47 protein-coding genes (1 of these 47 running past the window's edge) are annotated in these 57,671 nt (G+C 53.4%); 16 read left to right on the top strand and 31 right to left on the bottom strand.

Annotated elements, in window-relative coordinates:
* Window positions 1-534 carry the 3' end of a hypothetical protein gene (locus tag V9K95_RS14035; RefSeq protein ID WP_336442133.1) on the top strand. It extends 567 nt beyond the left edge of the window, so the window shows 534 of its 1,101 coding nt (coding positions 568-1,101); the start codon falls outside the window, past its left edge; its stop codon occupies window positions 532-534.
* Window positions 535-568: 34 nt separating this feature from the next.
* Here V9K95_RS14035 and V9K95_RS14030 read toward each other — a convergent pair whose 3' ends face one another.
* Window positions 569-1,051, bottom strand: a complete 483-nt coding sequence (locus V9K95_RS14030; RefSeq protein WP_115053341.1) for a hypothetical protein — start codon at window positions 1,049-1,051, stop codon at window positions 569-571.
* A 5-nt stretch (window positions 1,052-1,056) separates the two neighbouring features.
* Window positions 1,057-1,872 (bottom strand): response regulator transcription factor, encoded by an 816-nt coding sequence (locus V9K95_RS14025; RefSeq protein ID WP_115053342.1) that lies wholly within the window; start codon window positions 1,870-1,872, stop codon window positions 1,057-1,059.
* A 640-nt stretch (window positions 1,873-2,512) separates the two neighbouring features.
* Here V9K95_RS14025 and V9K95_RS14020 point away from each other — a divergent pair.
* The 4 genes from V9K95_RS14020 to V9K95_RS14005 all read left to right on the top strand — a co-directional run bounded on the left by V9K95_RS14020 (window position 2,513) and on the right by V9K95_RS14005 (window position 9,041).
* On the top strand, window positions 2,513-3,421 hold the full coding sequence (locus V9K95_RS14020; protein ID WP_307275637.1) for a hypothetical protein: 909 nt from the start codon (window positions 2,513-2,515) through the stop codon (window positions 3,419-3,421).
* 107 nt (window positions 3,422-3,528) lie between these two features.
* The gene (locus V9K95_RS14015; RefSeq protein WP_336442134.1) at window positions 3,529-5,520 is read left to right on the top strand and encodes a hypothetical protein; all 1,992 of its coding nucleotides are present in this window, start codon (window positions 3,529-3,531) and stop codon (window positions 5,518-5,520) included.
* Window positions 5,521-5,553: 33 nt separating this feature from the next.
* On the top strand, window positions 5,554-7,707 hold the full coding sequence (locus V9K95_RS14010) for a type I secretion system permease/ATPase (RefSeq protein WP_336442135.1): 2,154 nt from the start codon (window positions 5,554-5,556) through the stop codon (window positions 7,705-7,707).
* Entirely contained in the window at window positions 7,704-9,041 is a 1,338-nt protein-coding gene (locus V9K95_RS14005; protein WP_336442136.1) for an HlyD family type I secretion periplasmic adaptor subunit, read from the top strand. Before V9K95_RS14010 ends, V9K95_RS14005 begins: the two co-directional genes overlap by 4 nt.
* Here V9K95_RS14005 and V9K95_RS14000 read toward each other — a convergent pair whose 3' ends face one another.
* The 6 genes from V9K95_RS14000 to asnB are packed head-to-tail and all read right to left on the bottom strand — an operon-like array spanning window position 9,042 to window position 16,376.
* Window positions 9,042-10,496 carry a hypothetical protein gene (locus V9K95_RS14000; RefSeq protein ID WP_336442138.1) on the bottom strand — a complete coding sequence of 485 codons (1,455 nt, stop codon included), beginning with the start codon at window positions 10,494-10,496 and terminating at the stop codon, window positions 9,042-9,044. It lies immediately after the preceding gene.
* 22 nt (window positions 10,497-10,518) lie between these two features.
* The gene (locus V9K95_RS13995) at window positions 10,519-11,559 is read right to left on the bottom strand and encodes a glycosyl hydrolase (protein WP_336442139.1); all 1,041 of its coding nucleotides are present in this window, start codon (window positions 11,557-11,559) and stop codon (window positions 10,519-10,521) included.
* A 16-nt stretch (window positions 11,560-11,575) separates the two neighbouring features.
* Window positions 11,576-12,586 carry an NAD(+) synthase gene (gene nadE / locus V9K95_RS13990; protein WP_336442140.1) on the bottom strand — a complete coding sequence of 337 codons (1,011 nt, stop codon included), beginning with the start codon at window positions 12,584-12,586 and terminating at the stop codon, window positions 11,576-11,578.
* Between the two features lies 1 nt (window position 12,587).
* On the bottom strand, window positions 12,588-14,123 hold the full coding sequence (locus V9K95_RS13985) for a class I adenylate-forming enzyme family protein (protein WP_336442141.1): 1,536 nt from the start codon (window positions 14,121-14,123) through the stop codon (window positions 12,588-12,590).
* Between the two features lie 21 nt (window positions 14,124-14,144).
* On the bottom strand, window positions 14,145-14,414 hold the full coding sequence (locus V9K95_RS13980) for an acyl carrier protein (RefSeq protein WP_115053352.1): 270 nt from the start codon (window positions 14,412-14,414) through the stop codon (window positions 14,145-14,147).
* Window positions 14,415-14,426: 12 nt separating this feature from the next.
* Window positions 14,427-16,376 carry an asparagine synthase (glutamine-hydrolyzing) gene (gene asnB / locus V9K95_RS13975; protein WP_336442142.1) on the bottom strand — a complete coding sequence of 650 codons (1,950 nt, stop codon included), beginning with the start codon at window positions 16,374-16,376 and terminating at the stop codon, window positions 14,427-14,429.
* 346 nt (window positions 16,377-16,722) lie between these two features.
* On the opposite strand from asnB, the gene V9K95_RS13970 reads away from it, so the two are divergent.
* Genes V9K95_RS13970 through V9K95_RS13955 form a run of 4 tightly spaced genes read left to right on the top strand, consistent with a single transcriptional unit; the run spans window position 16,723 to window position 21,698 of the window.
* Window positions 16,723-18,093 (top strand): polysaccharide biosynthesis/export family protein, encoded by a 1,371-nt coding sequence (locus tag V9K95_RS13970; protein WP_336442143.1) that lies wholly within the window; start codon window positions 16,723-16,725, stop codon window positions 18,091-18,093.
* 20 nt (window positions 18,094-18,113) lie between these two features.
* Entirely contained in the window at window positions 18,114-20,459 is a 2,346-nt protein-coding gene (locus V9K95_RS13965) for a GumC family protein (protein ID WP_336442144.1), read from the top strand.
* Window positions 20,456-21,376 (top strand): glycosyltransferase family 2 protein, encoded by a 921-nt coding sequence (locus tag V9K95_RS13960; RefSeq protein WP_336442145.1) that lies wholly within the window; start codon window positions 20,456-20,458, stop codon window positions 21,374-21,376. Before V9K95_RS13965 ends, V9K95_RS13960 begins: the two co-directional genes overlap by 4 nt.
* The gene (locus V9K95_RS13955) at window positions 21,357-21,698 is read left to right on the top strand and encodes a VanZ family protein (protein WP_162802520.1); all 342 of its coding nucleotides are present in this window, start codon (window positions 21,357-21,359) and stop codon (window positions 21,696-21,698) included. The genes V9K95_RS13960 and V9K95_RS13955 overlap by 20 nt, the downstream gene beginning before the upstream one ends.
* 2 nt (window positions 21,699-21,700) lie before the next feature.
* Here the strand turns inward: V9K95_RS13955 and V9K95_RS13950 are convergent, their stop codons facing one another.
* The 14 genes from V9K95_RS13950 to V9K95_RS13885 form a co-directional block, all read right to left on the bottom strand.
* Entirely contained in the window at window positions 21,701-23,647 is a 1,947-nt protein-coding gene (locus V9K95_RS13950; protein WP_336442146.1) for a 3-hydroxyacyl-CoA dehydrogenase NAD-binding domain-containing protein, read from the bottom strand.
* Between the two features lie 2 nt (window positions 23,648-23,649).
* The gene (locus V9K95_RS13945; RefSeq protein ID WP_115053359.1) at window positions 23,650-24,081 is read right to left on the bottom strand and encodes a RidA family protein; all 432 of its coding nucleotides are present in this window, start codon (window positions 24,079-24,081) and stop codon (window positions 23,650-23,652) included.
* 11 nt (window positions 24,082-24,092) lie between these two features.
* Window positions 24,093-25,280: an acyl-CoA dehydrogenase gene (locus tag V9K95_RS13940; protein WP_336442147.1), complete on the bottom strand. Its 1,188-nt coding sequence runs from the start codon at window positions 25,278-25,280 to the stop codon at window positions 24,093-24,095.
* A gap of 5 nt (window positions 25,281-25,285) precedes the next feature.
* Window positions 25,286-26,485 (bottom strand): acyl-CoA dehydrogenase family protein, encoded by a 1,200-nt coding sequence (locus tag V9K95_RS13935; RefSeq protein WP_336442148.1) that lies wholly within the window; start codon window positions 26,483-26,485, stop codon window positions 25,286-25,288.
* A gap of 3 nt (window positions 26,486-26,488) precedes the next feature.
* Window positions 26,489-27,331, bottom strand: coding sequence for an enoyl-CoA hydratase family protein (locus V9K95_RS13930; protein ID WP_336442149.1), 843 nt, complete (start codon window positions 27,329-27,331; stop codon window positions 26,489-26,491).
* Window positions 27,332-27,336: 5 nt separating this feature from the next.
* Window positions 27,337-28,119 (bottom strand): SDR family NAD(P)-dependent oxidoreductase, encoded by a 783-nt coding sequence (locus V9K95_RS13925; protein ID WP_336442150.1) that lies wholly within the window; start codon window positions 28,117-28,119, stop codon window positions 27,337-27,339.
* A complete protein-coding gene (locus V9K95_RS13920; protein WP_336442151.1) occupies window positions 28,116-30,425 on the bottom strand; it encodes a bifunctional salicylyl-CoA 5-hydroxylase/oxidoreductase in 2,310 nt (769 codons plus the stop codon). The genes V9K95_RS13925 and V9K95_RS13920 overlap by 4 nt, the downstream gene beginning before the upstream one ends.
* A 155-nt stretch (window positions 30,426-30,580) precedes the next feature.
* A complete protein-coding gene (locus V9K95_RS13915; RefSeq protein ID WP_336442152.1) occupies window positions 30,581-31,267 on the bottom strand; it encodes an ABC transporter ATP-binding protein in 687 nt (228 codons plus the stop codon).
* Complete coding sequence (locus tag V9K95_RS13910) at window positions 31,264-32,013, bottom strand: ABC transporter ATP-binding protein (protein ID WP_336442153.1); 750 nt, start codon at window positions 32,011-32,013, stop codon at window positions 31,264-31,266. The genes V9K95_RS13915 and V9K95_RS13910 overlap by 4 nt, the downstream gene beginning before the upstream one ends.
* Window positions 32,006-32,980 carry a branched-chain amino acid ABC transporter permease gene (locus tag V9K95_RS13905; protein ID WP_307275574.1) on the bottom strand — a complete coding sequence of 325 codons (975 nt, stop codon included), beginning with the start codon at window positions 32,978-32,980 and terminating at the stop codon, window positions 32,006-32,008. The genes V9K95_RS13910 and V9K95_RS13905 overlap by 8 nt, the downstream gene beginning before the upstream one ends.
* A gap of 13 nt (window positions 32,981-32,993) precedes the next feature.
* The gene (locus tag V9K95_RS13900) at window positions 32,994-33,908 is read right to left on the bottom strand and encodes a branched-chain amino acid ABC transporter permease (protein WP_307275570.1); all 915 of its coding nucleotides are present in this window, start codon (window positions 33,906-33,908) and stop codon (window positions 32,994-32,996) included.
* A gap of 78 nt (window positions 33,909-33,986) precedes the next feature.
* Window positions 33,987-35,117: an ABC transporter substrate-binding protein gene (locus V9K95_RS13895; RefSeq protein ID WP_307275568.1), complete on the bottom strand. Its 1,131-nt coding sequence runs from the start codon at window positions 35,115-35,117 to the stop codon at window positions 33,987-33,989.
* Window positions 35,118-35,223: 106 nt separating this feature from the next.
* Window positions 35,224-36,849, bottom strand: coding sequence for an AMP-binding protein (locus V9K95_RS13890; RefSeq protein WP_307275565.1), 1,626 nt, complete (start codon window positions 36,847-36,849; stop codon window positions 35,224-35,226).
* A 65-nt stretch (window positions 36,850-36,914) separates the two neighbouring features.
* Entirely contained in the window at window positions 36,915-37,391 is a 477-nt protein-coding gene (locus V9K95_RS13885) for a MarR family winged helix-turn-helix transcriptional regulator (RefSeq protein ID WP_307275560.1), read from the bottom strand.
* 288 nt (window positions 37,392-37,679) lie between these two features.
* Here V9K95_RS13885 and V9K95_RS13880 point away from each other — a divergent pair, with 288 nt between their 5' ends.
* The 5 genes from V9K95_RS13880 to fhuB all read left to right on the top strand — a co-directional run bounded on the left by V9K95_RS13880 (window position 37,680) and on the right by fhuB (window position 44,969).
* Window positions 37,680-38,747, top strand: coding sequence for a siderophore-interacting protein (locus tag V9K95_RS13880; RefSeq protein ID WP_336442154.1), 1,068 nt, complete (start codon window positions 37,680-37,682; stop codon window positions 38,745-38,747).
* Between the two features lie 96 nt (window positions 38,748-38,843).
* Window positions 38,844-39,725 (top strand): helix-turn-helix domain-containing protein, encoded by an 882-nt coding sequence (locus V9K95_RS13875; protein ID WP_115053373.1) that lies wholly within the window; start codon window positions 38,844-38,846, stop codon window positions 39,723-39,725.
* Between the two features lie 162 nt (window positions 39,726-39,887).
* Window positions 39,888-42,041 carry a TonB-dependent siderophore receptor gene (locus V9K95_RS13870; protein WP_336442155.1) on the top strand — a complete coding sequence of 718 codons (2,154 nt, stop codon included), beginning with the start codon at window positions 39,888-39,890 and terminating at the stop codon, window positions 42,039-42,041.
* 68 nt (window positions 42,042-42,109) lie between these two features.
* Window positions 42,110-42,994 (top strand): iron-siderophore ABC transporter substrate-binding protein, encoded by an 885-nt coding sequence (locus V9K95_RS13865; RefSeq protein WP_307275549.1) that lies wholly within the window; start codon window positions 42,110-42,112, stop codon window positions 42,992-42,994.
* Window positions 42,987-44,969, top strand: coding sequence for a Fe(3+)-hydroxamate ABC transporter permease FhuB (gene fhuB, locus V9K95_RS13860; RefSeq protein ID WP_336442156.1), 1,983 nt, complete (start codon window positions 42,987-42,989; stop codon window positions 44,967-44,969). The genes V9K95_RS13865 and fhuB overlap by 8 nt, the downstream gene beginning before the upstream one ends.
* Here fhuB and V9K95_RS13855 read toward each other — a convergent pair whose 3' ends face one another.
* The 6 genes from V9K95_RS13855 to V9K95_RS13830 are packed head-to-tail and all read right to left on the bottom strand — an operon-like array spanning window position 44,970 to window position 51,168.
* Entirely contained in the window at window positions 44,970-46,562 is a 1,593-nt protein-coding gene (locus V9K95_RS13855) for a GMC family oxidoreductase (protein ID WP_336442157.1), read from the bottom strand.
* A 2-nt stretch (window positions 46,563-46,564) separates the two neighbouring features.
* The gene (locus V9K95_RS13850; protein ID WP_336442158.1) at window positions 46,565-47,545 is read right to left on the bottom strand and encodes a branched-chain amino acid ABC transporter permease; all 981 of its coding nucleotides are present in this window, start codon (window positions 47,543-47,545) and stop codon (window positions 46,565-46,567) included.
* A 1-nt stretch (window position 47,546) separates the two neighbouring features.
* Window positions 47,547-48,434: a branched-chain amino acid ABC transporter permease gene (locus tag V9K95_RS13845; protein WP_115053379.1), complete on the bottom strand. Its 888-nt coding sequence runs from the start codon at window positions 48,432-48,434 to the stop codon at window positions 47,547-47,549.
* Between the two features lies 1 nt (window position 48,435).
* Window positions 48,436-49,146 (bottom strand): ABC transporter ATP-binding protein, encoded by a 711-nt coding sequence (locus V9K95_RS13840; RefSeq protein WP_115053380.1) that lies wholly within the window; start codon window positions 49,144-49,146, stop codon window positions 48,436-48,438.
* Complete coding sequence (locus V9K95_RS13835) at window positions 49,139-49,957, bottom strand: ABC transporter ATP-binding protein (RefSeq protein WP_307275531.1); 819 nt, start codon at window positions 49,955-49,957, stop codon at window positions 49,139-49,141. The genes V9K95_RS13840 and V9K95_RS13835 overlap by 8 nt, the downstream gene beginning before the upstream one ends.
* A 5-nt stretch (window positions 49,958-49,962) precedes the next feature.
* Window positions 49,963-51,168 (bottom strand): ABC transporter substrate-binding protein, encoded by a 1,206-nt coding sequence (locus V9K95_RS13830; RefSeq protein ID WP_115053809.1) that lies wholly within the window; start codon window positions 51,166-51,168, stop codon window positions 49,963-49,965.
* Window positions 51,169-51,466: 298 nt separating this feature from the next.
* Here V9K95_RS13830 and V9K95_RS13825 point away from each other — a divergent pair, with 298 nt between their 5' ends.
* The gene (locus V9K95_RS13825; RefSeq protein ID WP_115053382.1) at window positions 51,467-52,384 is read left to right on the top strand and encodes a LysR family transcriptional regulator; all 918 of its coding nucleotides are present in this window, start codon (window positions 51,467-51,469) and stop codon (window positions 52,382-52,384) included.
* On the opposite strand, the gene V9K95_RS13820 is transcribed toward V9K95_RS13825, so the two are convergent.
* Window positions 52,368-53,489: an NAD(P)/FAD-dependent oxidoreductase gene (locus tag V9K95_RS13820; RefSeq protein ID WP_336442159.1), complete on the bottom strand. Its 1,122-nt coding sequence runs from the start codon at window positions 53,487-53,489 to the stop codon at window positions 52,368-52,370. The genes V9K95_RS13825 and V9K95_RS13820 overlap by 17 nt on opposite strands.
* A gap of 9 nt (window positions 53,490-53,498) precedes the next feature.
* On the bottom strand, window positions 53,499-54,563 hold the full coding sequence (gene speB, locus V9K95_RS13815; protein ID WP_307275523.1) for an agmatinase: 1,065 nt from the start codon (window positions 54,561-54,563) through the stop codon (window positions 53,499-53,501).
* A gap of 175 nt (window positions 54,564-54,738) precedes the next feature.
* Here speB and V9K95_RS13810 point away from each other — a divergent pair, with 175 nt between their 5' ends.
* A complete protein-coding gene (locus tag V9K95_RS13810) occupies window positions 54,739-55,914 on the top strand; it encodes an aminotransferase (RefSeq protein WP_115053811.1) in 1,176 nt (391 codons plus the stop codon).
* On the opposite strand, the gene ggt is transcribed toward V9K95_RS13810, so the two are convergent.
* Window positions 55,911-57,641 carry a gamma-glutamyltransferase gene (ggt, locus tag V9K95_RS13805; RefSeq protein WP_336442199.1) on the bottom strand — a complete coding sequence of 577 codons (1,731 nt, stop codon included), beginning with the start codon at window positions 57,639-57,641 and terminating at the stop codon, window positions 55,911-55,913. The genes V9K95_RS13810 and ggt overlap by 4 nt on opposite strands.
* Window positions 57,642-57,671 lie beyond the last annotated feature (30 nt).

Here is a 57,671-nt window from a genome sequence, read left to right as displayed (position 1 = left end):
ACCTCCATACCGGAGAAACCCCAAGGCGTGAATGATTGCAGCATTGAGCTGGATATGTTGCCCCCGCTCATTGCGTCCTGGCTGAAAGACTACGAATTACGCCCGGATTGGGATCTGTCGACCTTGAGCGATGTTCTGGCGACGGCCAGCACGAAATCAACCTACGGCACCATGCACAGCAGAGTGGTGAAGAGCCGGACAGGCAAGCCTTTGGGTGCTTATCTGTTTCACGGCGATCGCGGGGAGACTGTCCGTGTCCTTCAAATCATTGCCGCGAAAGGGCAGGAAAGCACCGTATTGGATAGCCTCCTTTACTATGCCAATTCCATAGGTGCCGTTGCTGTACGGGCTCGTTCACAACCGCAATTGCTGGAAGCGATGATGATACGCCGCGGCCTGTTTTTTCAGCGTTCATCCACCGTGGTGCATACTGGCGACCCGCGCGTCCTGGAAGCTTTTTCAAAGGGGAATGCATTTTTCAACGGCCTTGCGGGCGAAGGCTGGAATCGCCTGAATGGCGACGAGTTTGTTTGAGAATCGAGCGGAGAGAATTTCCACCGAAGTGATGTCAAATATTTATATTATTGACCTTCATGAAACCCCATATGGATTTGTTGACGTCGATTATTGAATCAATTGTTGCCTGTATTCGCAACATCTCTTCGTCATCGAGTGCTTCAACTTTTCCATATTTCAGGTTCTCGTCCATATCGACAATCCGCATCAGCTGAGTTGATGCGGTTCGGCCTGATTCATCGAACGAATATATGCAGTGGTTGTACTTGTTGCGCAGGCGTTGCTCACGCGTCATTCGGGCTGTGATCTTAAGGACTGCTGCCTTGGTTTCCGGCGTTGTAGAATGTATTTTTGCAAGGCGCTCGATGAGATCAATGCGCGCTCGTGTCGTATTCAGCGTCAAGAAAATGACAGTCGCCGCTTCCTTGTTCGTATCCAGCAGGTGGGCAATCAGGTAAATGAACAAACTCTCCGTGTTTGTCCAAGTATAGTTCAATTTGCCCACCAGCATGAGAATGTCGTCGAGCCGCGACATTGATACTACATAACCCGAGCCATTTCTGGCGAAGCTGCATAGTGGCTCATCGGCGCCTTGTACCCCCTAAAAGGGGGCTGAAAGGCCTCTTGATCCCTCGTATTGCGATATACGGCAGCGGCCTGCGTACGATTATGCACACGCAATTTGCGGATGAGATTATGCACATGGACCTTAACAGTATGTTCTGACAGCGTCAGGCGGTCGGCAATGATCTTGTTTTGCAGACCTTCCGACAACAGCTCCAAAATTTGCTGTTCACGGATGGTCAATGTCTTGATCGGCCGGATTACGCCGTCGGATTGCTGATGAGAAGTGCCCATTGAGCGTCCGCTATTGTCATCCCGTGCTCTATCCGAAGAGCGACTGATGTGAGGCGGATAATATTCACCACCATTCAGCAGCAGCCAGATGACCGCAAGCCATATATCCAGCTTTAAATTGAAAGGTAACAAGCCTTGGATAACCTTGCCGTCGAACAGGCTGTCGAGTTCATCCAGTCCCGATACATTATCGTCAACCATCATGGTAATGGAGGCGTTGGGAAAGCGCTTCCTGCACCGCAATGCCGATTCACTGAAGCTGGAAACAAAGCCGGCGTGGATGAGGACGAGCTGAATATCGTCATCATAAGCTTCGGCCTCGGTAAATGAGCTGCACAGATGAATGTCTATATCGGTGAAATTGCGTTCCAACGACTGCACCAGTCCCTGAAAGACGACACCCGCTTCAGCATAGATAAATATCGAACTTTTAAATCGCCCATTCCCTGGATCAGTCTTGATGTGATCCGAAAGTTTGCGTGGTATTGTTCCACTCATGATAGTCCCCTGCGCCCTTTAGTCGGAAAAGTATTTCTTCCGAGGTTTCTTTTCGATTGTTGGATTTTATCTGAATAGTTTTGTTTAAGATCGTTAATCAGGATGCCTGTAGCCCCCGCTACTTGCTCTGATTAACCAAGGATTAATAAACGTCGCGTGACGCGGTCGTGACGTGAATTGAAAAGGTGTTTCGTCTGCACGTCACTTGATTCGCGCAGGTATAAAGCAGCACCTGGGCCCCGTTTGAGGCATATGAATTCGATAATATTGTTTAGAACTTATCTGCTGGTTCAACTGATCTATTGTACTGCCAATCCATCAACCGCCTAAAACGGCGGGATTCATAAGGTTACGCCGCCCGTTTCGCGATTCACCAATGAGCTAAATATAAGTGCTATCTTCCGGTCTGCCCGTTTGCGTCATACGGTTATGAGGTCTTGAGTTTCCAGCGTAGCGTAAGTGAAACCAAGAAAATAAAACCAGTGTGCCAGTATTCTGAGTTGAATAGCCTGCGATATTCTATCGCGAGCTTGGGGATACTTTTGCTGTAACAACTTAACATCTGCCAGCGTGGACATCGTAGCCTCGTTAAAGAGCATAGAGGTTTTGTCTTCTCCGCAGATATTCCGGAGGAAATAATATGAATAATCGCAACAACAATCATCACCAGAATCCCGGTATAGACCCGTCAGCGTCGGCAAGTGCTGATGCTTCAGCATTCGCTGCTGCCTTGGCTCTTCAGATGCAAGGGCAGGGACAAGGTCAGGGCCAGGGGCAAGATCAGGGCCAAGGCCAGGATCAGGGACAAGGCCAGGGTCAAGGGCAGGGACAGGGGCAGGATCAAGGACAAGGTCAGGAGCAGTCATCTGTTTCGGAAAATCTCAATCTGAACGGCAATTTCAACGAGAGCTCCAGCGATAATTCCAATGCCAACAGCAACTCCAACAGTAATTCGTCGCACACGGATGTAAAAGTAAATGTTGGTGTCGATTTAGACGGCTATCTGCCGACTGATGACGACTTTGCCGATCTCGATTTGCATCACAATAGTTTTGACAACATCTTCCTCACCGAATCCGGCAACATCAACTTTGATCCCGGCAACGATGTGAACTTCTCTAACGTTCTCAATGGCGCATTTAGCGGCGGCGGCAGCGATACGGGATTTGCGCTCAGTCAAGTTGTTGATCTTGTCGATAATGACACCCTCTCCGGTGTAACCCAGACCAACAGTGGCATTGTCACCTTGACCGCGACCGGCGGTACTGCAAGCGCAGGTGATGGCATTGGTACCGATGATGGTGGCTGGGGCGGCATGGACCACAGCTTCTTCGGCGGTGGCCATGGCGGTTCGGGTGGTTCCGGCGATATTGGTGCAAGCGACGACGTATCGGGTTCAAGTGCGGCGAGCGCAGCAGCCAATCTTACATCCACGGCGTTCACCCAGGAAATTGTACTTGGTGCAAACCTGCAGCAGAATGCCTTCGAAGCGACCGTTATCAACGGCTCGTACACGCATACATCGAACGGCGACACCGACGCGGTTTGATTCAGTTAGCTGGCAATTTGCCGCTCGGAAAATGGTCTGCGCACAATGTGCGCAGGCCAATTACCGGATGAAAATACGGACAGCATAATTGGCGGGAGCCATCAAAAATGCTCGGATTTGGCGATCATATTTCAGAATCCATTGCACACTTCATGGGATACTTCAGCACGTCGGTTGAAGCGGTAAAAATGCGCCTCGAATATCGTGAATTCAAAGACGCGCCGGATGTTCCGCAATCGCACGGTGAAATATTGGCGATACAGACAGATCCGCAGATGCAATTGGCACCTGGTACATTTGTTCCCGATGGAAACTATCTACCGATGCCTTGGACAGCGAGCAGCAATGATGTTTTGCCTGGGGTGAATATCGAGCCGATTGATGTGCAATTATATGGGCACAATCTCTATCATACGGCGGTTCCAATACATTCTTCCGGCAATGGCAATGGTCAATCACTCGAACAAGGGCCATTCATCGGGCCAGAGGTTCCTGAAACATCAATGGTGCTTCAGCAAACCAGCCACATGGAGGACAATGACATTGTCATTACGGGCAATCACTCTCCAGCAAACTTGCACTGGGGCGACAATGCCGATTTGGCAACATTGTCGGTTAGCGCCTTGCTTGTTTCAAACGCATTCTCCCACGATTTGCCGGATACCGCGTCGGGCATGGCGCAGTTTTTCAGTGACCAGAGCGACAGCATGGATGTTGCGGAAGGGCTGCTAACCGGCATATCGGGTATTACCGTGGTCGTATCTCCAACCGCTGGAATTTACGTCAACGGGACCACGGTCTCGAAGGCCCCGGTTCTGGATGATTATAAGCCCGCGCAATTGGCTACTCCCAATACGCCAGAGTCTGCCACAGGCCATCAGGCACTGGTTATCAATGGGAAAGACATAGAGGGCACGGTTTCGCTAGAGGCGGGCTCCAACATTCTGGTCAACGAAATCGTCCTCACCAATACCGGAACATCGGGCGCTCATTTTGCCGTTGCCGGCAATTACTACAACATCAATGCCATCGTTCAAACAAATGCCTATAGTGACATAGACAGCTTCAGCGATGGATTTGTTGGCCAACAGCAGTCGTGCGGGCCATCCACCAACGCGATGAACATCGCAGATTTTATCTCTTCCACCGGGCATGTGCAGGTTCCAGCCGCAACAGGCGAGGCTCCTGTTTTTCCGCAGAACTGGCAGGTCACCGTCATGAATGGCGACCTTATGCAGATGAACTGGATATCACAATATAACTTCCTCTCAGACAATGACGCGCATGTACTCTCGTCGACAGGTTCTTACACGACGATTACGACCGGCTCCAATGGGATGCTGAACACTGCATCGTTCGCCAATCTGTGTAATTCATATGATCTGGTCATCATTGGCGGGCATCTTTACAGCGGCAATCTGATCTTTCAGACGAATGTTCTTTTTGACGATGACACAATGACAACCGGAAACGGGACCGGTGCCTATAGTGGAACATTATCAACCAGTGACAATCTTTTGTGGAACTCGGCAAGCATTCAAAGCGCAGGTACAACGAACTGGGCCACTGGACTTCCAGATCATTACAAAGAAGCGATGAGTGGTCTGGCCGACGGCAACTACAAAATGCCGGATGGGTTTCGTTCCGATGCTGCACTCCAAGGCATGGCCGGTCTCAAGATGTTGTACATCTCAGGCAATGTTTACGACCTCAACTATATCAGTCAGACCAATATTCTCGGCGATTCCGATTTTGTGGCTCGTTACGAAGACGCATTGCGCGCCACTTCCCATGATACGGTTTGGGACATAAGCACAGGCTCAAATGCATTGATCAATGTCGCGACGATTGTCGATGGCGGACATGGCAATGGAACCTCTTATGCGGGTGGTGGCGTGTACTCGGACTCGATCCTGATTCAAGCAGAGATCATTGCCCAGCAACCTGGGCATGGAAGCGGTCAAGGCCAGCCACTTGCCAACGAAATTATCGCTTTTCTGGATGACGATGCATCGCCGTCACCGGACGCCGATCATACACCAATTCATCTGCCGGATACGACTCATTCGGTGGATGTGATGCAAACAGCTCTCGCCTAAAAACAAAAAGAATGCGTGGGGGGACGCGGGATAATGAAATATGATGAACAGACTGACTTGCGGGTTATCTCGCAACAGTCACGGCAAGCGATGACTGCACGCGAGCAGGATCGAATCGAGTTTGATGCATTGCTTGCGGAAATGGAGAAGTCCATTTCACAAGTTGCTGTAGCGAGGATCTTTACTGATAGGGGGGTGCGGGAGACCCAACCGCCGGCAAGTATCGGCCTTGGCGAAAAAACGACGCCTAAACCCGATCTGGGAAAGCCAACTGAACCATCCAGCCGTAATGACACCAGCCCCAAGCCCGTCATACTCGATCCTGGCCTCGGTAAGGTCATAGAGGGGGATCGCGGCGTCCCGGCGCGGAAAGAAGTCGGCCCCGGCGGTAATGCCCCCAGCAATAATAATGCAGCTGGCAATGGCGGAACTTTTCACAAGCGCGTAGCGGCGGCGAGTTTTGCCGATAGTTTCAAGAACGGTGTAAATGCCGTTCGCCGAAACCTGATCATCGCCATGGGATTCACAGTCTTCCTGAATGTGCTTGTCCTGGCTATTCCAATCTATCTGTTCCAGATATCAGATCGGGTTCTTACCAGCCGCTCAACCGACACGCTTGTCATGCTTACGGTGGTGATCATCGGTGCCGTGCTTGTGCAGGTCGTTCTTGATGCTATCCGGCGGTTCATTCTTATGCGCACGGCGGTCGAAGTTGCCGTGCAGCTTGGAGCGCCCATCTTGAGCGCCGCCGCGCGCGCATCCCTGCATGGTAACGGCAAGGATTATCAAGTGCTTGGTGATCTCCAACAGTTGCGGTCATTTCTGACGTCTGGCACTTTGCTGTCATTCTTCGATGCGCCCATTTCCCCTATATTCCTGCTTGCTGTATTCCTGATACATCCGCATCTCGGCTATATCGTTATTGTCTCCTCCCTGCTGCTGATCGTCATTGCCTTCATCAATCAGCGCGCTACTGCAGCCTCGTTCGCTGAGGCGACAAGCTTCCAAAGCCGGGCAATGCTTCATCTCGACTCCATGTCGCGCAACTCGCAAATCATCAATGCCCTCGCAATGATCCCGGAGGCTGTGCGCATATGGGGCCGCGACATGGCAGGCTCCTTGAAATCGCAGGTTCGCGCGCAGGACAGGAACATCATTTTCGCAACGATTTCCAAATGTTCCCGATTGCTGACACAGGTCGCCATGTTGGGATGGGGAGCACATTTGGCCATTGACGGACAATTGACTGGCGGCATGGCGATTGCCGCCTCGATCATTGCCGGACGCGCTCTGGCACCCATCGAAGGAGCGATCGAAGGCTGGAACAGTTTCATCCAATTCCGCTCGGCCTTTGGCCGCATCCGAAACCTTCTCCAGAACTCGCCGCTGAATCTGGAACGTTTGCGATTGCCGGACCCGCAAGGCCGGCTTGATGTGGAGCGAATTCTCTATGTTCCGCCACCCAACAAGAAAGTCATCCTGAACGGGATTTCTTTCACATTGTTGCCCGGCGAATCCATGGCTGTCATTGGCAATTCGGGCGCTGGAAAAACAACACTCGGCAAGATGCTCGTTGGGTCGATCCTGCCGACTTCGGGGAGCGTTCGTCTGGACCTTATGGATCTGCGCAATTGGGATCAGCGTCAGTTCGGCGAGAATATCGGTTATTTGCCGCAAGATGTGCAGCTTTTCCCGGGCACCATCAAGGCAAATATCGCTCGAATGCGCGAAGATGTCAGTGACCAGGCCATTTTCGACGCGGCCGTGCTGGCGGATGTGCATGAACTCATCGCGACCTTTCCACAAGGCTATGAAACCGTTGTTGCGGCGGATGGCGCACCTCTTTCGGGAGGCCAAAAACAGCGCATTGCTCTGGCACGCGCATTCTTCGGCAATCCCAAGCTTGTGGTACTCGATGAACCAAATTCCAATTTGGATCAGCAGGGTGACGTCGCACTGACCAAGGCTTTGTTTCACGCAAAAAAACATAAAATAACCGTGGTCACCATTACGCAGCGTCCCGCGCTCTTGAGCTGTGTCGACAAGATCATGGTTCTGAATAATGGCACTGTTACAATGTTCGGCACGCGGGAAACCGTGATGGAAGCACTTTCCAAAAAGAGCAAACCCAAAGGACCTGTTCAGACAATTCAGGCCGGGGAAATAAAAGTGGGAGCAATGACATGACGACCGCCAATATTATGAACAGTCTCGAATGGTATGACGGTGTTCCGCGATCGATAAAACCATATAGCAAGTTTGGAATTGCCCTGGTTTTCGTTTGCTTTGGTGGCTTTGGAACATGGGCTGCAACAGCACCCTTGGCCGCCGCCGTCATCGCGCCCGGTAGTTTCGTTGCGACGGGAAAAAACAAGATCGTACAGCATTTGGAAGGCGGCATAATCAAGGAACTTTTGGTGCGTGAAGGAGATCACGTCCACGAAAACGATGACCTTGTCCGCCTTGACGAGACCTCTGCCAAGACCAACTCCCAGCAGCTGTTTTTACGCCAGGCGCGTCTGGAAGCTATCTTGGCGCGGCTGCATGCCGTCGTCAAAGGCGCCGAAAGGTATCAACCGCCCAAGATCATTCTGGATAATATGGGCAACCCGGAAATACGGGCCGTAAACGAAAGCCAAAGCGATAATTTCGATGCGGCCCATGCCAAATATGCCAATGAATTACAGATGATGGAGCGCAATATTTCCGCTCTTGAGTTCAGGCGTATCGGCCGGACAGCTCAAATCGAGGCGACACAGACTCAGGTAAGGCTGCTGAAAACCGAGTATGTATCAAAATACTCCCTTTTCAAGAAAGGTTTGATGGCGCGGTCCGAGGTCGGTGTGCTTGAGCGGGCTGTTGCCGATGGCGAAGGCAATATTGCTCGTCTGAACGCGGAAATCATGGAAGTGAACGCCCAGATCGAGAAATTCCAGAAAGAAATCATCCAGACCAAAGACACTGAGAAACAGGCAGCTCTGGATGAAATTCAAAGCGCGGAGGCCGAGCTTGACACAGTTCGCGAACAGACCCGCCAGGCCGAAAGCGTTCTTAACCGGACCCTGATCAAGGCGCCCGTTTCAGGAACAATTATCCGGCTATATTACCATACGGCTGGCGGCGTTATTGAAAGCGGCAAGCCCATCGTCGAAATACTGCCAACGGGTGTCCCCCTCATCATCGAGGCGCAGATACCGCGCATGCAGATCGATGAAGTGAAAGAGGGACAGGAGGCGCATATTCGCCTCAGTGGCCTCAATCAGCGCACGACACCTATTATCAATGGGCGAGTGGATTATGTATCTGCGGATTCTATGGCCGACACCACGCCCGGCCAGAAGCAGGACATCTATATAGCCCGGGTCAGCATACCTGCTGATGAATTAAAGCGTATCCATGGATTTACCCCGACGCCGGGCATGCCGGCAGATATTCTCATTCAAACTCATGAGCGCACATTCTTTGAATATCTGGCCAAGCCGGTTATCGATAGTATGTCGCGGGCTTTCAGGGAATCCTGATCAGGAGCTGGGCATCATTTGCTTGGCACGTTGCGACTCCGATCGCGTGACTTCCTTATCGACATTTGTTTGCACCCGCCGTTTTGCCACCGGAAAGACGGCAACGGCTGCCGCGCCTGAAAGCACATAAAAGAGCATTCCCAGATCATAGACGGTGCTTACCAGAAAAGCGGCGATCAAGCTTGCCCCGAGACCCGAGCGTATGGCCCGCACGACGTGGCGTTCGACGGTGCCATTGCGGAAGACCGACCGGCGAAATAACGTCGAAAGAGTGAACACTGCGAAACACAAAAACCCAGGCAAACCGACATTGGAAAGCAGTACAAACAGATAGCTGGAAGCTCGCGCTCCACCGACCCCGACGCCCAAACCATAACTGTCAATGAAGTTTGACCAGGCCACCTCATTCCAATGGCCACGCTCTCTGCCTGAAGCGCTATCCAGTTTGCCAAGAAGACTCTCATCCAGAAATGAGCCTATGGCTTCAACGAGAGTGGGGGACAATACCGCCACAAGCAGGATTACGGCGAGGGCGCTCAAACCGCCCGCGTATAATAGCAGAGGCTTGCGCATCTTCCCGCCCCATAATGTGGGGAGAACCGATTGGACCGTGAGCATGAAAAGAACAAAGATCAGTCCGACATAAGCAGTGCCCGATGTTGAAAGAGCGAGCAAAATCAGAAATGCCACGGCATATAATCCGGATGCAAGCGGCCGGACATGATCGAGATAAAGACTTGCAGATATGGCAAACAGAATGAGCGTGAAGCTAGCAAAGCTGGATGATTCCGGAAAGCTGGCCGAGATGCGCTTTAATCCACCCATCTCGACATTGGTCATCAATGAGTAATTGGCCGTATGGATGAAATTGAGGAAATCGATTGGTCCAGTGGCAAATGTGATGAGATCCGCCATGGCAAACAACACATTCAAGCCGCAGAGTATAAAGAATGCCGTGAGAAAATGCTGGTAAGCATCGCGCGTACGGAAATAGGCAAATGAGGCTGCAAAACATGCAATGCCGCCCAGCGCATAGACAGTTTGCGTGATGTGGGTACTGGAAAAGCTGAGCGGGTTGAGCGCAATCCGGCTAAGGCCAGCGGGCAATCTTTGCACCACCATCGTTTCGGTAATTCCCGCCATCAGTCTTGGAAAAAACAGCGTGGCGATAAGGCCATAGATGATCAGCAGTAGAAGCCAGAAGCCGGTGCTGGGATAAAGCAGGCTGCTGATTGCCGGATTTAACCCGGTGACGCGCGTGATCCGCAAAGCGAAGAATACCATGAAGGCATTGGCGACTAGAATGGAAGCTCCGCCTAATGCAGGCAGCGTCACGGCAGCGGCCGCACCAAACAATGTAAGAATAACCATGCCGTACAAGGCATAGCGATGGTGCATGAACTGTACCAGAACGCCAAACAGAATGACGCAAACACCGAAAAAATTGGTTGCCATGCTTATCCTTCGCCCGCCACGGTCACTGGCTCTGGGTTCCTGTTAGTCGGTCCTGCCCGATAATATCTTGAACGACTTTAAAGGCGGCTTTCGGCTCTCCGGCGCGCCAGCCATTCTTTTCGTCGCCGTCCAGACGAACAAGGCCCATATAGGCTTCAAAATCCGGCGCCCAGTATGTTTCGTCCATCAATTCATAAACATGAGCCGCTTCAATCGGGTAGAGCTTGCGGAGGCGCTGGAGCATTTCCATCATCGTCTTCAAACCAGTGGCCTGGGCAGCCTCGCTTTCAATGCTGCCTTTGGGATGATTGAACTCTGTTACCCAGATAGGCTTCCCATATTCGGCCAATGCCTTGAATGCCCATTCCGGATCTTGACCATAAAGATGCCAGACCGAGATATCCCAGTTGATTCCGCTCTGCTTCATACGTTGAAAGGCGCCGATATGGCCCCAACCGGCGGTGCCCATGGCGGTACGATATTTTCCACCAGCCTGCTTCATGCCAGCGTCAAGGCCATGCATGACGGCGGCGACTTTTTCCCAGCGTGGCCCGTAATAATCGAGCGGGTAGAGTCCTCCCGCAGGTCCCCAGTTGCAAGGATATTGCGTGCCGTCATCTCGCATTTCGCAAGGCTGGATGATTGCGAAATTTTCAAGTTCATTGCCCAGTTCCCATACTTTGATCTTTGCCCCCAGCATGGTCGCCGTTTCATAAGCAAGTGTTTTGGAGGTTGAATGGATTTCTTCGATTGTTGCAGCATTCAAATCTATCTTGGGGGTGAATACAGGAAGGATCTCCACATTGTTCGCTTCAGCGAGATCAACCAAGGCTTTCAACTTCGGGAGCTGTTCGGTGCTTTGGACATCGACGCGATAGGAGCGCGCCCCCAAGTTCACAAGTGATGCCACCTGTTCCTCCAATGTAACGCCATGATAAGACGCAAGCGGATGACCGTTCACACCCCAGATGAAGGCTTGCTCATCTGCTCTTGTGACCAATGCCGTCCAGGCAAAAAATGCCGACACAACAACCACCATTGCGAGAAAAACTTTCTGCATCATGATGGTCCTTTCCGGGCTAGCCGCCTTGGAGTTCTGCTATGGGCATCACGAGTTGCGGTCCGAGGTGCAGATAGCGTGTCGCTTTGCGTTTTGCGCGAATATCACGCCAGACGCGAAGTACTTGATCCTCGCTCAGATGGGCGGATGCGGCGATTACCGCAGCGGGCAGTGATTCATTCAAACCGTAAAGGCACTGGTCCATCTGGTGATAAGGTAATGCAAAATAGAATTCTTCCTGGGTCTGCGCTAATTGGTAGGTATCCGTCGTTGGCGGCCGCGACGTGATCTCCTCCGGAACGCCGAGATAGGCTGCCAGCTGGTAAACCTGTGACTTATAGAGATGGGCGATCGGCTTTAGATCAGCCGCACCATCACCATTTTTAACAAAGAAACCTTGATCATATTCCAACAGGTTTGGCGTGCCGATGACGGCATAGTTCATGCGATCCGCATGGTAATACTCGATCTGTTTGCGGGTCCGCTGTTTCATATTGGTTGCCGCGACAATCCCAAGATAGACGGAGCTTGGCATGCGCAGCTTTTCGGTTGTGCCGTCCGGGCGCTGCAACACAAGTGAGGAAATATTATAGCCTTCATTCGCCAATGCATTGGCAATGACGATCTTCGACGCCCATCCGGGGCCAAATTCCGGCTCGATTTGCTTGATGAAAGCGTCGCGCCGTTCGTAGCAACCCATTGCTTCAAGCGATGGGCCGATATCCTCAACGATGCTAGCCAGACCAAATGTTTCCGCCACCAATCGGCCCAGCGTCAGACTTTCAGGATCGGAGTCATTTTCAGGCATGAAAATACATAGGACATTTTGTGCGCCAACGGCTCTTGCGGCAAGCGCAGCGCATACACTGGAATCCACACCTCCTGACAGACCTAGAACAAATCCGCGGCGGCGCAACGTGTGGCGGAGCTGATCGCGCATGGTGGCAACGATCCGCTCTGTCTCAGCCGCAGGATCAATGGTCAGCGATATGGGTGAAACAGCACTGATTTCAGGGTTTATATTGTTCATGTCAGCTCTCCTGAGGCTCGGCGGCCAATCTACGGCTCACCTTGCCAGTGTCCGTTTTGGGAAGACTCGGACGAAACTCAACGGATTTCGGAACCATGAAATCTTCAAGGTTTTTTGCGCAAAAACGGATGATTTCGCGATCGGTCAGAGCCGGGTCGCTCAGGACGACGATTGCCCGTATGGCCTGTCCCAAAACAGGGTCATCCACGCCAATCACAACGGCCTCGGCAATGCCGGGGCAAGAGTGCAGCACGGCTTCGACTTCTTTGGGAGCAACTTTTTCGCCCCGCGTCTTGATGATGTCGTCCTTACGGCCGACAAAGTAGAGATAGCCGTCGCGATCCTTCGAAAAGAGATCGCCAGTATAAAGCACTTTTTCCCACGGATTGGGGCCGGGCCGCAGCATGCGGGCGGTTGCTTCCGCATTTTCCCAGTAGCCTTGCATGACGTGAGGACCGCGAATGACAAGCTCGCCCACAACGCCCGGTTCAACGATCGTGCCGCTGTCGTCGACGATAAATGCTTCAGTGTTAGGAATTGCAATACCCACGGAGCCGGGTCGTTGGTCCAGCTGTTCCGGTGGAAGATAGGTACAGCGCTTGCATTCCGTGAGGCCATACATGGAGTACAGTCGTGCGCCCGGGAAGAGTTCGCGCAAACGCGCAATATGCGCGGGCGGCAGGGCAGCGGCGGTGTTGGTGATATAGCGCAGATCCGGCAGAAATCCGGGCTCTATGTCCCGCATCTGCAGGATCAGCGCTGCCATGGTTGGCACCAATGGAAAGCCAGTTACATGTTCACGCCGCATGACATCAAAAATTGCCTGCGGAAAGCCAAAGGACGCTTCCAGCACGAGCGTGGCTCCACTGCGTATTGTCATGAACAGCTGATAAAGCCCGTAGTCGAAAGCGAGGGGCAATACATTGAGAATTATGTCATCTTCGCTGTTTTGCACATAGGTCGTGATCGAGGTGGCCGCCGCTTCGATATTGCGATGATTCATCATCACGCCCTTGGGACGTCCCGTCGATCCGGACGTATAGATCAGCATCGCCAGGTCGACATCAATGCCGCCATGAAGAATCGGATGCCGGGCCACCTGCAACATCTGCGTGAAGGAATGTGTTCCCGGTTGAGCGGCTTCTTCGCCGCGGCTGGCCACGATCAGCTCGCAGCCCGTATTTGATCCGATCGCTTCAACAGCAATGGGTGCCAGTTTTTCCTGTGCGATGACCATTCTGGCGCGGCAGTTTTCGATAATGTAAGCCAGCTTGTCCGCTTTTGTGGCGGCGTTAATCGGACTGAAAACAGCGCCAGCCTTCAGGATCGCGTAGATGGCAATCGTTGCTTCCCAGCAATTGCCCATAAATACCAGAACACGATCACCACGCATCACGCCCTGCGACCAGAGCGAAGCCGCGAGGCGATCCGACAGGTCGTCAAGCTCAGCATAACTCAGTCGCTTGTCGCCTGCGATGAGAACAGTCTTGTTGTCCAATCTTTTCGCCGTTTGACGAAGAATGTCCTCGATCCGCATGATTGGCTGCTCCTCGTTCGCTTAAGCAACCGACCGTTGAAGAATAGTCTTGCTTGCTACGTAGCTGGCTATGCTGGCGATTGAATCGAGGTTTGCCGGGACAATTTCGGAGTCATGCACACTGATCTGAAACGTGTCTTCCAGATATGTCACCAGTTCGAGGACCCCGGTTGAATCGATAATATCGGTTTCAATGAGCGATGTTCTGTCATCAAGTGGATGGCTTGTGTCGCCGAAGAGATAATTTTCGACAATGAAGGCTCTGATCTGTGTTGCGAATCCCGATGTCATTTTTCTTCCCTTTCATTCTGCGGCGACAGCGTGCCGCTGTATTTGTGTTGTGAATATCTGGTGCCATAGCTGTGTTGAAAGGATTCCAACGAAGGCCGAGTTGTCGCGATATCCCACGGGATTATCGCGCGCGCATTTCCCAACCAGTTTTTCGACAGCTACCGGGTTAAACAGGCCCGTATCGGATATGGCTGCCGCACTCATGGAATCCCGAACGTAATCCGGCATTCCACCCGCCGTAAACGAACGGCTGTCAGGTGCGCGATAGGGCTGTTTCAGTCTTGCAGTGATCGTTTGCGGCACGAGGTCGCGAACGGCTCGTTTCAGAATGTGTTTTTCAGCAAGGCCCTTTAGCTTCATCCCAACGGGGATGCGTGAGGCAAACTCGACGAGGCGATGATCCAGAAATGGGAAGCGCCCCTCAAGGCCATGCGCCATGGCCATGCGATCACTCTGACAGTTCAGGATATATCCAGGCAATAGCAGCGATGTTTCCAGATACTGCGCTTGATGCAAGGGGTGCCAGCGCGTGAAATCTTTTGGAAGCCCGGAAACGAGATCGGCGGTTGCGTCATAGCCGTTCAGCGCGGTTTGCAGGTCCTGGGAGAAAAACATCTTCGTTGCCGCAGTACCCCTAAAACGTGGGCGATGCGAATATAAGGGATCACGGATATCGTCGGCACCGGCGCCGAAAAATGCCGACAGATATTCTGGAGACTGCTGCTTCAGTCCACTGAGATAGGGGTATAGTTTTCGAAACAGTTGTGGGCGGATCCGCGACGTCGGCTGTGCGGCACAGAAGCGGCGCACTTTCGCTTCGCGAAACAGATCATATCCAGCAAAGACCTCATCAGCCCCTTCGCCGGTCAAGACGACTTTGTAGCCTTCACTGCTGGCAAGACGCGATAGAAGATAGAGTGGCGCTGGAGCTGTACGAAGAACAGGCCGCTCCGTATGCGCAATCACCGAGGGGAAGATGTTTGCGATGTCGTTTGTACTACAGGTTAATGCGGAGTGATCGGTGCCAAGTGCTTCGACCATCTGCATCTGGAATGCAGTCTCGTCATGTTCCGCAGATTCAAAACCGATTGAAAATGTTCGCAGGCGGTCCGGCACAATTTTGGCTGCAATTGCTGACACGGCGGAGGAATCCAATCCGCCTGAAAGATAGGATCCCACAGGCACATCAGCCCTTAGACGAATGCGCGTGGCGTCAGTCAGGAGATGCAGTAATTCCTCGGCAACGTGATCTTCAGACCGTGGGGAGGCCGCACTATCGCGATCGGGGTATTGCAGTTGCCAATATGGCGCTGTCTTGAATGTCTCACCCTCAAGCAGCAGGAAATGCGCCGGCTGCAATTCAAAGATGTTCCTGAAGATCGTACGAGGCGCAATGGGTGCCCACAGCGTGAATATCTGGTCCAAAGCATATATATCGACTTCAGCTTCGATACCGGGAACGGTTAAAAGTGATTTGGCTTCCGAGGCAAAGAACATAGTGCCCTTGTGCCAAGTATAGAATAATGGCCGCACACCCATGCGATCCCGCGCAAGCATCATGCGGCGGCGCCTTTGGTCCCATATCGCAAAGGCAAAATCACCATTGAGTTTCTTGACGCAATCCGGGCCCAGCTCATCGTAAAGATGCAGGATGACTTCGGTGTCGCTTGATGTCTGGAAAACATGCCCCTGCGCAATCAAATCATCGCGCAACTCAACATAATTGAACACTTCGCCATTATAGCTGATGACGACATCACCACGGGCATTCTTCATAGGCTGCTGGCCGTCTTTCAGCCCGACGATGGAGAGCCTCATGTGCCCCAAGCCAGCATTCTGATCGACGTAGATGCCGTTTTCGTCAGGTCCGCGATGTGCAATTGCACCAATCATCGAGCTCAACACAGACTGACCGTCCTGAAGTGAGCCTTTTGAGGCGAAGTAGCCTGCAATTCCACACATAGTTGCCCCCAAACCACTGCAACTGCGGAGTATATTCCCCGCTTGGATACAGCTATTGAAGCCTATAATATGGCCCTCAGGGGTCAATAAATAATTGGATTTAAAGGGCAGGGCAATACTAGTTACGTGTGTATCTAGGAGGGTATATTATGTTTTCCTGTGAGGGGAATATTGGTAATCATGTATAATTTACAGATATGCTTATCTATCCCGCAAGCATGACTTTAAATTGTGGAAAAGTACCGTGGATACACCGAATTTATTACAATAAATCCATGATTGATTAATTGCCACCTACCCGCAGCTCCACGATAATAGTGCAAAATAATAAATTGTGGGATAGCAAATGGGCGTGAAATTTCCGTGGGCAATCAAGAGGTTTGTGCGCGCATTAGCAGCAACGGCAATGGCGTTTTCATGTCTCGCTTTGCCCTTTTCCGCTTACGCCAATGGCGATTACAAGCTCGCTCCCTACACCCGGTTAAGATTGACTGTTCTTGAGTGGATTGCCTCGCGCGGAGAATATAGAGAGTGGACCGCGCTGAACGGCGAGTATGTTGTGTCAGATAGTGGAACTGTGCTTCTTCCACTTATTGGCACAATGGAGATAGCAGCCCTTGATGCCTCATCGGCGGCGACCGAAATTTCAAAGCGCATCCAGAAGGCGACGGGCTTGGTTACCATGCCGAATGTCGCCGTGCAGGTCGTGGAGTATCCTGCAATTTTCCTCGTTGGAAATGTTGAGCGGCCTGGTGAATACAGGTTCAGACCCGGCCTTACAGTCTTGCAGGCCGTTGCCTTGGCTGGCGGCAGATATCGCCCGCGAGAAGAAGCAAGGACAGTTGAACAGATTCAATATCTTGGAGAGCTGCAATCTGTCCACGGCGAAATGGTGCGGACGCTTGCTCGTGTGGCGCGCCTGAAGGCAGAGGTTGCCGGGACAACGGAGATTCAATTTCCGAGCGATCTTTCTGAGTTGGCCGACGGCACGAGCATTCAATCCATCACTGCTGAAGAGCGGGCAATCTTCGATACGCAGTCGAATGGTTTGAAGCGCCAGCTTGCAAACCTTGATGAATTGCGTGCGCTTTTCGCTTCCGAAATCGAGGTTTTGCAGGAAAAAGTAGCTGGCCAGGAAAAACAGATCAAGCTGATGGATGCGGAGCTTGAGACGGTCAAGCCGCTGGTGGAGCGCGGCATCGCCACAACATCCCGCCAATCAGATTTACAGCGGATTATCACAACCTTGCAGGCTGATCGGCTTGATCAGGTTACCGCCATCATGCGTGCCCGGCAGAATATCAGCCAGGCGAGCCGCGATGCCCAAAATTTGGTTAATCTCCGTCAAACCACCGCTACGACAGAGCTTCAAACAGCGCAGGCTGCGCTGGATCAGCTCAAGATAAGGCAGGACACAGCTGAAAGGCTGCTCGTTGCTGCGGGATCAATTTTGTCGGGCAAGGCAAAGCCCGGAGAAAAACAGGAGCCTGATCTCGTATTCACCATCACCAGGGCAACGACCGCGGAGCCAATCGAGATTGCAGCAAACGAGGATACCGTCCTGGTGCCTGGCGATGTTGTGCGGGCGGCACTCAACGTGCGGTTTTCCAAGAAGACAGCCGGTAACAACCCAGAAATACCTGCTGAACCGGGCACGCCTGCGTCGCTACCCGTTCCGCTCAACGCCGCTGCCGCGCAAGTCAAAACGACCCAATAAGAACATTGTGGATAATAAAGATGGTCAGACATAAACATCACTCGACACGGACTGATGAACTTCATGCCGATGCCCATTTGATCGGTATGGCCGATATTGTCGGTTTCTTGCGGCGCAACTGGCGCTTTGTTGGCGCTTCCATTCTTGGATCGGTACTAATTGCCGTCGCCTATCTCCTGGTAGCGGAGCCGATTTTCACGGCCACGGCCCGAATAGTCATTGATCCCGAACAGGCCAGAATTGCCTCGCAGGATGCGGTTTCGGGGACGATCGTGATCGAAACCGGTGAGGTTGAAAGCCAGGTTGAAATCATCCGCTCTGAAGCCATCGCCAAAAGCGTCATCGAGCAGCTTTCGCTCACGGAGGATCCCGAGCTTCAAGGCGGCGATAGCCTCTTGTCCAGCCTTGCTTTCTGGCGTTCGGACAAAGGCAAGGTGGCTGAACCTGAATTGATCATGCGCAAGACAGTTGCGGGCTTTCTGGAGCGATTGCGCGTCTGGCGTGTCGGGCAATCCTATGTGCTCGACGTTGCATATAATTCCACGGACCCGGCCAAGGCTGCAACAGTGGCAAATGCCACGGCGTTGGCCTACATCAAAGCGGGTCTTGATGCAAAATCATCAGCGGCAAAAAGCGGCGCCGGTTGGCTGGAAAGCAGACTTGCGGAGATTAGCGGGCAAGCGAATGCATCTGCTCGTGCCGTGGAGGATTTCCGTAACCAGAACCAGATATCGCAAGCCGGTGCAACTTCGCTGGATGAACAGCAACTCACCGAGGCGAATATCCAGCTCTCTAGAGCAAAAGCTGATACTTCGGCGGAGAAGGCAAAGCTTGCGATGATCAACAAGTTTCTCCAATCGGAGACTTATGTCGACGGATATGTTGACGAAGCACTTCGCAATCCGCAGATAACAGCGCTTCGTGAACGGCTGAATACGGCTTCCACCCAGCTTGATGAGTTGAAGGGGCGCTATGGCGAAAATGGAGCGGCGGTGCAAGCTGCCCAGCAGGAGATCGCACGCCTGAAGGGTGAAGTACGCCAGGAAATCGTTCGTATCGGGCAGGTTTATAAATCGAATGTCGAAGCGGCCGAGCGTCGCGAGCAATATGTCAATGACCAGCTGCAAGCGACGATTCAATCCGGTCTCAGCAAGGGCATGGCCCGCGTTCAGCTGGGCGAGCTTGAAAGCCGCGCAAATACCTATCGGCAAATGTATCAAAGTTTGATGCAGCAATTAATCAGTGCCTTGCAGCAGGAATCTTTCCCTGTAGGAGATTCCCGTCTGGTCTCCGCTGCTGCGATCCCGCTCGGCAAGACCTGGCCCAAGGGGTCGCTGGTACTCGCGCTTGCGAGCGTGCTTGGCGGACTGGCGGGGCTTGCCTATTCTGCCGTTCGAGAGGTTAGTGATCGTCGCATCAAAACAGAGAGCCGTTTGCGACGCGAACTTGGGTTGAACAGCCTTGGCACATTGCCATTTGTTTCGGCCAGAGCGATTTCAAAGGGCAATCCGCAAGAGCAGTATCAATTGCTGAATTTCGTACTGGATCATCCCAATCACCTCTTTTCAGACGCTGTTCGCAATACCAAGGCCTCGCTGGATCTGATAATGCGTCGGCAAGGTGCAAAAGTCGTGGGTATTACATCGGCGCTGCCGGGCGAGGGCAAGACAACAGTCGCCAGCAATTTGGCACAGCTTTATGCAGCGACGGGTTCAAGAACGATGCTGATCGATACCTGTGCCGCCAACCCGACGCTTACCCGGCTGTTCACGACAATGACCAAGCCCCATCAGGCTATCTCAACCGATGTTGTAGAAAACCACAGGAAAATTGAAGCAACCGAGGGCTCAAGCCGCCGCGACGCACGAACTATTCGGAAGGTCGATGAAATTCGGGCGGAGGAACCCTATGCTTCCGTATCCGTAATAACGCCGCCAGCTCTCATGAGCGTAGACGAGATAACCCATAGTTCGAGCCAGGCATATCGCTATCTCAATCTTCAGGCTCTGGAGAGCCACCTCGACAGATTGCGCGATCAGCACGATATCATCATCCTCGATCTGCCGGATTTGACGACAAGTGCAGATGCTCGAATAGTCAGTGTGATTGTCGACTGCGTTATTCTCACCGTAGGTGACCGGCAGAATGTAACACTCGATGTCCTTGGCGCGGCGATTGCAAATTGCAGTGGCATCAACTCGGATGCGGTGGGCGTTGTTTTCAATACACCTCTACATCCCCGCACAGCCGCGCCGCTCGCTTTCCCGCCATCAAGCCTTCGGGCAGAAAGTTACAGCCGCTCACTTCAAAGGCGTTTCTCCAAATTTGCAGGTTCATTGGCAAGTTTCCGGTGGAGCAGGTTATGACGCGCGAACCAAAACAACGGCTCAAGATTGCAGTCGGCATACCGTCAACCGGCAGACCGAAAATACTGGCCGCCACGGTTCCCTTGATTGAACAGCAGAACCGGCTGCCCGATCAGATTGTTATCTGCACACTCAAGCCAAGCGATACTCCGGAAAATCTGGAGGCAGGGATGAGCGTTCCGCTGCTATCGCTGCAATCGACTTCCGGGCTGGCCAAGCAACGCAACGATATCATTCGAGCATTGCCGGATTTCGATATATTATTGTTTCTCGACGACGATTTTCTGATGGCTCCGAACTATATAGCCGAGGTCGAAAAGCTGTTCCTGGAACATGATGATATCGTCATATCAACGGGTAACGTTCTTGTAGATGGCATAGGAACAGCCGGAATACAGGTGAAAGAAGGTGCAAGTCTGTTGCAGGCCCTTCTGGATGATCCGTCTTCGCGCCCCGACCTGTTGAAGGATGTCTATAACGGGTATGGCTGCAATATGACTTTGCGACTTGACGTGATGAGACGCAACGATATCTGGTTTGATGAAAACCTTCCACTTTACTGTTGGCTTGAGGATGTTGATCTGAGCCGGTCGCTTGCCAAACATGGCCGTATCGTCAAATCAAACAAGCAGCGCGGTATTCATCTTGGCGTGAAGAGTGGTCGGACCTCCGGGATAAAGCTCGGCTATTCCCAGATTGCCAATCCATATTATCTGGCCAGGAAAGGCACCATGGCTTTCTCCAAGGCTATCGCCATGGCATCCAAGAATTTGATTGCCAATATTTTTGGAAGCATTTCGCCGGAGGCGTGGATAGACCGGAAAGGACGATTAAAGGGAAATGGATTGGCTCTCTTCGATCTTCTCCGCGGAAGGATTTCGCCGTCGGGCGTATTGGATGTTGAAAAGGCTGATTGATTACCCGGCGTCGCATCATGCCCTTGCCTGGGTGCTATTGCTATTAATCATGGTGATGACAGTGGGGCCGATTACATTGCGTCCTGCAACCTGGATCGGGCCAAATGTCGAGCGATTTTCGGCATTTCTGCTGCTTGGCATCACATTCAGCCTGACCTATCCGAAACGGCTGATTTTTGTGGCGATTATTATAATAGTGTCATGCGGACTCTTTGAATATGCGCAGCATTTCATGCAGAACAGACATGCGGATATTGCGAATTTTTTGGTAAAAATTGCGGGCGCCGCAATGGGTATGGCTGGCGTAAAACTGCTTCGTTAAAGTCAGTGTCTACCGGATTGAAACATGGGCCCGCCGCGCCATGCGGGATAGCCATAGCCATTGATGAGCACCAGATCGATGTCGGAAGCGCGCATGGCTATGCCTTCATTCATCAGCTTGTCACCCTCGGCAACAAGCCCGGCAATGATGTTCGTCATGATTTCATCCTGCCCGAACGAGCGACGGGTAATTCCCTTTTCATCCGAGATGGTTGCGATCAGGTCTGCAACGGCAGGGTCCACCGATTTTTTGCCGCCATCATACGCATAGTAGCCTTTGCCCGCCTTTTGGCCGAAGCGCCCTGCTTCACACAAACGATCAGCAATGGTGACATACCGTGCTGCAGGGTCGCGCTTGCCCGCATCACGCTTGCGGCGAGCCCAGGAAATGTCCAGCCCAGCCAGATCGGTTACAGCATAGGGGCCCATGGGAAAACCATATGCCTCGACGGCCGCATCAATTTCATGGGGCAATGCGCCATCTTCAAGCATGATGTCGCATTGATGCCGATAGGCCGTAAACAAACGATTGCCGATAAATCCTTCACAGACGCCGCTGACAATACCAAGCTTGCCCAGACGCTTTGTGACGGCCAATCCCGCAGCCAGAACATCTGGCGCGATGTCTTTTGTTCGTACGACCTCAACAAGCCGCATGATGTTCGCTGGTGAGAAGAAATGCAGCCCAATGAAACGGCTGGGGTTCATGATCACAGAAGCAATGGCATCCGGATTCAGATAGCTCGTATTGGTTGCCAGAATGGCATCTGCCCGCACAATGGAAGAGAGCGATGCAAAGAGTTCCTGTTTCACATCCAGATCATCAAAGACTGCTTCAAGAACAAGATCGCATTGGGAAAAAGCAGCGCGATCAATATGAAAGCCAATACGGTAAAGCCGTTGTTCCTTGAGAGCAATATCAATCCGACCGGACTTCACCATGCGATCGTAAATGGCTTCGATCCGCTTGCGGCCCAAATCCATAGACGGCTCATCACGTTCTACGATTGTGATATCATACCCAGCATCAGCAAAGGCGACGGCGATGCCAGCGCCCATGAGTCCGGCACCGGCAGTGCCTACATTCTGTACAAAGCGAGGACTTATTCCCTCAAGATCAGCGACTTTAGCCGCGAGACGTTCTGCAGCAAAAACATAACGAAGCGCAATTGCCTGTTCGGAATTGACCAGTTCGAGGAACTTTCCCCGCTCACGTTTCAAGCCTTGCTCGATTGGCAAACTGGCCGCAGAAAATGCGCTCCGCGCAGCTGCGCCCGGCGATATTTGCCCGCGTGCCTTGCCTTCTATCGCGGTGATCTGCACGTCTACTGCCAGTCCATCGAATTCTCGCACAGGTAATGTCCCGGTTCGACGCGGCTCACGACCAGCAAGTATTTGTGCAAATGCAATTGCATCCTGGATCAGATCATTATCGGAGATGCGGTCAATCATTCCAAGATCAAGGGCCTGCGCTGCTGAAACCCGCTTACCGCTTGCAACCATATCGATTGCCTCTGGCATGCCAATCAACCGGGGTAGCCTCTGCGTTCCACCGGCGCCCGGGATAATTCCGAGCTTTACTTCCGGCAAACCAAGTTGGGTCTGTAGAGCCGCAATACGGCCGTGCGCTGCAAGCGCGATCTCCAAACCACCGCCCAAGACTGTTCCATGGAGCGCGGCAATAACAGGCTTTGCGGAATCTTCTATCAACTGCACCAGATCATTGAGGAAGGGCGCGCGCGGAGGCGTGCCGAACTCTTTCACGTCTGCACCCGCAACAAAGGTTTTGCCTTTGCATGCTATAATGATGGCTTGGATCGCCACATCCGCATTTGCTTCGGCCAGAGCAATAGCCAAACCCTCACGCACCGCATGGGACGTTGCATTCACCGGCGGATTATCGATCCAGATCAGACCGATATTGTCTTGGCGATTCCAGCTGACAGCCATGTTCAGTCCGGCACAACAGCGGTTGCCTGAATTTCGACAAGCGCTTCATCTTCGATCAGGCCCGACACTTGAACGACCGCCATTGCCGGGAAGTGCCGGCCCATGGTGGCTTTGTAGGCCGCGCCGATTTCCTTCAATGCTGCCGAATATTGCTTCCGGTCCAAAACATACCAGGTCATGGTGGTGACATGCTCGGGGCCAGCGCCGCCCTCACGCAATATGGCGAGGATATTCTCGAGAGTCTGCCGCACCTGACCTGGCAGGTCCTTTGCTTCAAATTTACATTGAGCGTTCCAGCCGATCTGTCCGCCGACAAAGACTGTTCGCCCGCGTGCTTCCATTCCATTGGAGTAGCCGATTGGTCGCGCCCAACCCTCTGGCTGCAAAACACGATTTGGGGTGCTCACGCTGATCTGTTCAACAGTTTTGGTCATGCTGCTTCCGGTCAATTGGAGAATGCCGCAATGCCGGTAATGGCGCGGCCAAGAATAAGGGCGTGGATATCATGCGTGCCTTCATAGGTATTGACGACCTCAAGATTGACGAGGTGGCGCGCTACCGGGAACTCATCGGAAATGCCATTGCCTCCCAGCATGTCGCGGGCATTGCGGGCAATTTCCAAGGCCTTCCCGCAGGAATTGCGTTTCAGGATTGATGTAAGCTCAACAGGGGGCGAGCCCTCATCCTTCATGCGACCAAGACGCAGGCATCCTTGCAATCCAAGCGCAATTTCAGTTGCCATATCAGCGAGTTTCTTTTGGATCAGCTGATTTGCTGCGAGTGGGCGACCAAACTGTTTGCGGTCAATTACGTAACTGCGCGCAGTCTCGTAGCAGGACTCCGCAGCACCCAGCGCACCCCATGCAATTCCAAACCGCGCTGAGTTCAGGCAGGTGAACGGTCCTTTAAGTCCTGTCACATGCGGGAGCATGTTTTCCTCCGGCACAAACACATCGTCCATCACGATCTGGCCGGTGATGGAAGCACGTAGGCCAACCTTGCCGTGAATGGCAGGCGCGGAAAGTCCTTTCCAACCCTTTTCAAGAATGAAGCCGCGGATCAGCCCGTCTTCCGTTTTGGCCCAGACGACAAACACGTCGGCAATCGGTGAGTTGGAAATCCAGGTTTTGGAACCATTCACCAGATAGCCGCCATCCACCTTGCGGGCACGACTTGCCATGGAGCCGGGATCAGAACCGTGGTCCGGTTCTGTTAGTCCGAAGCAGCCGATTTTTGTGCCTGCAATCAGGCCCGGAAGATATTTCTGCTTCTGATCCTCGCTGCCGAAAGTATGAATCGGAACGATGACCAGTGAAGATTGCACGCTCATCATGGAGCGATAGCCGCTATCGATCCGCTCAATTTCCCGTGCGATCAAGCCATAGGAAACATAGTTTAGCCCCGCCCCGCCATACTCCTCCGGCACCGTCGGTCCAAGGAGTCCAAGTGCGCCCATTTCAGCGAATATGGATGGATCAGTCTTTTCATGGCGGAAGGCTTCCTGCACGCGGGGCAGCAATTTGTCTTCACCGTAGGCACGTGCGGTATCACGCACCATCCGCTCTTCCTCGCTCAATTGTGCGTCGAGATTAAACGGGTCCTGCCAGTCGTAATATGTTTTTGATCCATGCATGGGAATTATCCTGCCTTTTTGCCAGCGCTCTTCATCAGCTCGCGGCCGATGATGAGTTTTTGAACTTCGGTTGCGCCCTCATAGATACGTAGGGCACGAATCTCGCGGTAAAGACGCTCGGTAATTTCGCCAACCCTTACCCCGCGCCCGCCAAAGAGTTGCAGCGCCTGATCGATGACCCATTGGGCATTTTCAGTGGCCGTCAGCTTTGCCATTGCGGCTTCGCTTGTTGTTGGGAGTTTCTGCATGTCCCGCCGCCATGCGGTACGGAATGTCAGCAGCGCGGCAGCGTCGATCGCCGTTGCCATTTCACCCAGTGTGCTTTGTGCTGTAGGCAGATCAGACAGGGTTGCACCAAACATCTTGCGGCTTCTGGCATGTGCTACGGCCTCATCAAGTGCCCGCCGGGCAAAGCCTATGGCGGCGGCAGCCACAGATGGGCGGAAAATATCAAGTGTTCGCATTGCGATCTTGAAGCCTTCGCCTGCCATTCCTAAAAGCTGGGAAGCCGGTATGCGGCAATTGTCGAAGCGAATGCGGGCCAGCGGATGGGGTGCAATGGTTTCAATGCGTTCGACAATGGAAAAACCGGGGGTATCAGCATAGACAATAAAGGCCGAAATACCGCGTGTCCCCGGCGCTTCACCGGTACGGGCAAAGACCGTATAGACATCGGCTATCCCGCCATTGGAAATCCAGATTTTTTCGCCATCCAGAATGAAATCTTCGCCATCGCGGCGGGCGGAACAACTGAGCGCTGCAACATCTGAACCGGCATCCGGCTCTGATAATGCAAAGGCGGATATCAACTCGCCTCGCGCAATTTTCGGTAGAATCTGCTGCTTCAGCTCCTGAGAACCGGCAAGGCTTATCGCGCCAGTGCCAAGCCCTTGCATGGCAAAGGCGAAATCCGCTAGGCCATCCGTATAGGCCAATGTTTCCCTGATGACGCAAAGCGAGCGACTATCGATCTCTTGCGAAACGCCGCCAAAATCCTTTGGCACGCAATGGCGCAATATTCCGGCTGCGCCTAGCTGGGCGACCAGTTTTTTGCATGCGGAGTCGGCATCTGCATGATCGATTTCGCCCAACCCGCCGCCGGAGATGAAGCTATCGAGTTCGCTTGCCAGTATGCGTGCATCCTCGCCGAAAAACGGCCATTGCAAATGTTCGCGGGTCAGCATTCCTGCGGGTTTGGCAACCATCCGCTAGTTCCCTTCGAACTGAGGTTTGGTCTTGGCCGCAAAGGCTTCGAAAGCCCGGCGGAAATCACCGGTTGCCATGCAAATGGCTTGGGCTTGCGCCTCCGATTCAATGAGCTGATCAATGCCCATTGCCCATTCCTGATCCAGCATTTTTTTGGTCATGGCATGGGCAAACCAGGGTCCATCCGCAACTGTGCGGGCAAAGCGCTGCGCTTCACCAAGCAAGTTGGGCCGCTCATGCAGGGCATTATAAAAACCCCAGCCATGGCCTTCATTTGCCGTCATCGCACGGCCTGTAAAGAGCAGTTCGCTGGCTCGGCCCTGTCCAATAATGCGCGGAAGAATGCCGCAAGCCCCCATATCGGCACCAGCAAGTCCAACACGGGTAAACAGGAAAGCGGTTCGCGTTTCAGGCGTGGCAATCCGGAAGTCAGCAGCCATGGCGAGAATGGCTCCCGCTCCAGCGCAAATTCCATCCACCGCAGCGATGATTGGCTGCGGACAGGCCCTGATCTGCCGCACCAGATCCCCTGTCATGCGTGTAAAATCCAGAAGGTCTGGCATTGCCATGCGCGTCAGCGGCTCGATAATATCGAAGACATCGCCGCCGGAAGAAAAGTTATTGTCTGCCCCGGTTAGCACCACCGCGCGCACATCGCTTGCGCGGGCAAGGGAGCGGAACAGCTCGGTCAATTCCTCGTAGCTTTCAAAGGTGAGAGGATTTTTCTTTTCCGGGCGATTGAGCGTAATCGTGGCAACGCGGCCGTCATCATCCGTCTCAAACAGAAAATGCTTGGCCTTGTGATCCTTGAAGGGACGCTTTTTATCCTGCATTGGATTGCTCATTCTGTTTAGCCTCCCATCACTTCGCCGCCGGCAACAGGGATTGCTTGGCCAGTTATTGCGCTTGCTTTTTCAGATGCCAGCCAAAGCACCGTATCGGCGACTTCCTGCGGTGTGACGAGCCTGCCTTGCGGGTTGGAACGGGCAAGGCTGGCGCGGGCATCATCAATTGAACGACCGGTTTTGCCACTGATCATTTCCACCGCATTGTCGAGCAGGGGCGTATCGGTAAAGCCGGGGCAGACGGCATTGACCGTGATATCGGTTCGCGCCAGTTCCAGCGCAAGCGATCGTGTCAGGCCAATCACGCCATGTTTGGCTGCACAATAGGCCGAAACATAAGGATAGCCGGTTAGCCCTGCCGTGCTGGCAATATTGATGATCCGGCCATTGCCGGAAAGGCGCAGTGAGGAAAGTGCCGCCTGTGTTACGATAAATGTGCCTGTCAGATTTACGCCGAGAACCCTGTTCCAAAGATCAAGGTCTGTCTTGTCAAAAGGTGCTGAGGGCGCTTCACCGGCGCAGTTAACAAGCACGCCGATTTCACCCGCAAAAGAAATGGATTTTGCGATATTCTGCTCGACTGAGGCAGCGTCCGTCACATCGAAACCGTCAAGAACCAAGGCTTCACCGCCCTTATCGACGATCAGGTTTTTGACCTCTGTAAGCGGCGCATGCCGCCGCCCGGCGAGCGTTACACGCATACCTTCCGCAGCCAAGGTCAGAGCTATGGACCGGCCGATGCCAGTGCCAGCGCCTGTGATGAATGCGTGCTTCTTTGCTTGGCTCATGGCTTGGCTGCCCGGGCCAGATTATTCACATATTGCGCCTTGGCCGAATAATATTGCTTGGGCCAAGGCTGATCGGCATAGCCGATCTTTGCAGCCTCATGCATGACGAAGGATGGATCAGCCAGATGCGGACGAGCCACGGCGCATAGGTCCGCACGTCCTGCGGCGATAATCGAATTGGCGTGATCGGCTTCGGAAATTGCGCCAACCGCAATTGTAGGAATTTGAATCTCATTGCGGATTTTGTCTGAGAACGGTGTCTGGAACAGGCGACCATAGACCGGCTGTTCTTCCTTAACGACCTGACCGGATGAGCAGTCAATCATATCTGCTCCGGCCTTCTTGAACATCTGCGCAAAGATTGCGGCATCTTCGGGTGTGTTCCCTCCTTCAAACCAGTCATTGGTCGAAAGGCGCACCGATATTGGCTTGTCATCCGGCCAGACTTTCCGGATGGCGTGAAATATTTCTAACGGGAAACGTGCGCGACCTGCGTGGTCGCCGCCATACTCATCTTCACGGTGATTGGTGAGGGGCGAAAGGAAGCTCGATAGAAGGTAGCCATGGGCTGCATGCAGTTCGAGCATATCGAAACCAAGATTACGTGCTCGTTGCGTTGCTTGCACAAAATCTGCCTTAACGCGATCCATATCATCCCTTGTCATGGCGCGAGGCGTATCGGAATTTTGCAGATAGGGCAGGGCTGACGCAGAGATAAGAGGCCAGCCGCCCTCGGCGACAGGCTGGTCAATGCCTTCCCATGCAACTTTGGTGGAACCCTTGCGGCCCGCATGGCCAAGCTGAATGCCGATCTTTGCTGACGTCTGTTGGTGCACGAAGTCAACAACCCGCTTCCATGCGGTTTCCTGTTCGTCGTTCCAAAGGCCAAGGCATCCCGGAGTGATACGCGCATCGGCGGAAACGCAAGTCATTTCCGGGAAAATCAGCGCTGCTCCACCCATGGCACGCGCGCCAAGATGCACCAGATGGAAATCATTGGGCAGGCCATCAGTGGCTGAGTACATTGCCATGGGCGAAACCATGATGCGATTATGCAAGGTCAGGCCGCGAATTTTGAACGGCGTGAACATGGGCGGGGGCACGGAACCGTTCGACGAGGGATTGACCCCTGCGCGTTCTGCAAACCAGCGCTCGAAACCTTCCAGCCAGTCCTTGTCCCGCAGCCGCAGGTTTTCGTGGCTGATGCGCTGCGAGCGGGTCAGCATGGAATACATGAATTGTTCTGGTTCAAGAGTATCCGCATAGCGTGTGCCGACCACCTCGAACCATTCCATCGCATTGCGCGCTGCATTCTGGATGCGCGCGACATCAACACGGCGCACATCCTCATAGGCGGCTAGAACCGCAGGAATATTGGCTTTGTCATGGCCCGCAATATCAAACTGCCGGGTAAGCTCGATAGCGTCATCAATGGCAAGTTTGGTTCCAGAGCCAATGGCGAAATGGGCCGTATGGGCGCTGTCACCCATGAGAACCACATGGCTTTTGCCGTTAAAATGGCTCCATTTCTCGCAGATCAGGCGGCCAAAATTAAGCCAGGCGGAACCGCGCAGATGGCGCGCATTGGTCATTAATTTGTGACCATCAAGCGTCTCGGCAAACAGCTTTTCGCAAAAGGCAATGGATGCGTCCTGATCCATCTTGTCGAGGCCATGGGCCTTGAATACTTCATCTGTCGTTTCAACGATGAAGGTGGATGTGTTCTCGTCGAACCGATAGATATGCGCCTGAAACCACCCATGTTCGGTTTTCTGGAAATCGAAGGTGAAGGCGTCAAAACGCTTATCCGTTCCCAGCCAGACAAAGCGATTGGGCCGAACCACCATATCGGGGCGGAAGATGTCGGTATATTTTGTGCGAATGCGCGAATTCACCCCATCAGAGGCGATGATCAGATCGGCGTCAGGAAATTCTTCGTCGCCATTTACGTCTTTTTCGAAGAGGAGTTCCACACCAAGTTCAAGGCAGCGATCCTGCAGGATGTTCAGCATTTTCTTGCGGCCGATACCGACAAAACCGTGACCGCTGGTGCGAATCTTCCGGCCCTTGAACACCAGTTCAATATCATCCCAGTGGTTGAATGCTACTTCAATTGTCTCGGCTGTCTGCGGGTCCCATTGGCGCATTGACTGCATGGTTGCATCGGAGAAAACGACCCCCCAGCCGAATGTATCAAACGCACGGTTACGCTCCACGACAGTGATGTGGTGTTCGGGATGCTGGCGCTTCATGAGAAGAGCAAAATAGAGGCCGGCAGGGCCGCCACCAATACAGACAATCCGCATGCTTGTTCCTCCAAAAGACTGGCGATGCTTTCCCGCTTATGCGTTTGCGCTTCTCGTCAGCCGTTAAAACCCAAAATGAACCGGTTACAAATAAATTTCAAGCTTAAAATATATTTGTATGAGATGATGTTTGTGGTCGCGATTTTGCGCGCCAGTCAAACGCCCAAATATCGATCTTGAAGCGCGGGAGTGAGTTGCTCGGGCGTGCCGGCAAAGACGGTTGTGCCTTTTTCCAAGACAAAGCAACGATCGGCCACGGGCAGCAACTCCGCCAGCGTTTTATCAACAACAAGGATCGACTGTCCCGCAGCCTTCAGCTTTCTAATAGCTGCCCATATGTCCTGCCGGATGACCGGAGCCAGACCCTCTGTGGCCTCGTCGAGCACAAGCAGGCTGGGGTTTGTCATAAGCGCCCGGCCGATGGCGAGCATCTGTTGCTCACCGCCGGACAATGTATTGGCGAACTGGTCGCGGCGCTCATTCAGGCGCGGAAATAATTCGCCAACTTTCTGTACAGTCCACTCATTGCCCCTTGCGGCAGCCAAAAGGTTTTCAAGCACTGTCAGATTGGAAAAGCAGCGCCTGCCTTCCGGCACCAGTCCCAGCCCGAGCCGGGCTATCTTGTGCGGTCGCAGACTGGTTACCTGTTTGCCAGCAAAGCTGATAGCGCCGGAGCGCGCACGGACAAGACCGAAGATCGAATTGATGGTTGTCGTTTTACCCATTCCGTTGCGGCCCATCAGCGCGACGACTTCGCCTTCATTCACGTCCAGATCAACGCCGAACAATGCCTGCGAAGCACCGTAAAACGTCTCCAGGCTTTTGATGCTGAGAAGTGTCATGCGGCTTCTCCGAGATAGGCCCGGCGCACTTCGGGATCGTTGCGAATGTCATCAACTGTTCCCGACGCGATAATGCGCCCGTAAACCAGAACAGATATGCGATCAGCAAGGGCAAATACGGCATCCATATCATGTTCGACAAGCAGGATTGGTGCCTCATGGCGCAGGCCATCGAGAAATCCGGTCAAGGTCTTGGAGCCTTCCGGACCCATACCCGCCATGGGCTCGTCGAAAAGGAATGCTTTTGATCCAAGTGCCAGCGCAATGGCAATTTCAAGCTGGCGGCGTTCACCGTGGGATAGTTCAGCCGCAGGCAGGTTTGCACGCTTGGCCAAGCCAACGCGCTCCAGCATTGCCATAGCAGGCTCCTTCAAACTCTTGTCAGTCATCACGGGGCGGAAGAAACGAATGCTTGAGCCCTGCCGCGCCTGCACGGCCAGCATAACATTGCGTAAAGCGGAAAATTCCGGAGCAAGCGACGATATCTGGAAACTGCGACCAAGGCCGCGACGGGCGCGCTCGGGCATGCCGAGCCCTACCATATCCTCACCGAGAAAGCGGATCGTGCCGCTATCCTGCCGGATGGAGCCGGATATCTGGTGGATGAGTGTGCTCTTGCCAGCGCCATTGGGTCCAATCAGGGCATGGATTTCGCCGGGGCGCAGATCAAGGCTCACGCCATCGGTCGCTTTCAAGGCACCGAAGCTCTTGCGCAGCTCTCTAATTTCGAGGATGGGCTCAACCATGACGCGCCTTTCCTGCAAGAAGCCCAAGCAATCCGCCGCGCGCGAAAAGCACTACGCCAAGTAGAATGAGGCCGAGAAAGAATTGCCATCTCTCTGTAATGCCGCCGAGCGTATACTCGAACAGAACATAAAGCATGGCACCGGCAAGAGGGCCAAAGAGCCTGCCTTTACCGCCCAAGATAATAAGCACAATCAACTCGCCGGACATGTGCCATGACAGCATTGAAGGGCTGGCAAACCGGTTCAGATCGGCAAAGAGTGCGCCTGCCAGACCGGTCACCATGGCCGAGATGATAAAGGCTATGAGCCTGATATTGAAAGGTGCAATGCCAACCGCAGCAAGCCGCGTATCATTCTGCCTTGCTGTTTGCAGCGCTGCACCGAAACGCGAGCCGCGGATGAGCGCAAATAGGCCCATCGCCAGAAGCAGCAATGCGTAACAGATGAGAAAAAAGGGCAGGGGCTTTGCCGTATTGATCAGCGGAAATGAGTTGCGAACGGATAGGGATAAGCCATCCTCGCCGCCATAGGCGGGCCATGAAATAGCGAAGTAATAGATCATTTGCGCGAAGGCGAGAGTGATCATGATGAAATAAACGCCTGAAGTACGCAGACTGATCGCGCCGATAGGCAGTGCCACCAGTCCGCAGACAGTGAGCGCGATCAGCCATATCCATGGCATTGAAGTGGTGCCCTCAAAGCCAAAGAGCATGGGTTCCGCGTTGAAGGCGTGGGTGGCCAGAATACCGGCCGCATAGCCGCCTATCCCAAAGAAGGCTGCATGTCCGAAGGATACCAGCCCGCCAAGTCCAAGCGCTATATTCAATCCGACAGCGGCAAGGGCCAGAATGGCAACACGGGTGGATAGTGTGACGTAGAATGGTTCGCCGACAGCAATGGCGATCAGCGGGACAGCCAGCAATATCACTGCCAGAACTAAATTAATGATGGTTTCGCGTGCGATCATGAGCTTGTGATCCTTACGCGGCAAACAGGCCGCGCGGCCGGAATGCGAGGATCAGGGCCATGACAATATAGATCAGCATGGAAGCGAGTGCGCCACCGACCATTCCGGCCTGTGCGGCGGGAAGGATCAGTGCGAGAGTCTTGGGCAAGAGAAAGCGCCCCATTGTATCAATGAGGCCGACAAGAACAGCGCCAATCAGTGCGCCCTTTATGGAGCCGATACCACCGATGACGATGACCACGAAAGCGAGGATGAGAACGGGCTCCCCCATGCCGACCTGAACTGACTGCAAAGCACCGACCAATGCGCCTGCCAGTCCGGCCAATGCCGCTCCAAGCGCAAAGACGATGGTATAGAGCGTCTGGATATCAATTCCGAGCGCTGCGATCATCTCGCGGTCAGACTCGCCCGCTCTTATGCGCATACCAAGCCTGGTGCGCGAAATGAGGAGATAAAGTCCAAGCGCGACAGCAATGCCCACCGCGATGATGGCAAGGCGGTAAAGCTGATATTGCCCGCCTCCGGGCAGAGAAACAGCTCCCTGCAGAAGGGGCGGAATATCCAGATAAAGCGGAAAGGATCCAAAAATCCAACGCGATCCTTCCGAGAAGATCAGGATCAGCGCAAAAGTCGCCAGGACCTGATCGAGATGGTCACGGTCGTATAGTCGCCTGATGACCACCACTTCCATAATAGCGCCCGCCGCTGCTGCCGCGGCAAGACTGGCAATGAGCCCCAGCCAAAACGAACCTGTGGCCGAGGCTACAACCGCGCAAGCGAAAGCTCCGATCATATAAAGCGAGCCATGGGCGAGATTTATCAGCCCCATCACGCCGAAAATCAGCGTCAGGCCAGCCGCCATGAGGAACAGCATCACTCCGAGCTGTAGCCCGTTGAGAAGTTGCTCGATGAGAAGTGCAGTGGACAAGGCAGCGTTCCCGGATTCAGCGCAGGGTTAAACAGGACACCCGCCGCAGCGCGGCGGGCTCAATGTGGCAGATGCGGATTACATCTTGCACTTGTCTGCGTAAGCATCCTTGTGGTCTTCAAAGGCAGTCGCCACGATCTTATTGGTCAAAACGCCATCCTCCTTCACCACTTCGCGCACATAGACGTTCTGGATCGGATGGTTATTATTATTGAACACAAACTTGCCGCGCACCGACTTGAAGTCCGCCGCTTTGAGCGCTGCCTTGAACGCATCCTTATCCTTTACGCTGGCTTTCGACAGGGCTGCAAGAATGAGGTTTGCCGTATCCCAGCTTTGTGCCGCATAGATCGAAGGCAAGCGCTTATATTCAGTCTTGAAGGCTTCGACGAACTTCTTATTGGCGTCATTGTCGAGATCTTTCGACCATGTCGCCGAATTCTTCACACCTAGCGCCGCATCGCCAATAGCCCCCAGCACATCCTGGTCGAACGAGAAGCCCGGTCCCATAACAGGCGTCTTGACGCCGGATTGCGCGTACTGCTTCATGAAGGAAATTCCCATGCCGCCGGGCAAGAAAAAGAATACGGAGTCGGCACCTGAATCACGGATCTGTGCGATTTCAGCCGCATAATCAGTCTGACCAACCTGGGTATAAACCTCGCCGGCAAGTTCACCCTTATAGAAGCGTTTGAAACCAGTTAGTGCATCCTTGCCTGCAGGATAGTTGGGCGCAAGAATGAAGGTCTTTTTGTAGTCCTTGTTGGCGTACTGGCCCATGGCTTCATGAAAATTGTCATTCTGATAGGCCACGTTGAAATAGTTCGCGTTGCAGTTCGCGCCCGCCAGTGCCGAGGGCCCGGCATTTGGCGAAAGATAGATAATATCCTGCGCAACAGTATTTGGCACAACGGCCATGGCAAGGTTGGACCAGATAATACCTGTCAGCAGGTCAACCTTGTCGCTTTGGATCATTTTTTCTGCCAGTTGCACTGCAATTTCAGGCTTCTGTGCATCGTCCTCGATAACAAGTTCGATATCCTTGTTTCCGGATTGCTTCATGGCCAGAGTGAAGGCATCGCGCATGTCGATACCAAGACCGGCTCCACCACCGGAGAGCGTGGTTATAACGCCGATTTTTACCGGTTCCGCATAGGCAGCGCTGGCCAATGCAAGGCTTAACATACTGGTTGCCAGAATTTTCTTCATATCATTCCCCTTTATAGGTGTTCCCGTTATTTGTTGTTGTTTGGTCGTGGAGCGGTGAGCGAACTTTCCAGAATTCCAGACAGAGTTCAACCTCTGATAAGAGCCCTTACGGTGCCTCTCCTGTTCGCAGCCTGAATCGTTGTACTTTGCCGGTCTGGGTCTTTGGTAGACTGTCAATAAACTTCACGGAACGCGGATATTTATAGGGCGCAATCAGCGTCTTCACGTAATCCTGCAAACGCTTGATAGTGGCATCATCCCGCGTCGTTCCCTCGATCAGAACGACGAATGCCTCGACGATCTGCCCGCGCTCATTGTCCGGTTGGCCAACGACCGCGCATTCGAGAACTTCAGGGTGCGATAGCAGGGCCGCTTCCACCTCAGGACCGGCTACATTATAACCGGCTGTCAGGATGATATCGTCCGAGCGCGCAGCGAAGTGGAAGAATCCGTCCTCATCCTGATAAAAGGCGTCGCCGGTCAGGTTCCAGCCGTCGCGGACATATTCGGTCTGACGGTCGTCGGCCATATAGCGGCATCCCGTCGGTCCGCGCACTGCAAGTTTGCCGATTGTGCCCCGAGGTACCTCGCGCATGTCCTTGTCCACGATCCGGGCGGTATAGCCGCTCACCGGCTTTCCGGTGGAAGAGGGCATCAGGTCGGCAAATCGATTGGAAATGAAAATGTGCAACATTTCCGTAGCGCCAATGCCATCGAGAATCGGCCTGCCGGTCTTTTTCGTCCATTCTTCAAAGACAGGGCCGGGAAGAGTTTCGCCCGCCGAAACAGCCACTCGCAGGGAGGAAAGATCCGCTCCCTCATCCATAGCTTTCAGCATGGCCCGATAAGCCGTTGGAGCGGTAAAGCTTATTGTTGCCTTATAAGTTTCAATGATTTCGATCATATTGGGTGGAGTGGCATTCTCCAGCAAAGTTGCGGCTGCTCCGAACCGCAGCGGGAAGATTGCAAGACCGCCGAGACCGAAGGTGAAGGCCAAAGGTGGCGAACCGACGAATACATCGTCTGGTGTGACACCCAGCACTTCCTTTGCATAGGCATCGGCGATGATAAGAAGATCGCGATGGAAATGCATGGTGGCCTTTGGCACACCGGTGGTGCCCGAAGTAAACCCGAGCAATGCAACATCGTCCCGGCCAGTCTGCACGGCAGAAAATTCGTGAGGTTTGCCCAAGGCGGCGCGGTCAAGCTCTGCGTCATGGCTGGCGGTGCCGTCAAAGCCGATCACTTGCTTGAGAAATACGCTGTCCTTGGCGCAGGCAATCAACTCATCCATCAGGCGCGTGTCGCAAAGTGCCAGCGATATTTCTGCCTTATCGATGATTTTAGTCAGTTCTCCGGAACGGAGCATGGGCATCGTATTGACGACAACGGCACCGGCTTTGGTGGCCGCAAGCCAGCAAGCCACCATAGCAGGATTGTTGGCAGAGCGGATTAACACCCGGTTGCCCGGCTTTATACCATAATTGGCAACGAGCGCATGAGCCAACTGGCTGGTCCACTCGGAAAGCTCCCGATAGCTACGCCTGCGGCCATTGCCTATCAGGGCAGTGCGGTCACCAAAGCCTTTTTCCACCATGCGGTCGGTCAGCTCGACCGCGGCATTGAGATAGTCGGGATAGTCAAATCCATCGAGACAGAATTCCGGCCACAGTTCTGGTGGCGGAAGATTATCCCGCGTAAATGTATCGGTATGAGCTGTCGGTCCTAGCATTCTGCGGCTTCCCCTGCCTGCTTTCGGTCATGTCCCGGCTTCTTTGTCCGGTCATGTTGCCTGGTTCATGTTTCCCAATTGCTGCGAAATGATTTGAGCATGACAGCAAGATGGCGCGCGTCTTCATCGCCAATGCCGCCAAGCAGTTCACCCACCCATTTTTCGTGTTCCGTTGCGATCTGCCGAAAGAGGGTCAAACCTGAATCGGTCAATCTGACAATCGATGTGCGGCGATCACCCTCGCGGCTGGATCGAACCACAAGTCCGTCCGTTACCAACCTGTCGACGATCACCGTGACATTGCCGTTCGAGACCAGCAGAAAGCGCGAAAGGTCGCTCATCAGCAGGCCTTCAGGCTCGCGATTAAGAGCGGCCATCACGTCAAAGCGGGGCAGCGTCATGTCAAATGCAGATTTCAGCCGCAGGCGTAATTCGTTTTCAATTGTTCTCGATGCGCGCAGCAAGCGGATCCACAAACGGAGCCGATCCTTGTTGCCGAGGCCCGTATGTTGTGCGGTTTTCGAAGCGCCAGTATCGTTCATCGGTCACCACTGTTGGAGGCGAAGTTAATTCCAGACGTGCCATGCTTTGCTTTGACCACTGTGACTTCTCCAAGCTGACTTTATGCAGCATGACACAGCTCAAAATTATTTCAAGTATGAAGTTTTAAGGTTGAAATAATTTCAGCCGATTGAGACGGAAAATATAACGAATGTAGCAAGCCCGTTTGGAGCAATTCGTATATAATATGACTTGAATGCTCATATTATATACGCTAGTCAACCCGCTCATAAACGATGGTTTCCCTCTGAGGTCGGGCAGGATTTATAATGCAGAATACCCGTTTGACAGCAACCGCGCGGGTCAATCTCCCCACGCCGCTACACTATCTCAATCAATTGGCAGATCACTTTGCTGAGCATGGCGATGTTGTGCGGACGGAACGCACGGGCCAGATAGAGTTAAGCTACGGCACAGCAACAATCGAAGCCGACGAAGAATCCTTGTTGCTTCGCGCGGAAAGCGTCGATGAAACCGGCCTTGCATATATGAAGTATGCCATCGCCGACCATGTTATCGAATTTGCGCGTAAGGAAGACCCCAAAATCATATGGGCTGGTCATGGTGCAGCAGGAAGTCAGTTGCCATACTTTCGCGAGATGCGTGTTCTATCGGCAAAGAACATTTCCCCGAATATGAGGCGGGTGCGCTTGTGCGGCAAGGATATGCAGAGGTTTGCCTATGGCGGCATGCATGTCCGCATTCTTATCCCACCGGCGGACATAGAGGTTCCGCAATGGCCTGTAACCGGTGAGGATGGCCGCCCGGTCTGGCCAGAAGGCGATCACAAGTTGATTTCCCGCGTTTATACCATTCGCGAGATCAATCCCGAAAGCGGTGAGGTTGATATTGATGTGGTGATACATGACGGCACGCCCGGGTCCGAATGGGCGCTGGGTGCGGCTGAAGGCGATGTCGTCGGTATGACGGGCCCAGGTGGCGGCGATGCTGATGACGCGGATTGGTATTTGCTGGCAGGCGATGAAACGGCTTTGCCTGCCATTGGCCGGATCATTGAGCGGTTGCCCCGGAACGTGAAGGTTGTTGCGCGCATCGAGGTGGATAGTTCTGCGGACGAGCAAATTTTCAATTCTCAATGCAGCCTTGATCTGCAATGGCTGCATCGCAACGGTGCTGCAGCCGGAACGGTGACATTGCTTCAGGATGCCGTAAAAGCCGTCGCGCTACCTTCAAATGGCGAGCGGATATTTGTATGGTCAGGTTGTGAATTTAATGGCTTCAAAGCTATTCGCAATTATGTGCGCAAAGATCTGAAGCTTGCAAGAACGCAACATTTGGTTGTTTCCTACTGGCGACGCGGCGTTGCCGACGAATAGTTCGCTGTTTGATACAGCGACCTAAATCTTTGTAACTACGCAATTCCAGATGCAAAACCGCTTCACACTTTTGCTGGAATTGCTCTAGGGGCCGAAATGACATTCCATCCACGCATGACAAGCCGGGTAGAAGGTATTTCGCTGGTTGAGGAACTCAAGTGGCGTTCCTGGACTGGCGTGATCGCCGATGTCTGGTCTGTCAGGTGTGATCCCGACGCCAATGGTGAATATGTCTCCGAAGACCCACGCCTGTTTGTCATCCTCGACAAGTCCGGTCCCGGCAATTTCAACCTTTCTCTTGACCCGGCAATCCGGTGGGTCAGCCAAGCATGTACACCGCATTCCATGAGTTACATTCCAGCAGGATTGCCCATTTGGGGGCACCTTGAGAATGTACAATATTTGCGGCACCTGGATCTGCATCTTGACGTAGGTACTTTGCGGCGGCGTTTTGCCGATGAATTCATCGGCGACAGGCTCTCCATCCCCCGCATCATGTTCTCCAATGATAAAATAGCATCTCTTTCCCGGCTGATAGCTGACGAATGTGTCAGCGAGCGACCGCTCCACGCTCTCTATGGCGATGGTTTGACGATGGCTCTTTTTGTCGAACTTTTTCAAATAGGCGAGATAAAGAAACGTCAACGCAGTCAATTATCGCCGCGGCAACTGCGCGCCGTCACAACTTATATCGAGGAACATTGCCTGCGAAATATCCGCTTGCAGGAACTTGCTGATCTGGCCGGTCTTTCCCAATCCTATTTCAGCCACGCGTTCAAAGCGTCCACGGGCGTTGCACCGCATCAATGGCAAATGAGTGCGCGCATCAGGAAAGTACAATTGCTGTTGAGCAAATCAAATGCCTCTTTGACGAATGTTGCCTCAGCTACCGGTTTTTCTGATCAGGCGCATCTGACGCGCGTGTTCAAGCGCTTGGTCGGCGTGACACCAGCCGTATGGCAGCGAGAGCGTAGCTGATACCACCACGCTGAATAACGGACCAAAAACATTCAAATTACAGCAGAAAGCATCAATCCTGCGGCAATAAGTTGATATATGAACTCAACTTATATTATACGCGATAAATGACTGGTTCATCCACCGGCAGGTCGCGTTGGCGGGCATTTGCAGGGGCTTATCATGCGCAGTACATACAAATCATCACTTATATTATTGTTGGGCAGTTCGGCTGCTTTGTTATCCTTGTCGGCGGCGAATGCTCAAACAGCCGACTCTACTATCCGTTTGAATGAGATCGTTATCGAAAGCGGTGGGGATGGCTCCGCTACCGGCCCGCTAACAGGGTTCGTGCCAAAGCGTACCGCTACCGGCTCAAAAACCAGCACGTCGATTGAAGACATACCCCAGTCAGTTTCGATTGTTGGACGAGACCAGATTGACGCGCAGGGCGCCCAGAAAATCGATGAGGCATTGCGCTACAGCGCAGGTGTATTTGCGCAACCATTCGGTGTCGATAATGATACGAACTGGATTTACATTCGCGGTTTCGATGCGACCGCGAAGGGCACTTATCTCGATGGTCTACAGAACTTCAGCTATGGCTTTGGAGGCTTCCTCATCGACTCCTTCGGGATCGAGCGCATTGAGGTTTTGAAGGGCCCTGCATCTGTTCTTTATGGCGGGAGCAATCCCGGTGGTATCGTCAATTATATCAGCAAGCGACCGAATGGTGAGCGTATCCGTTATGTCGAAACTGGCATTAACAGCTATGGAAACGGATATATTGGCTTTGACTTTGCCGATAAGGCTTCAGACGCGGTTGACTACCGCATTAACGGTAAGATTGGCGGCGGCGACAATTACACGGATTTTTCCGAAGAATTTCGTGGCGTCATCAATCCAAGCATTACCTGGAAGCCGGATGATGCAACCAAGCTGACACTGAGCGCCAACTATACCCACCTTGATGCTACCCATGATGGTGGCGGTTTCCTGCCCTATTACGGCACCGTGGTACCCACCAAATTTGGAAAGATCGACCCGAAATCAAATTTCACGGAACCGTCAATTGATCGATACGATCGAGAACAAGCCTCGATCGGCTACGAGTTTGAGCATGAATTCGACAATGACTGGACGTTTCGTCAAAATGCCCGCTACGGCCATAGCAGTGTCAAAGAACACTCGCTCTACGCATTTGGCTATGCAAGTGGTCCATTTGGTTTTGCAGAACAACCAGACCTCACCGATAATCTGTCGCGGATAGATTTCGAACACGATACGACTGTAAACAATGTTCTGATCGACAATCAGCTGGAAGGGGTTGTTAATACGGGTGCGATTGAACACACCCTGCTGTTCGGCGCTGAGTATAAATACTTTAATATCGATCAGGTGCAGATAAGCGGTAGCGGTACGCCGATCAGCGCAGGCGATCCAGTCCACGGTGCTCCACAAGCTTCTCTTGGAGAGCCCTATATCGATCAGGTGATAAAGCAGCATCAGGTCGGGATTTATGCTCAGGATCAGTTGCGGTTCGGCGACGGCTGGCTGGTTACGTTGAACGGGCGTTATGATTATGTAGACACAGAAGCTACCGGGCTTCCAACCTATAAGGGCAATGAAGGTCGGGCGAGTGGACGGGCTGGTATTGCCTATGATTTCGCCAATGGCATTACGCCCTATGCCAGTATTGCAACTTTTTTCAGTCCGGAGATTGGCGTTACCGGCAATCTCGAATTTTTCAAGCCGGAAACGGGACAGCAATATGAAGTTGGCGTGAAGTATCGTCCTGAGTGGTTTGACGGGCTAATTACCGCGTCGCTATTCGATCTTACGAAGAAGAATGTTGTAACGGGCGGCTTCCGGCAGGAAACGCAGATAGGCGAGGTAAATTCTCGCGGCTTTGAGATCGAAGCCCAGGCAAATATCAATGATGCGTGGAAAGTAACAGCAGCTTTCACCGCTTATGATCTGGAAGTGAAGGATGATGCCGATGAAAGCATTATCGGCAAACGTCCATATCTTCTGCCAGAGACTCAAGCCTCTGTTTTTGCTCAATATACGGTTCCAACCGGGAAACTTGCTGGGCTGGCGCTCGGCGCTGGTGTCCGTTATGTAGGCTCCAGCTACGCAGACAAAGCCAATACGCTTAAAGTTCCGGACGTAACTCTGCTTGACCTGAAGATCGGCTACAAGAAAGACAATTGGGGCGTTGATCTGAATGTCACCAATGTTTTCGATAAAGAGTTTGTTTCAGGCTGTCAGGGTGTAAATGTCTGTGCCTATGGTGAGGGACGCAAAGCACTTCTCAAAGCTCACATGACCTGGTGAGCGTCGTTTATAATTGCTTGCGGGATCACCAGATGGCCTGGTGATCCGATTTCAGACAAAGTACTTTGATGATTGTCATAAACCGACGTGCCGTACTTGCTCTATCGATGGCAGCGATTTTGCCTGACCGGTCGGCGTGGGGGCAGGAAAAGCGCATCGCCATCGTCGATTGGGCGATGCTGGAGACGGCTCTTGCCATCGGCATCGTCCCTGTTGCTGCCACTGAGCTTCTCCAGTTTCGATCCATTGCGGTCGAGCCGCATGTACCCGAAAGCGTCGCTGATCTTGGATTGCGTGGCACGCCTAACTTCGAAATGCTGCGCATGGCTGCGCCGGACATTATTCTCAGTTCCAATTTTTATGAATACCGGCGAGCCAGCCTGGAGAAGGTTGCGCCTGTATTTTCAATGACAGTTTATGAGCCGGGAACGCCGCCCTACGGGCTTGCCGAAAAAGTTGCATTGGGGCTTGGTGACAAACTTGGCCGCAGGGAACAAGCTGCCGCTTATGTTGCAGAGACATCGGCGCTGATCTTGGACCTGCGGATGCGCTTGAAGTATCATGCTACCCGCCCGCTTTTCATTATCAATATTGGCGACGCCCGGCATTTTCGGGCGTTTGGGGCTGATAGCATGTTCGGCGACGTCGCCGGGCGGCTGGGTTTTACCAATGCATGGGGACAGGAAAGCAGCTATTCCGCCGCCGCACCCGTTGGAATGGAGGCACTCGCTGGCGTGCCGGAAGCTTCGATCCTTATTGTGGGGCCTGTCCCGCCGGAAGCGGAAAACCTACTGCCGCAAAGCGGTTTATGGAATGCTCTTCCCGCTGTGAAGGCGGGCAGGGTGGCAACGCTTGACCCGATCAACCATTTTGGCGGCTTGCCCGCTGCCCGGCGTTTCGCGAGACTGTTTGCGGGCTCGTCGCTTTTTTCAGGCAGTGCCAGCAATGATTGAGCCTAAAGCGCTTAATAGAGGGCTGCTGCTCTGGGGTGCATTGCTGATTGTTGCCGCATCGCTTTTTGCCGGGCAGATCGCCGCGCAGTTTAGCCTCGCCACACGTGTCGCGCCGGAATTTGCAGGATTGCAAAAGCTCATTTTGATGGATTCCATTTTGCCTCGTAGCGCAATGGCAATTCTTTGTGGTGCGGCGCTCGGCTTTTCGGGAGCCTTGCTCCAGAGGGTATTGCGCAATCCCTTGGCAGAACCCTCGACCCTCGGGATTTCGGCGGGCGCGCAACTGGCGATGGCGATAGCCATGCTTTACTTCCCGGCGCTTATGGAAGGTGGACGAGAAGCCGTTGCCCTGGCAGGCGGACTTATCGCCGTTGCGCTCATTCTGTCGCTGACATGGCAGCGCGGTCTCGAACCCGTTTCCGTGGTTCTGGCTGGGATGATGGTTTCGCTGACCGCGACAGCGGCAAGTGCGGCACTTATCCTTGCCAATGGCGAATACATGTTTTCACTATTCATTTGGGGCGGGGGATCGCTGGCTCAGCAAAGTTGGGTACCCGTATCGGGAATTATCTGGAAAATTCTGCTTGCGTGTGCAGCATCCATTGTTCTGCTGCGCCCGTTATCCATTCTCGGTCTGGATGATGCCAGCGCCAAAAACCTTGGTGTAGCTCTTCATGGTACGCGTTTTCTCGTTATTGGACTTGCCGTCTGGCTTGCAACAAGCGTTACTGCCGAAGTTGGTATTATCGGCTTTGTCGGACTCGCCGCGCCAGCTCTGGCACGACTGACAGGCGCGCGCTCACCAGGGCAAATGTTGGCGGCCGCCCCGCTGGTTGGCGCGATCCTGCTTTGGTTGGCGGATGGGTTTGTGCAACTGGCTGCTGGCTCCGGCGGCGAGCGTATTCCAACAGGTGCTGCGACAGCACTGCTTGGAGGTCCATTGCTTCTTTGGCTGCTGCCGCGATTGCGCATGTTTGAATGGCCTTCGCTCAATGCCAAACCTGCGCCATCCCCGCGCGCACGCAGGCCAGCATGGACGGTTGCCGTGCTTGTCATCCTCACGGGTTTAGCTGCCGGGATCGCACTTTTGCTGGGGCGCGGCCCGGAAGGCTGGGTAATCGCGCGCGGCGAACTCCTTGCCGATCTTTTGCCGTGGCGCTGGCCGCGGACGGTGATAGCTGCAGCATCGGGTGCGATGCTTGCCGCCGCAGGGCAGATCATGCAGCGTGTTACCGCCAATCCTCTCGCCAGCCCCGAAATTTTGGGCGTTGGTACAGGCGCGGGCGTCGGGATCGCCGTGCCCCTTATGTTGCTTTCGGCCCCAAGTCAGATTGTTCTATTGGCCGGCGCCATGGCGGGTTCAATTATCGTTTTAGCCTTCATGCTGGCAATGTCAGCGCGCAGCGGCTTTGGGCCTGAGCGCCTTTTGCTTTCCGGCATAGCGATGGGTGCTTTGTGCAGCGCCATATTGACTGCAATTATTGCCACGGGAAGCCCGCAGGCTTTCATGCTGCTCGGATGGGTTAGCGGTTCATCCGCAGAGCGCCTGCCGGAAGAAATGTGGGTGGCGTTGGTTGCGCTTGTCCTTCTGGTGTTGCCGCTTGTTTTCACCACGCGCTGGCTTGATATGCTGCCATTGGGGCGGCCTGTCGGTTTGGAAACGGGGCTGCCTATTCGGATGAGCCGCGGCATACTGATCATATTATCGGCATGCCTGACCGCAGTTGCATCGCTTTTCGTTGGCCCTTTGAGTTTTGTCGGTCTGATTGCACCGCATCTTGCGCGTCTGATCGGACTGCATAGACCATTGACGGGCCTCATCGGAGCCATGCTTATCGGAGCTGGTCTGATGGTTTTGTCGGATTGGCTTGCCCGCATGGTGGCATTCCCCTATCAGCTGCCGCTCGGGCTGTTCGCATCGCTGATTTCAGGACCATATTTGATATGGCTGCTAAGCAAGGGCGGTCGAAACTGATCAGCCGCGCATAATCATGTCGGCGGCTTTTTCGGCAATCATGATTGTCGGCGAGTTCGTGTTGCCAGAAACTATCGATGGCATGATCGAAGCATCGGCAATGCGAAGACCTTGAATGCCGCGGACCTGCAATTGCGGATCCACAACAGAGTCCGGATCAGCGCCCATCCGGCATGTCCCTGCCGGATGAAAGATGGTGGTCCCGATTGCACCGGCAGCTTCAAACAGTTCGGCATCGGTCTGATATTGTGGTCCCGGTTTGAATTCTTCCGGCTTGAACTTTTGCAGCGGTTTTTGCGCGACTATGTTGCGCGTGATGCGAATAGAGTCAGCGGCGACCTGCCGGTCGCTTTCGGTGGTCAGGTAGTTCGGCCTTATGGATGGGTGGGCGCGGTGATCCGGCGATTTAATGTGGACAGTGCCGCGGCTATCCGGGCGCAAATTGCATACACTCGCGGTAAAAGCCGGAAAAGCGTGAACATTTTCGCCAAATTTTTCGAGCGATAGTGGCTGGACGTGATATTGCAGATTGGCAGTGGCGAATGACGGATCTGAACGGGTGAATACGCCAAGCTGACTGGGTGCCATCGACATGGGCCCTGATTGGCGCACAAGATATTCCAAAGCAATTGAAGCCTTCCCCATCAGCCGGTTGGCCTTCTCATTAAGCGTCGGAATACCCGTTACTTTGTAAGCACAGCGCAGTTGCAGATGATCCTGCAAATTCTCCCCTACGTTGCGGCGCTCCAACACCGTCTCAATACCGGCTGCCTGCAAAACGTCGCCTCGGCCTATGCCGGATAGTTCCAGGATTTGCGGCGACCCGACCGAGCCTGCGGAAAGAATGACTTCGCGTCGGCTCTGCACCGTGCGCACCATGCCAGCCTGTTCGAACTCAATGCCTTTGACGCTCAAACCATCAAGAATGAGCTTGCGAACATGCGCACCGGTCTGGACCGTGAGATTGGAGCGGTTCTTAGCGGGGCGCAGGAATGCTTTCGAGGTATTCCAGCGAATGCCACGTTTCTGATTTACCTTGAAGTAAGAAGACCCTTCATTGTCGCCGCGGTTGAAATCGTCGGTTCGCGGTATTCCCGCCGCCTCCGCCGCGTCCCTGAAAGCATCCAGAATATCCCAGTGAAGCCGCGCTTCTTCCACGCGCCATTCGCCGCCTGCACCATGAAATTCATCTGCGCCAAGATAGTAATCTTCCGATTTTTTAAAATAGGGAAGCACATCATCCCAGCCCCATCCGGTGCATCCGTCCTGCCGCCAAAGATCATAATCGCGGGCCTGACCGCGCATATAGATCATGCCGTTGATGGATGAACATCCGCCAAGAACCTTGCCGCGAGGATAGGCGAGGGAACGCCCGTTCAATCCCGCTTCGGCCTCGGTCGAAAAGCACCAGTCGGTGCGCGGATTTGAGATGCAATAGAGATAGCCCACGGGAATATGGATCCAGTGATAATTATCCCTGCCGCCTGCCTCCAGCAACAATACGGAGACATCTTTGTTTTCCGATAGACGGTTTGCAAGGGTACACCCCGCCGTGCCGGCACCGACAATGACGTAATCATAGAGGTCGCTCATGATCAGTTTTCCGACTTGCCTTCCAGCCTTTTGCCGAAACGCGAAGCATACAGCTCACCGATAATCCCGCGGCGGAACACGAGGACACATATCATGAAGATGATGCCGGTGATTACGGTGACTGGGAATTCGGAAGTTGCCAGATAGTTCTCAAGCGCCGAGATGAGGGCAGCACCAAATACCGGGCCGACCAAAGTACCTATCCCACCAAGCAGGGTCATGAGCACCACTTCACCCGACATTTGCCAGCTGACATCGGTCAATGTTGCGAACTGAAAAACAATCGCCTTGATGCCGCCTGCCAGCCCCGTGAGCGCCGCTGACATGACAAAAGCTGCCAATTTATATCGAGCGACAGAATAACCAAGCGAGATGGCGCGAGGCTCATTCTCCCGGACTGATTTGAGGATCATGCCGAATGGTGAATTGATGATGCGCCAGATGATGAACATGCCCAATAAAAAGACGGCAAGCACGAAGAAATACATATTCAGCGACTGGTTCAAATCGATGAAGCCGAACAGATGGCCGCGCGGCACGCCCTGAATGCCGTCTTCGCCGTGTGTAAATGATGCCTGCAAACAGAAGAAGAAGAACATCTGCGAGAGGGCGAGGGTGATCATCGTGGAATAGATGCCCTGACGCCTGATGGCGAAAAAGCCGATAATCAAACCTAGAAACGCAGCCCCTGCAACGCCAACGAGAATACCCAGTTCGGGCGAAAATCCCCACTCCTTCACCGAATGGGCAGTGAAATAGGCAGCGCCGCCAAAGAAGGCTGCGTGGCCGAACGAAAGAATGCCGGTATAGCCAAGAAGGAGATTAAAAGCGCATGCAAACAGAGCAAAGCACAGCACCTTCATCAGGAAAACCGGATAGAAAAAGAAGGGCGCAAGCACGAGAAGCGCAATGCCTGCAACGATCAGCGTAACTTCCAATGACAGAATTTTTTGTCTCGGTGCGGTGAGGGCGGATTGTGTCATGTCACGCATCCTTTCCGAAAAGACCTGCGGGACGCACAAGCAGCACGATTGCCATGATCACGAAGATGACGATGTTGGAGGCTTCCGGGTAGAAGACCTTTGTCAGCCCCTCCAATATGCCGAGCATATAGCCGGTTATGATGGCGCCCAATATGGAGCCCATGCCGCCAACGACAACAACCGCGAAAACAATGATGATCAGGTTTGATCCCATGAGCGGACTGACCTGATAGATTGGTGCCGCCAATATTCCGGCAAGACCGGCAAGTCCAGCGCCGAGGCCATAGGTAAAGGTGAGCAGCAAAGGAACGTTGATACCGAATGCGCGGACCAGCGTTGGATTTTCTGTCGCCGCCCGCAGCTGTGAGCCCAGTCGGGTCTTTTCAATGAGCAGCCACGTTCCAAGGCAAACCACCAAGGATGCCAGCACCACAAAGCCACGATATTTCGGCAGGAACATGAAGCCGAGATTATAACCACCTGTCAGAGCGCTTGGAACGGCATAGGGCTGACCTGCTGCGCCATAATAATAGCGGAACATGCCTTCCAGAACGAGCGCGAGGCCGAAGGTGAACAGCAAGCCATAGAGGTGGTCGAGATTATAAAGACGCGAGAGTGCGACGCGCTCGATGAATGCACCAGCGAACCCGACAATAATGGGAGCCAGTATCAAAGCTGGCCAATAACCAATGCCGAGTTCTGCAAGAAGCAGGTAACCAACAAATGCGCCGATCATATATTGCGCGCCGTGGGCAAAATTGATGACGCGCAGGAGGCCGAAAATGATCGCTAGTCCAAGGCTGAGCATTGCATAGAAGGAGCCGTTGATGAGGCCGATCAACAATTGCCCGAGAAAAGCCTGAAGGGGTACCCCAAAGATCATTGTCATTTCAAACTCCCAATGCTTCGTTGAGCATGGTCATGCGATCCGGCAATTCCTGAACCGGAAAATTGTCGATGATCTTTCCGTGATCAACAACGTAAAAACGATCAGCTACCTTGCTGGCAAAACGGAAGTTCTGCTCAACGAGCAAAACTGTCATTCCCCTCTGCTTCAAGGTAACGAGCACCTCGCCTATGCGTTGAATGATGACGGGCGCGAGGCCTTCGGTTGGTTCGTCAAGCAAAATCAGTTTTACACCGGTGCGCAGAATGCGCGCTATTGCCAGCATCTGCTGTTCGCCGCCGGAAAGCTTGGTGCCGGGGCTGTTGCGGCGCTCTTTAAGGTTTGGAAAGAGATCGTAAATCTCTTCGATCGACATCCCGCCATTGGCAACGACGGGCGGAAGACTCAAATTCTCGTCAACCGATAGCGTTGCGAAGATGCCGCGTTCTTCCGGCACAAAGCCAATACCGGCATGCGCTGCGCGATGAAGCGGCACGCGCATCATGTCCTTGCCGTCGAAAGTAATCGTACCCGTGCGCTTGCGTATGATGCCCATGATTGAACGCAAGGTCGTCGTTTTGCCAACGCCGTTGCGTCCCAGCAGGGTTACGGTCTCTCCCTGATGAATATCGAGATCAATGCCATGCAACGCATGACCTTCACCGTACCAGGCATGAAGATTGCGGACTGTGAGAAGAGGTTTTTTGTCAGTCATGCTCGGTCCCCATATAGGCAACGCGCACGCGTTCATCCTGGCTGACAGTCTTGTAATCGCCTGAAGTCAGTATTTCGCCGCGCTGAAGCACGGTGACCTGATCGCAAAGATCCGCGACGACTTTCAAATTATGCTCAACCATAAGAATGGCGCGGTCCTTGGCGACCTCACGAATAATATCGGAAACGATGTGCACATCCTCATGGCCCATGCCCGCCATTGGCTCATCAAGCAGCAGCACTTTCGGGTCAAGCGCTAGTGTCGTTGCGATTTCAAGAACTCGTTTACGGCCATAGGAAAGATCTGCCGCAAGCCTGTTGCGCGCATCTGTCAGACCAACCGCATCGATAAGTTCGTTGGCGCGCTCGTTCAATTTGTTCAGGGCGCTCATCGGAAGCCAGAATTGCGTCGATAGATGTCCTGGCCGCTGCAATGCGACACGAACATTATCCAATACGGTCAGATGCGGAAAGACGGCCGATATCTGAAAAGAACGCACCAATCCCATGCGCGCCACACGTGCCGGATCGGTTTTCGTTATATCATGATCAAGCAGCATGATGGTGCCGCTCGAGGGCTGCAAAAACTTTGTCAAAAGATTGAAGACCGTGGTTTTGCCAGCTCCGTTTGGTCCGATCAAGGCATGGACTTTGGCATGATGGACATCAAGGTCAACATTGTTGACAGCAATAAATCCACCGAAATCACGGCGCAGGCCACGGGCGGAAAGAACCACCCGTGACGTCTGATTATCGGGTGTGCCGGGAGAGGATTGTCCTCCCCCGAACGCAGTTGCGGCAGAACTGGTCATGCTTGCTACTTGACCAGATTGCAGCCGCTTTCGGCTGGTTTGATATAGGCTTCGTCGCCTGGTACCGTGGCCAGAACCTTGTAATAATCCCAAGGTGCCTTGCTTTCGTCCGGCTTCTTGACTTCCATCAAATACACATCGCTGATCAGGCGGCCATTCGCGCCGACCTTCGCGCCCCGTCCGAATACGTCATCGACCGGCATTTCATGCATCGCGGCAGCGACTTTTTCCGTATCGTCCGTCCCTGCCTTCTGGATGGCCTTGAGATATTGCGTTACGCCGGAATAGGTGGCGGCGTGAATCATATTGGGCATGCGGCCGGTGCGGTCGAAGAACTTCTTGCCGAAAGCACGCGATTCATCATCACGATCCCAATAGAAGCTTTCGGTCAGGGTCAGGCCCTGCGCCGCTTCGAGGCCGAGACCGTGAACTTCCGCCAGTGTAAACAGTAGGGCTGCGAGGCGCTGGCCGCCTGCAACAATGCCGAATTCAGCAGCTTGCTTGATGGCATTGGCAGTATCAAGACCGGCATTCGCGAGGCCGATGACTTTTGCGCCCGAGGACTGCGCCTGGAGAAGGAATGAGGAATAATCACTGGTTGCCAAAGGATGGCGGACCGAACCCACAACCTTGCCGCCCTTGGAGGTAACATATTTGCTCGTCTGTTCTTCCAGCGAATAGCCGAATGCATAGTCAGCTGTCAGGAAGAACCAGCTATCACCGCCAGCGCCCACGAGCGCGCCGCCAGTGCCAACGGCCAGCGCGTGCGTATCATAAGCCCAATGGAAGCCGTAAGGTGAGCATTGCTTGCCCGTCAGTTCTGCAGTTGCAGCACCGGTAACCAGATCGATCTTCTTTTTCTCTTTGGAGATGCCCTGAACGGCGAGAGCCACCGAGGAGGTTGTCAATTCCATAATGGAATCGACCTGCTCTGTATCGTACCACTGGCGGGCAATGTTAGAAGCAATATCGGCTTTGTTCTGGTGATCCGCTGAAATGATCTCAATTGGTGCATCAAGAACCTTGCCACCAAAATCTTCAGCCGCCATCTTCGCAGCTTCAAACGACCATTTGCCGCCGAAATCCGCATAGACGCCGGACTGATCATTCAAAATGCCGATCTTGACCTTGCCATCGGAAATTTCGGCGCTGGCTGCCGGAATCACTGTAGCTGCCATCAAAGCAGCGGTTACGACGGTTAAAAGCTTCATTCTTCTCTCCTCCCAAAGATTAATTGTCTGGCTGGGCATCAAATGATGACCGCCATTGGTGAACTGGATATAATTGTCATGTGCTGATCGCGAACCAGCGATTAGCTCGCCTTCGCTTGGTAGTTCCCTCCCTCGATCCAGCCCATTCTTGCTGAACATTGTTCTTCCCATGATTGCGCCGTTTCTCCCGACCGGCAACCATGTTGTTGAAAAAAGTCTAGCATTGACAAATAAGTACACAAACATCTAATTTTGCACATATTCCGTACAAAAATGTACATGAAGGCTTTGCACACAAATGCGACAGTTCACATGGGATGATCTCCAGTATTTTCTGGCTGTCGCCCGCACCGGCCAATTGACCACAGCAGCGCGGCGTCTGCGGACAAATCACGTGACCGTTTCGCGCCGGATCGAGCGATTGGAAGAGGCGCTGTCGGCCCGCCTGTTTGAGCGAAATCCGCGCGGCTATATTGTTACCGCGCTTGGGGAAAAACTGATTGAATCTGCGGAGGTCATGGAGCGCGAAGCAGAGCGTTTTCAGAATGAAGCATCGGGAGGAACTGTATCACTTAGCGGTGTGGTCCGGCTGAGCATCCTTGAGGGGTTCGCCAATTTCTTTCTGGCAGACCGTTTGCCGCTGATGACACAATCATACCCGGGGCTATCCGTGGAAATGGTGACAATTCAGCAGATCGTATCCTTGTCGCGGCGTGAAGCGGACCTATCAATAACGCTCAACGCCAGCCGGACAGGACGCTATCATCAAGAAAAGCTGATGCCATATCGGTTGTTCGTTTACGGTTCGGCAGACTACCTGGCGCGGCACGCAACAATCAAACGACAGGCGGATCTCTCAGAGCACCGATTTATCGGTTATATTGAGGACATGATATTTACGCCCGGTCTCGATTATATGCGCGAGATACTTCCGGGTTTGCGTGCATCCTATCAAAGCTCCAGCATTTTCGCCCAGCTTAGCGCGGCGCGCACCGGTTTTGGCTTGTGTATTTTGCCTTATTACATTGCTTGCAACTATCCCGAACTCGTTCCGGTCCTTCCCAAGGAATTGCACCTCAATCGCGACTATTGGCTCATTTGTCATGAGGATATTGTAGGTACGCCGCGCATCAGAGTGTTGAGCAATTTCATTAAATCTGAACTCGAAAGCCAAGCCGCCGATTTTGCCGGTCAGCCGCTTATGGATGGCTCGTAAAACGAGCCGGCGACAGGCGTGAAAGCAGGGGTTCCACATTGGCGTCGGGAGTGCGTCCCCGGATCAAAGCTGCTGCAAGCGCCGACAAGGCTGGCGAAGTCTGGATACCGTAACCGCCTTGTCCTGCAAGCCAAAAGAAGTCATCCACCGAATCATCAAAACCCGCGACAGGAGTCCTGTCCGGCGCAAAGGTGCGTAGGCCTGCCCAGCTACGCTCGACCCGATTGACTGGAACGGTGACAGCCTGCTCGAAGCGATAGAGACCTTCGGCGAGGATCATATCGTCAACATAGGCATCATGCGGCTCGACGGGAATTTCGTCGGCGGGCGAGACAAACATGCGTCCACCATCGGGCTTCAGATACCAGGCTTCGTTGACATCATCGACAAGCGGCCAATTGCGGGTGTCGTGACCATCGGGCGCTGGTAGAACTGCAATCGAGCGGCGCAGCGGCGTTAGCCCAAGAGGCTTGGCGCCAAATATTGCGGCTGTCAGATCTGCCCAGGCACCAGCGGCGTTGATAATGATCCGGGCGCTGAAAACCTTGTCGGATGCATTGACAATCCAGCCACCGGCAACGCGATTGGCGCTGGTGACTTCGGTATTGGTAAAAAGTCGGACGCCCAGCGCCGATGCCTTGCGCAACCAGCCCTGATGAAGAGCGTTGACGTCGATATCTTGTGCATCCTCTTGATAAGCGGCGGCTTTGACGTAGTCGCGACTGAGGATGGGTACCAGAGAAAGCGCTTTGTCGACAGAAATAGCTTCTACGCCAATGCCGTCTCGGACAAATTCTTCGCATGTCGCGACGCCATCTTCATCGGCGACCGTCAATGATCCCCGCGCTGTCAGCAATGGTTCGGGAAAAAGGCCCGTGTCTCGATGGTGAAACATCGGTGCACTGGCTCGGTTTAGCCCACGAATGACTTCATTGCCATAATTTGGAATGAAGATTGCCGCCGACCGTCCGGTAGAATGATATCCGGCCTGACTTTCGCGCTCTACGACAACAACACTGTGCGTGTCAGCCAAGGCGGCCGCGACACCAGCGCCAGCAATGCCTGCGCCGATGACAAGGACGTCGGTCTCAATAGTTTCACTCATCATTGTCTCTTACTTGTTTTGCTTTTGCACAAATGGACTGAAAACCATCAGACTCAGGATTTCGAACAGCACTTGTGCGCCCGCATGTGCAGTGTTGGTGGTAGCGTCATATTGCGGAGCGACCTCAACCACATCGCCTCCCACGAGATTAATGCCTTTAAACCCTCGAATGAGTTCGAGCACTTCCCGCGTCGTCAAACCACCAACTTCCGGCGTCCCGGTGCCCGGCGCAAAACTTGGATCAAGACTATCAATATCGAATGACAGATAGGTCGGGCCATCGCCGATTATGGACCTGGCTTTTTCGATGATCGCCGGGATGCCCAGTCCGGTGACTTCTTCCGCATGAATGACGGTCATGCCGGACTCATAGGAAAACTCCCACAAATACTCGGCAGAGCCACGAATGCCGATCTGGATCGTTCTTGTCGGGTCAAGAACTCCATCCAGAACCGCATTGCGGAATGGACCGCCATGATGGAATTTGGTCTGGTCGAACGCGCCACCCGTATCACAATGCGCATCGATATGGATCATCCCGACAGGGCCATTCTTGCCGACGGCTTTCAGGATAGGGTGGCTGATCGAATGATCGCCGCCGACAGCCAGCGGCAGGACACCGGCATCAACAATCTGGTTGAAGCGCCGTTCAATATCATCATGGCTTTGCTCCAACCTGTAACGGCTGGCAAATGGCACATCGCCAATATCGGCGACGCGAAGGTCGAACACCGGTGCGCATTCCAGAACGTGATTATATGGGCCAATACGCTCGATCGTGCGAACAGCACGCGGGCCGAAACGCGAACCAGGACGATTGGTTACGCCAAGGTCCATCGGCACGCCGACAATGGCTACCTGGAGATTGCCAAAGTCAGGATTAACGGCGTCAACCGGCATATAAGGTGCCGTGAGAAATGTCGGTATACCCGCATAGGGTGCAAGGCGAGTGCCGCTCTTGGAAAATATTTTGTCAGCTACTTTCCGGAATCGTTCATCAAACAACTCACCGCCATGGCTCTCGCCATATTTGGCGCGCAACTCGCTCAGTTTGTTTTCATCCCACGATGGCATAATGCTGGCTTCCCGAAATGTTCATGTCGTTGCAGAATGGTCAGCACACCCTAAAGTGGCAGGGAAATCAATCATCATTCTGTGAACAGGTCATGCGAAATGGTCACAGATGACTTCAATCCGATTGGCTATTAAGAACTTGCTGGACGTGGAAGAAGCGATACAGGAACGAATGATGACTGCTGCAATGCTCAATACCCTTGTAACCCGCCTATCGCCGCCGCCGATACCGGCAGTTCAAGCCTGGGGAAAGTCCTATGATGGCAGCCAGGGTTCGCTGATTGATTTATCGCAAGCTGTCCCGGGCTATCCGGCGCATGAGAAGATGCTGCAATGGCTTGGCGAAGCCTCGTCCTCATTGGCTTACACCAATTACGGTCCCATCGAGGGCGAAACAATATTACGCGAAGCCTATGCCGCTCATGTGTCCGAGATCTATGACGCAAAAATCAGTGCCGACAATATTCATATCACATCGGGCTGCAATCAGGCCTTTGTCTGTGCTTCCATGGTTGCCGCTTCTGCAGGCCATACCATTCTTGTGACCGATCCATTTTATTTCAATCACGAGACGACTTTGGCGATGCTTGGCATCAAAACAGGCAAAGTGAATTGCACTGCGTCGGAGGGTTTTGTTCCCACTATCGACGCCATCCAGATGGCGATGACGCCGGATGTTCGTGCACTTGCTCTTGTAACGCCGAACAATCCGACGGGAGCGATTTATCCTGCCGACAGGCTGCAGGTGATCTTTGATTTTTGCAGGGACGCTGGCATTTGGCTCATTCTTGACGAGACCTATCGGGATTTTTTGCCAGATGGCGCCGGTGCCCCGCATGGCTTGTTTGCTACAGCAGATTGGCAGGAAAATCTGATCGAGCTCTACAGTTTTTCCAAATCCTTTTGCATCCCCGGACATAGGCTGGGCGCAATAGTGGCAGGTGGGGCAGTGGTCGAGCAAATTGCCAAAATCATGGATAATTTACAGATATGTCCGCCCCGAGCCCCACAAGCTGCTCTCGCTCGCGCCTTGCCTGCATTGACGGAATGGCGCGCAGGAAACCGTCTGGAAATTGAAGTGCGGGCAAAAGCTCTTCGCGACGTGATGGCCGAGCTGGACGGATGGGCACTGGAATCGATAGGCGCCTATTTCGCATTTGTCAGGCACCCATTCGATGGCATGGCGTCAGAGATGGTGGCAGAGCAATTGGCAAAACGTGCTGGAATCCTCGCCATTCCCGGCGAATATTTCGGCGAAAGGCAAACCCCATTTCTGCGGTTTGCCTTTGCCAATGCCGATGCTCAAACCATCCGCGAGCTGCGGGGAAGGTTGGCTGGATTTGGGCTCTAGTAGCCGCGCGCTGAACCGGAACCGGAGCGGCTGTCCATGGCTCCATTATATCGGGCGCCACCGCCTTCGGTGATTTCACCAAGGCTCTTGCCGCCGACAAGAATGCCTGCGGCTTGGCCCCAAATGGTCCAATCCTGATCGATTCCGACATTATGACCCATTTCCGTCAGAATTTTCATCGTATCGCCGGAAAGCGCGTAAGGCTCCATATAGACCCGGTCAGGCAACCACTGGTGATGAATGCGCGGAGCATCTATTGCCTCTTGTATGTCCATCCCGTGATCAATCACATTGATGATCGCTTCGAGCGTAATAGTGATAATGCGCGCGCCGCCGGGACTGCCAATGACCATAAAAGGCTTGCCATCCTTGGAGATGATTGTCGGACTCATTGAAGAAAGAGGCGTCTTCTTCGGTTGAATCGCATTGGCTTCGCCCTGCACCAACCCGTAAAGATTTGGAACGCCGGGCTTAGAGGTGAAATCGTCCATTTCATTGTTAAGCAATATGCCAGTGCCAGCAGCAACAACACCTGCGCCGAATGAACCGTTCAGGGTATAAGTCACGGCAACGGCGTTGCCCTCATCATCGACAATCGAATAATGCGTCGTCTCTGTGCTTTCGCCGAATCCCTTTGGTGTCAGCTCTTTCGACACGCCGGCTTTATAGGGGCTGATCTTGTCACGGATATCTTTGGCGTATTTTTTATCCAAAAGTTTGGAGACGGGATTATCAACGAAATCAGGGTCGCCAAGCGATGCGTTGCGATCCACATAGGCGTAGCGCATTGCTTCTATCATGGCATGAACCGTTTCGGCGGAACCGTAACCCAGATATCCAAGAGGGTAGTTTTCAAGGATATTCAGTATCTCGCAGATGATGACACCACCTGAACTCGGCGGCGGCGAAGAGACAATATCATAACCGCGATAATTGCATTTCACAGGTTCAAGCTCGCGAACCTTGTACTGTTCAAAATCAGCCTTGGCCAAAACGCCGCCACCGGCCCCGCTCGCTTTGACAATGGCATCTGCAATGGGACCTTTGTAGAATGCATCGGAGCCTTTATCGGAAATCGCTGCAAGCGTTGCGGCTAAATCAGCTTGAACCAATGTTTCGCCGATCGCATAAGGCTTCGCATCCGCCTTCAGGAATATTGCAGCCGCGGCCGGATCGGTGGATAGTTTCTTGGTGCCATTTTGTAGCGATGCGATGTCACCTTGGTCGAGCACAAAACCATCGCGAGCAAAGCGTATAGCTGGCCCGATAAGTTCGTCGCGCGATTTCGTACCATATTTCTCCCGGGCCATTTCAAAGCCGGCGACAGATCCGGGCACGCCCACAGCCAGATAGCCATTTGTGCTTCGACCTTTGACGATGTTGCCCTGATCGTCGAGATACATGGTCTTGGTTGCTGCAAGCGGAGCCCGTTCGCGGAAGTCGAGGAAAGTGGTCTTCCCATCCTTCAGACGGATCGTCATAAAGCCACCGCCGCCAATATTACCGGCGGTTGGATAAACCACAGCCAGAGCATACCCGACTGCGACTGCGGCATCGACAGCGTTTCCGCCGCTCTTGAGGACTTCGACACCGACTTCGGATGCAAGGTGCTGAGCTGTGACCACCATTCCATGTTCTGCTGCAACAGGATCCGGCGATGCGGCATAAATCTGCGTCACAGGTGCAAGAGCCAGCCCGAGCGCTGTGACAAAGACTCCTGCCTTCATGAAACGAGTATCCATGACTTCCTCCTATGA

Origin of the sequence: Phyllobacterium sp. CCNWLW183, from assembly GCF_037203775.1 — a bacterium.
Classification (GTDB): Bacteria; Pseudomonadota; Alphaproteobacteria; order Rhizobiales; family Rhizobiaceae; genus Phyllobacterium; species Phyllobacterium ifriqiyense.
This window is presented reverse-complemented; position numbering and strand designations above follow the sequence as displayed.

Bases quoted from the DNA above. Each gene is read 5' to 3' on its own strand.
- V9K95_RS14030 (WP_115053341.1), bottom strand. From the start codon at position 1,051: ATGTCGCGGCTCGACGACATTCTCATGCTGGTGGGCAAATTGAACTAT.
- V9K95_RS14025 (WP_115053342.1), bottom strand. From the start codon at position 1,872: ATGAGTGGAACAATACCACGCAAACTTTCGGATCACATCAAGACTGAT.
- V9K95_RS14020 (WP_307275637.1), top strand. From the start codon at position 2,513: ATGAATAATCGCAACAACAATCATCACCAGAATCCCGGTATAGACCCG.
- V9K95_RS14015 (WP_336442134.1), top strand. From the start codon at position 3,529: ATGCTCGGATTTGGCGATCATATTTCAGAATCCATTGCACACTTCATG.
- V9K95_RS14010 (WP_336442135.1), top strand. From the start codon at position 5,554: ATGAAATATGATGAACAGACTGACTTGCGGGTTATCTCGCAACAGTCA.
- V9K95_RS14005 (WP_336442136.1), top strand. From the start codon at position 7,704: ATGACGACCGCCAATATTATGAACAGTCTCGAATGGTATGACGGTGTT.
- V9K95_RS14000 (WP_336442138.1), bottom strand. From the start codon at position 10,496: ATGGCAACCAATTTTTTCGGTGTTTGCGTCATTCTGTTTGGCGTTCTG.
- V9K95_RS13995 (WP_336442139.1), bottom strand. From the start codon at position 11,559: ATGATGCAGAAAGTTTTTCTCGCAATGGTGGTTGTTGTGTCGGCATTT.
- nadE (WP_336442140.1), bottom strand. From the start codon at position 12,586: ATGAACAATATAAACCCTGAAATCAGTGCTGTTTCACCCATATCGCTG.
- V9K95_RS13985 (WP_336442141.1), bottom strand. From the start codon at position 14,123: ATGCGGATCGAGGACATTCTTCGTCAAACGGCGAAAAGATTGGACAAC.
- V9K95_RS13980 (WP_115053352.1), bottom strand. From the start codon at position 14,414: ATGACATCGGGATTCGCAACACAGATCAGAGCCTTCATTGTCGAAAAT.
- asnB (WP_336442142.1), bottom strand. From the start codon at position 16,376: ATGTGTGGAATTGCAGGCTACTTCGCCTCAAAAGGCTCACTTCAGGAC.
- V9K95_RS13970 (WP_336442143.1), top strand. From the start codon at position 16,723: ATGGGCGTGAAATTTCCGTGGGCAATCAAGAGGTTTGTGCGCGCATTA.
- V9K95_RS13965 (WP_336442144.1), top strand. From the start codon at position 18,114: ATGGTCAGACATAAACATCACTCGACACGGACTGATGAACTTCATGCC.
- V9K95_RS13960 (WP_336442145.1), top strand. From the start codon at position 20,456: ATGACGCGCGAACCAAAACAACGGCTCAAGATTGCAGTCGGCATACCG.
- V9K95_RS13955 (WP_162802520.1), top strand. From the start codon at position 21,357: ATGTTGAAAAGGCTGATTGATTACCCGGCGTCGCATCATGCCCTTGCC.
- V9K95_RS13950 (WP_336442146.1), bottom strand. From the start codon at position 23,647: ATGGCTGTCAGCTGGAATCGCCAAGACAATATCGGTCTGATCTGGATC.
- V9K95_RS13945 (WP_115053359.1), bottom strand. From the start codon at position 24,081: ATGACCAAAACTGTTGAACAGATCAGCGTGAGCACCCCAAATCGTGTT.
- V9K95_RS13940 (WP_336442147.1), bottom strand. From the start codon at position 25,280: ATGCATGGATCAAAAACATATTACGACTGGCAGGACCCGTTTAATCTC.
- V9K95_RS13935 (WP_336442148.1), bottom strand. From the start codon at position 26,485: ATGGTTGCCAAACCCGCAGGAATGCTGACCCGCGAACATTTGCAATGG.
- V9K95_RS13930 (WP_336442149.1), bottom strand. From the start codon at position 27,331: ATGAGCAATCCAATGCAGGATAAAAAGCGTCCCTTCAAGGATCACAAG.
- V9K95_RS13925 (WP_336442150.1), bottom strand. From the start codon at position 28,119: ATGAGCCAAGCAAAGAAGCACGCATTCATCACAGGCGCTGGCACTGGC.
- V9K95_RS13920 (WP_336442151.1), bottom strand. From the start codon at position 30,425: ATGCGGATTGTCTGTATTGGTGGCGGCCCTGCCGGCCTCTATTTTGCT.
- V9K95_RS13915 (WP_336442152.1), bottom strand. From the start codon at position 31,267: ATGACACTTCTCAGCATCAAAAGCCTGGAGACGTTTTACGGTGCTTCG.
- V9K95_RS13910 (WP_336442153.1), bottom strand. From the start codon at position 32,013: ATGGTTGAGCCCATCCTCGAAATTAGAGAGCTGCGCAAGAGCTTCGGT.
- V9K95_RS13905 (WP_307275574.1), bottom strand. From the start codon at position 32,980: ATGATCGCACGCGAAACCATCATTAATTTAGTTCTGGCAGTGATATTG.
- V9K95_RS13895 (WP_307275568.1), bottom strand. From the start codon at position 35,117: ATGAAGAAAATTCTGGCAACCAGTATGTTAAGCCTTGCATTGGCCAGC.
- V9K95_RS13890 (WP_307275565.1), bottom strand. From the start codon at position 36,849: ATGCTAGGACCGACAGCTCATACCGATACATTTACGCGGGATAATCTT.
- V9K95_RS13885 (WP_307275560.1), bottom strand. From the start codon at position 37,391: ATGAACGATACTGGCGCTTCGAAAACCGCACAACATACGGGCCTCGGC.
- V9K95_RS13880 (WP_336442154.1), top strand. From the start codon at position 37,680: ATGCAGAATACCCGTTTGACAGCAACCGCGCGGGTCAATCTCCCCACG.
- V9K95_RS13875 (WP_115053373.1), top strand. From the start codon at position 38,844: ATGACATTCCATCCACGCATGACAAGCCGGGTAGAAGGTATTTCGCTG.
- V9K95_RS13870 (WP_336442155.1), top strand. From the start codon at position 39,888: ATGCGCAGTACATACAAATCATCACTTATATTATTGTTGGGCAGTTCG.
- V9K95_RS13865 (WP_307275549.1), top strand. From the start codon at position 42,110: ATGATTGTCATAAACCGACGTGCCGTACTTGCTCTATCGATGGCAGCG.
- fhuB (WP_336442156.1), top strand. From the start codon at position 42,987: ATGATTGAGCCTAAAGCGCTTAATAGAGGGCTGCTGCTCTGGGGTGCA.
- V9K95_RS13855 (WP_336442157.1), bottom strand. From the start codon at position 46,562: ATGAGCGACCTCTATGATTACGTCATTGTCGGTGCCGGCACGGCGGGG.
- V9K95_RS13850 (WP_336442158.1), bottom strand. From the start codon at position 47,545: ATGACACAATCCGCCCTCACCGCACCGAGACAAAAAATTCTGTCATTG.
- V9K95_RS13845 (WP_115053379.1), bottom strand. From the start codon at position 48,434: ATGACAATGATCTTTGGGGTACCCCTTCAGGCTTTTCTCGGGCAATTG.
- V9K95_RS13840 (WP_115053380.1), bottom strand. From the start codon at position 49,146: ATGACTGACAAAAAACCTCTTCTCACAGTCCGCAATCTTCATGCCTGG.
- V9K95_RS13835 (WP_307275531.1), bottom strand. From the start codon at position 49,957: ATGACCAGTTCTGCCGCAACTGCGTTCGGGGGAGGACAATCCTCTCCC.
- V9K95_RS13830 (WP_115053809.1), bottom strand. From the start codon at position 51,168: ATGAAGCTTTTAACCGTCGTAACCGCTGCTTTGATGGCAGCTACAGTG.
- V9K95_RS13825 (WP_115053382.1), top strand. From the start codon at position 51,467: ATGCGACAGTTCACATGGGATGATCTCCAGTATTTTCTGGCTGTCGCC.
- V9K95_RS13820 (WP_336442159.1), bottom strand. From the start codon at position 53,489: ATGAGTGAAACTATTGAGACCGACGTCCTTGTCATCGGCGCAGGCATT.
- speB (WP_307275523.1), bottom strand. From the start codon at position 54,563: ATGCCATCGTGGGATGAAAACAAACTGAGCGAGTTGCGCGCCAAATAT.
- V9K95_RS13810 (WP_115053811.1), top strand. From the start codon at position 54,739: ATGACTGCTGCAATGCTCAATACCCTTGTAACCCGCCTATCGCCGCCG.
- ggt (WP_336442199.1), bottom strand. From the start codon at position 57,641: ATGAAGGCAGGAGTCTTTGTCACAGCGCTCGGGCTGGCTCTTGCACCT.